This is a genomic window from Herbaspirillum sp. C7C2 (assembly GCF_022627865.1).
Lineage (GTDB): Bacteria > Pseudomonadota > Gammaproteobacteria > Burkholderiales > Burkholderiaceae_D > Herbaspirillum > Herbaspirillum frisingense.
Map to the genome: position 1 here is coordinate 1 of NZ_JABXGI010000027.1, position 48,320 is coordinate 48,320.

Consider the following 48,320-nt stretch of genomic DNA (forward strand, 5'->3'; position numbering starts at 1 on the left):
TTGCAGCTCCTTGCCGTAGCACCACTACGGCGCGTCGCTGCGCCTAGGCAGTCAACGCTTGACGACCTCTCGCACTCACAGATTGAGTGTGAACAGGCCCTAGAAAATTAGGAATTCTCGATAAATACCCAGATTTGGGCCAATAAATTAGGAATTCTCGATTCCCATTAAGAGATTTCGGAAAACCAGACGCAAAAAAGGCGCTCTGCGCGCCTTTCGTTTTCTTGTTATCGACCTGTCTGGTCGCTGGTCCCTGCAGTTCTCAACTCCATGGGTGAAAAGCGACGGATGCGACAAGCATTGCCTGAGGTGCCATGCCCTCATCAGCCTTGCTGTTGGGGCGTGCTGTCGGACTGCTGTGGCTGCTGGGTGCCGTGGGTATGCTCCGGCGGGGTGCTCTGGCTCATCTGCGGCTGCGCCGAGGTGCTGGCGGTAGTGCCGTTCTGGCCATTCTGTGCTGCAGCGGCCGCGGCGGCAGCCGCATTCTTGCGACCGTGGCTGTTCAGGCCACCCTTGCGTCCGGCTTCGCGTGCTTCGGCGGAGCTGAACTCATGGGCTGCACCCTTGGCGTGGGCTGCCTTGCCGCCCATGCTGGCGATCTGACGCTGCTTTTCCCTGTCCATCGCAGCAAAGCCGCGATTACTGGTCCCCGGATTCTGTGAATTTGCCATGTGTGACTCCTTGTCTTGGTTGGTCGAAGTGAGCGGACGAACCTGCCACCTGCCTGCCCTACTGCCCTGCGCGAGCTAACCGGCGGCACAAAACATCTGTCCACGTCTGCAGTGTAGAAAGCCTCACCGAACCTCACTATCGGAAGAGCTCCCCAGCCCTTGTCAGTGCTGACTGTAGGAAATGTAGGAATCGGTGAAGATGAGCTTGTCTTACGGCAACAAAAATAGACGTATTTCTGAATGCCGAAGTGAAGCATGCTCGGCGGGTGCCGAGGTAGATCTGGGGGCTAGAGCGCTGGAAAGGACTGGGTGGGATTTAGGCAATACTTGGGAAGGGATGCGGCTGACAAGCAGCGTTTGAATTTAATCTTTCGAGGGAAATAGCGGCAGCGCCTCAGCGAGCACCTTGGCCCGGAACGTCGGCGGCAGGTCTTCAGGCGTCAGCAGATCGACATCGACGCCGAGCAGCGATTTCAACTCATCTTCCAGATCGCCCAGGTCCAACAGGGTGGCCCCAGGCAGTGCGTCAACCAGCAGGTCAATGTCGCTACCGTCCCGGTCGGTGCCGTGCAGCACCGAGCCGAAGACGCGCAGGTTCGCGGTACGGAAGCGGCCTACGGCTTCCCGTACTGCAACTCTCTTCATGTCAAGCGCAACGGAGGGGCGCATAGGCATCCTTTCTTGTCGAAACTCACTGCAATGGCCGGGGCAGGAATGCCATTCTAAAAGCATTTTCCAGAATCGCAATGCACCGATGCCCCCCTCTTCGCCCCCGAACACGACCAGGTCGTCCTCCTCAACAAGAGCTTCAGTGTTTTGCCCGCTCATCCGCAGTTTTTGTCACACTACAAAACAATTACTGTATATTTATACAGTTATCTTCATCTTCACCAGCACGTCTGCTCCACCATGTTGCCTCCATCGTCCCCGGTGCATCGTCCGGAAAACATCCATCCTTCGCTCTGGCTGGCGTCCCAGCTGGCGCGTGGGGGTGGGCACGGGGTGTCCAGCGGTTTCGAGGCGCTTGATGCCGAGTTGCCGGGACGCGGCTGGCCGACCGGGGCACTGATCGAATTGCTGCTGCCCCAGGATGGCATTGGCGAATTGCGCCTGCTGCGCCCACTGCTGGCGCGAGCGCCAGCCAGCGCCCAAAGAGCCGTCCGGATCACCCGCGCCGAACGCATCGCCCTGCTGCAGGCACCGCACCAGGTCAATGCCCCCGGCTGGGTGCATCTGGGTGTGCAGGCAGCCCGGCTGCTGCATCTGCAGGCCGATAACGCGGTCGATGCCTGCTGGGCTGCCGAGCAAGTCCTGCGCGCCGATAGCTGTCACGCGCTGCTGATGTGGCAACCCAGGCTGCGCAAGGGTGAGCACGATCTGCTGCGCCGGCTGCATGTGGCGGCGCAGGCCGGGCAAACCCTGTTTTTCATGCTGCGTCCCTGGTCCTGCGCGCGCGAGCCCTCGCCCGCGCCCTTGCGGCTGACGCTGCAGGCTGCGCGGGACGGACTGGAGATCGGCTTTCTCAAGCGGCGCGGGCCGCTGCGCGAACAAAGCCTGTTTCTTCCCCTGACGCCCTCACCGAATCTGCAACGCCATGTCCCCACTGTGGATCGCCGTACACCTGCCACTGCTGCCGCTGGAAGCATTCCGTCCGAACTGGCTGGATGAAGCCCCGGCGGTGGTCTTCGAGCGCGAGCGCGTCACCGCGCTGTCGGCGCCTGCGCGCGCGCTGGGCGTGCAGGAAGGCATGCGGCGCGGCGGCGTGCAACTGCTGGCGCCACAGGCGCTGCTGCAGGAGCGTGACCCGCTGCGCGAACAGGGTCTGCTGGAACAGACGGCGCTGGCCCTGTTGCAATACACGCCCCAGGTCACACTGGCCCCGGACGCCTGTGTGCTGCTGGACGTGAGCGCCAGCCTGCGCCTGTTCGGCGGCATGCGGGCGCTGTGCCGCAAGATCGGCGTCACCATCGCTCGACTCGGGGTGTCGGCCACCCTGTCTTCTGGCGTCACCGCGACCGGGGCCTGGATGCTGGCGCGCTACGGCAATGTGCGTACCCTGCGCAGCCGCTCCCTGCAACGACGCCTGGATCGCTTGCCGGTGGTCTTGCTCAGTGCCGCCCAGGCCCACCTCGAATGGCTGCACGGCCTGGGCTGCCGCCAGCTGGGCCAGTTGCGGCGGCTGCCGCGCCCCGGCCTGCAACGGCGCTGCGGCCGGGCGCTACTGGACATGCTGGACCGTGCCTATGGCGACCTGCCGGAACTGCATGAATGGGTGGTGGCGCCGCCGGTCTTCAAGGCCCGCGTGGAGCTGCCCGACCGCATCGAGCACACCGACATCCTGGCCGCCTATGCCCAGGGGCTGCTGGTACAACTGGCCGGCTGGCTGGCGGCGCGCCAGTTGAGCATCAAGCAGTTACACCTGTGGCTGGAGCACGAACGCGGTCGTCAGGCCGTGGCGCCGACCGAATTGCGGATCACCCTGTCGGTGCCGGCCTGGCAGGAAGACCACCTGCATACCCTGGTCAAGGAAAAGCTGGCCCGCTCCAGCCTGCCGGCACCGGCCATCGCCCTGGGACTGGCGGCCGAGGAACTGCAAGCCATGCAGGCCGCCAGCGAACTGCTCTTCCCCGAACCTGGCGGCAGCCCGGAAGATCACCAGCGCCTGCTGGAACTGCTGGTGGCCCGGCTGGGCGCGGACAAGGTGCGCCAGGCCGCGCCTCGGGCCGATCATCGGCCCGAGATCGCCAATCGTTGGTGCAGCGTCATGCAGCCGGCGACCACATTGCCGGCACCGCTGGCGACCGATCCGGCGCGCCTGCCACCGCGCCCGCTATGGCTGCTGGAAGAGCCCTTGCCCCTGCGCATGCAGCAGCACAAGCCGTTCTACCGCACACCACTGGAATTTACCTCGCCGCCGGAACGCATCGAAGCCGGCTGGTGGGAAGGCCGCCCGCTGACCCGCGACTACTTCACCGCCCGCGATGCGCGTCATGCCTATTACTGGATTTTCCGGCAATGGCGTGGCGGCGAGGCCAGCGACGAAGAGCCGCAGTGGTTCCTGCACGGACTGTTCGGCTAGGAGCACCGCATGCAAGCCCCTCTCCCTGGCATCGGTACTGGCAATGACAACGGCCTGCCCGACTATGCCGAACTGTATTGCCGCACCAACTTCAGTTTCCTGCAAGGCGCCTCGCATGCCCAGGAGCTGGTGGAGCGCGCCATCGCCCTGGGTTATCGCGCCCTGGCCATCACCGACGAATGCACCCTGGCCGGGGTGGTGCGTGCCCATGCGGCCTGGCAGGAGCAGGTCAGCAAGAACCAGAGCCTGGATTTCAGGCTGATCATCGGCAGTTGCTTCCGCTTTACCCAACTCCGGGAAGACCCCGAACATCCGCTGGCCCGCCTGACCCTGGTTGCGCTGGCCAGGAACCGGGAGGGTTACGGCAATCTCTCCGAACTGGTCACCCTGGCCCGCACCCGTGCCGAAAAGGGCCAGTACCTGCTGGCCCCGGAAGACCTGAGCCAGCCGCCGCCGGCTTTGTCGCACCTGCGCGCCCTGCCCGATTGCCAGTTGATCCTGGTGCCGGATTACGCGGTCGGTGAAGACACCCTGGACGCCCAGTTGCGCTGGTTCGCCGGCCTGGCGCCCGGGCGCTCCTGGGTTGGCCTCACACGCCTGTATCGCCCCCTGGACGAACTGCACCGCGAAGCGCTGGAGCAGGCAGCACGGCGCCATGGCTTGCCACTGGTGGCGGTGGGCGACGTGCAGATGCACCAGCGCTCACGCAAATACCTGCAGGATGTGGTGACCGCCATCCGCCTGGGCCAGCCGGTGCAGGAATGCGGCCACGCGCTGGCGCCCAACGCCGAGCAACACCTGCGACCACGAATGCGGCTGTCGCTGGTGCACACGCGGCAGACCCTGGAGCAGACCCTGGCCATCGCCGCCGAATGCCGCTTCAGCCTGGCCGAGCTGCGCTATGAGTACCCGGACGAACTGGTGCCGCTGGGCATGAGCCCGGCCGACTACCTGCGCCAGGAAACCCTGGCCGGTGCCGCCAGACGCTATCCGCAGGGGCTGCCCGGCGAGGTGCGGCAACAGATCGAAGTGGAACTGGCGCTCATCGGCAGCAAGCACTATGAAGCCTACTTCCTGACCGTCTACGACCTGGTGCAATTCGCCCGTTCGCGCGGCATCCTGTGCCAGGGTCGGGGCTCGGCGGCCAATTCGGCGGTCTGCTATTGCCTGGGGGTGACCGAGGTCGATCCCACCTCCACGCGCCTGCTGTTTGCCCGCTTCATCAGCGAAAAGCGCGACGAGCCGCCCGACATCGACGTCGACTTCGAACACCAGCGCCGTGAAGAAGTGATCCAGCACATCTACCGCAAGTACGGCCGCCGTCGCGCTGCCCTGGCCGCCGCCGTCCACAGCTATCGCCCGCGTGGCGCGCTGCGCGAGGTGGGCAAGGCGCTGGGGGTGGACCCGGCCATCGTCGATACGGTGGCCAAGTCGCAGCACTGGTTCGACAGCCGCGAAGAACTGCTGGCGCGCTTTGCCGAAGCCGGGCTGGACCCGGAACTGCCGCAGATCGGGCTGTGGGCCAGCATCACCGGCAAGCTGCTGCGCTTTCCCCGGCACCTGTCGCAGCACACCGGGGGCTTCGTGATCGCACGCGGGCAATTGTCGCGGCTGGTGCCGATCCAGAACGCCGCCATGCCAGACCGTTCCGTCATCGAATGGGACAAAGACGACCTGGAGTCGCTCCGGTTGCTCAAGGTGGATGTCCTCGCGCTGGGCATGCTCACCGCCCTGCGTCGGTCGCTGGAGCTGGTGAGCCTGCGGCGCGGCTTGCCGCAGGTGATGCAGATGTACGATATCCCGCGTGAAGATCCGGTCACCTTCGAGATGATCTGCAAGGCCGATACCATCGGCGTGTTCCAGATCGAGAGCCGGGCCCAGATGAGCATGCTGCCGCGCATGCAGCCACGCACCCAGTACGACCTGGTGGTGCAGGTGGCCATCGTGCGGCCCGGTCCGATCCAGGGCGGCATGGTCCATCCCTACCTGCGCCGGCGTGAGCTGGTGCGCAATGGTGGCAGCTTCGAGTATCCCGACAACACCAGCAAGAGCGGCAAGATCAGGAAGGTGCTGGAGCGCACCCTGGGTATCCCCATCTTCCAGGAACAGGTGATGGACGTGGCCATCGAGGCCGCAGGCTATTCACCCAGCGAGGCTGACGATCTGCGCCGCTCCATGGCGGCCTGGAAGCGCAAGGGTGGCATGGGGCCACACCATGAGCGGCTGGTACTGGGGATGACCGACAACGGCTATTCACGCGAATTCGCCGAAAGCATCTTCAACCAGATCGAGGGCTTCGGCGAATACGGCTTCCCGGAAAGCCACGCCGCCAGCTTTGCCCTGCTGACCTACTTCAGCAGCTGGCTCAAGTGCCACGAGCCGGAGGCTTTCCTGTGCGGCCTGCTCAATAGCCAGCCCATGGGCTTCTATTCGCCCTCGCAACTGATCCAGGATGCGCGCCGGCACGGGGTACGGGTGTTGCCGGCCAATGTCGTGCGCAGCGCCTGGGAGTCCACACTGGAGCTGCCCCTGGAGCCCGCCTCCGGGCCGGCGCGTCCGGCCGTGCGGCTGGGCATGAGCCTGCTGCGCGGCATGCCGGCCGAGGCGGCGCAGCGCATCGAGCAGGCGCGCGCCGAGCGTCCCTTTGCCGATGTCGACGACCTGGCCCGGCGCGCCGCCCTGGATCGCCATGCCCTGCAGGCGCTGGCGGCCGGCGATGCCCTGCGCGAACTGGCCGGCCATCGGCGCCAGGCGCTGTGGCATGCGGTGGGTGCGGTACCCGACCGTGACCTGCTGCGCAGCGCGCCACGCGGCGACGATGCGGTGCAACTGGAGACGCCCGGCGAAGGCGAGCAGATCATCGACGACTACCGCGCCATGAACCTGACCCTGCGCCGCCACCCGCTGGCCCTGCTGCGACCGACCCTGCAGCGCCGCCGCTTCATGAGCGTGGCCGATCTGAACGCGCTGCAGAACCGCCAGTTCGCCTGCTGCTGCGGCATCGTCACGGTGCGCCAGCGGCCGGGTACGGCCAAGGGGGTGATCTTCATGACGATCGAAGACGAGACCGGTTCGGCCAACGTCATCATCTGGCCGGCGGTGCTGGAACGACAGCGCAGCGAAGTGCTCAATGCGCGCCTGCTGGGGGTGTATGGAAGCTGGCAATGCCAGGGAGAAGTGCGCCATCTGGTGGCCGGACGCCTGGAGGACTGGACCCACCTGCTCGGGGAACTGCAGCCGCGCAGCCGTGATTTCTTCTGATGGATTGGCTGACTCAGGCCGCCAGCGCCATGCGGAAGGCATTGCGCCCTTCGCTCTTGGCCCGGTGTGAGCACGGCCAGGCCGACACTGATGGTGACCGGCTGGCCATGGCCGAAGTCATGCTGGCGCACCGTCTCCAGCAGGTGCTGGGCGATCTGTCGTGCCTGCACCTCGGCCAGGCCGGGGAAGACCGCGCAGAACTCTTCACCACCATAGCGGCCGAGCAGACCGTTCTGGCGACAGCATTGTCGCAATAGTGCACCGATATCGGCCAGCACGCGGTCGCCCACCTGGTGGCCATGGGTATCGTTGATCTGTTTGAAGTGGTCGACGTCGATGAAGGCCAGGGTCAGCACCCGTCTGGCCTGCACCGCCTGATCCAGCACCAGTTCGCCACAGCGCACCAGTTCGCGCCGGTTCAGGGTGCCGGTCAGCTCATCCACGGTCGCCAGGCGCTGCTTGTCGGCCAGCAGGCGTTCGAAATAGATCATCATCAGCGCCACCGACAGCAACAGGGTGCCACTGATGGGAATCAGGTAGATCAGGGCTACCCCCAGGTTGCTCATCTCGGGTGGTTCGAACAGTTCCGGATGGCGCAGCGAGATGAAGAAGCGACTGACGTAGCTGGCGCTGAGGATGAGCAAGGCGCCGATACCGACGCAGCGACCGAAGGTCCAGCGTGGATAACGCTCGGCCAGGGCGCCCGAGAGTCCCTGGAGGAATTCCCACAGCACCAGGCAGAACACCACCTGCAGCCCGCAGACAGCCAGGTAGGCGCGCTGGGTGAACGTGGCTTCGGAGGCCAGCAGCGCCGCAAAGGCGGCGGCATAGACCACGATGAGCAGGCCCGGCCACCAGGCCGAGCGGCGCTGGTAGAAGCTGCGCAAGCCGCCCCAGGCCACGATCCCGGAAGAAAATACAAGCGTATTGCCCAGCAACAGGCCCAGCGCACGTGGTGTGCCAGTCAGGCTGGCATAGACGACCACGGTGGTGCAGATGCCCAGTGCCGCCAGCACCCCGGACAGCGCCCACAGGCGGGTGAAGCGCTCCGAGGGCGTGCTGATGAACAGGCCCGTCATGATCACGCCACTGCAAAACTGAACGATGGCCAGCGCCAGGCTGGCGGTGAATGGATTCATCCGGATAAGCCCGTCCACGGGACGGGTGAAGATTGCAGAACGGGAGAGTGTCCGGTCAGGCCTGCAGGCTAGCTTCCGGAACCCCATTCGGTGCTACTGCCAGGCATCTGACGGCCTGGAAAGACGACACAGGCAGGACGCCGTCAGTGTAACCGAAGCCGCCGGAATGATAGTGATTTTCAGCAATATGACATGAAAAGTGAACGTTATTGCCGGGCTGGCAATATATCTGCACCCTTCATTACAGCGTCATTTCGGCTTCATTCACGTTCCAGCACGCGGGTATGCCCCCATTGGCCGGAGCGACACAGCTGGTCGGTCACGTCCAGCACCAGTCGCTCCACGGCCGCCGCTGCCGTGGTCAGGGGGATGTTGCGGGAAGCGCATAAGACCAGGGTGCGCGAGATGGTTTCGCCAGCGATCGCATGGGCCACCATGTCGCCGCGCTCGATGTCGGCCAGCAGCGGCGCCACCGGCAGGATGGTGGCGCCGATATCGGCCAGGATGGCCGATTTCAGGATGGCCACTGAATTGATCTCGATGACATTGTCCAGGCTCATGCCCTGGGCACGGACCAGGTTTTCGATGCGCGGGCGCACGCCATGGGCCAGCCCCGGCAGGATCAGCGGTGCCTGGATGGCGCGCGCCAGCGGCACGCCCTTGCGCCCGGAAACTCCGTATTGCGACTTGGCCCGGGTGATGTACAGCATCTCTTCCTCGATCATCGGCGTGGCCGCGAACGAGGACAGCTGACCATCATCGAACAGCACCGCCAGGTTGATGCGGCCGGACTTGAGCTGGGTGATGAGGTTGCCGGTCAGTTCCTCGGTCAGTTGCAGCGTGATTTCCGGATAGGTGGAGCGCACCGCGTTCAACAGCGGCAAGGCCAGGGCATTGGACACGCTCTGCGGAATGCCCAGCGCCACGGTGCCTGAGGGCTTGTCGGTGGATTGCGCCACGGCCTGCTTGGCGTCCTGCACCTGCTTGAGGATCGCCAGCGCGTGCTCATAGAAGACCTTGCCGGCATCGGTGGCGATCACGCCCTGGGCCGAGCGGTGCAGCAGTTGCGCCTCCATCTCGTCTTCCAGCTGGCGGATCTGCTGGGTCAGCGCCGGCTGGGCGATGTGCAGCACCCGTGCCGCCCGCGAGAGCGAGCCGTGATCGACGATGGCCACGAAGTAGCGCAGTTGGCGTAATTCCATGCGAAGGTTTTCCCTGCTGTCCAACGAGTTGTTAAATTGTTTTACAGGCCCGGACGACTATTGAACATGCGGGTACGCGCATTCTCGATGTGGCCCCGCATGGCACGCCGGGCGCCTTCGGCATCCTGCAGCCGGATCAGCTCGAAGATCTGGCGGTGTTCATCCATGGCGTCCTGCGAGCGCTTCCAGGGCGGGATGTGCATCAGGTGGCGCAGCATGTTCACGGCGTGGCTAACATCGTATTCCAGCGTCTTCATCACCTGTACGAAGCGCAGGTTGCCGGTGGCCATGGCGATCGCTTCATGGAAGCCGAAGTCGTAATGGTGGGCGATGCCGCCGACCCGGTTGGCCTCTTCGAAGCCTTCCAGCAGGCGCTCCATCTGGTCCAGGTCCTGCTTGTTGCGACGCAGGGCCGCCATGTAGGCCGATTCGGGTTCCAGCACCAGGCGCAGTTCCAGGCCGTTCATGATGTGACCGATGCGGGTTTCGGGTTCGCCGTCCGGACGTGCCGGAGCCAGACCGGCCTTTTCCTTCACATAGGTCCCGGAACCGCGCAGGGATTCCACCAGTTGGTCCTCCCGCAGCCGGTCCAGCGCCTGCCGCACCACCGGGCGCGAGACCTCGAACAGCGTGGCCAGGTCATTCTCGGAAGGCAGCTTGCTGCCCACTGCGATGCGCCCTTCCACGATGGCATGGAACAAGGTCTCATAGACGCGCTCGGCAAAACGTTCCGGCCGTACCGGACCCAGGCCGGCGGCGGCCAGGCTCAGGAGTTCGCTGGACGCGGCGGGGCGCGCCGGTTTGCTGGGGTTGGGCATCGATACTCCCGGAGACTGAAATGGACGTTGCGCATGGTAGCGGATTTGCCACCCTCCCCGCCACCCTGGTGATGCAGGCAGTCAGCAAAGTAGTAAATTCAATTGACAGCTTGTTCGCCCTGGCTTAGATTGACTCACCACAAAAAGCAAAACGACTCAGGAGACCAGCCCCTTCCAGGCCAGCCCGCGGACCGTGTGTTCGGGACTGACCTCGTCCATGCCGCCTGCTGCGTTTTACTTCAGCTTGCTCCACCTGCTCCACTCCAGTTGCGCTTTGCGCTTACCACCCAAGGACAGCACCGCCATGAAACAGCACTTCATCGACAACCGCTGGGTCGCCCCCGCCTCCGGCGAGAGCATCCCCGTCATCGATCCTTCCGACGGCCAGCCCTTCGAGGCCATCGCCCGCGGCAATGCCGCCGACATCGACCGCGCCGTCGGCGCCGCCCGCCGCGCCTATGAGGGCGCCTGGGGCAAGCTGTCGGCGGCCGAGCGCAGCCGCCTGATGATGAAACTGGCCTACAAGCTGCAGGATCACCAGGAAGAACTGGCGCAGCTGGAAGGCCGCGATTGCGGCAAGCCGATGAAGCAGGCGCGCGCCGATGCGGCCGCCATCGTGCGCTATTTCGAGTTCTATGCCGGTGCCGCCGACAAGCTGCACGGCGAGACCATTCCCTACCAGGCCGGCTATACGGTACTGACCCTACGCGAGCCGCACGGGGTGACCGGCCATATCGTGCCGTGGAACTACCCGATGCAGATCTTCGGGCGCTGCGTGGGCGGCGCCCTGGCGGCCGGCAATACCTGCGTGGTCAAGCCGGCCGAAGATGCCTGCCTGTCCATCCTGCGGGTGGCAGAGCTGGCCGCCGAGGTGGGTTTCCCGGAGGGTGCGCTCAATATCGTGACCGGTTACGGCCATGAGGCCGGCGACCTGCTGGTCAAGCATCCGGACGTGGACCATGTGTCCTTCACCGGCTCGCCCAACGTGGGCAAGCTGGTGGTGCGCGGCGCGGCCGAGCACCATACGCCGGTCACCCTGGAACTGGGCGGCAAGTCGCCGCAGGTGGTCTTCGAGGATGCCGACATGGAGGCCATGCTGCCGGTTGTGGTCAATGCCATCGTGCAGAACGCCGGCCAGACCTGCTCCGCCGGCAGCCGCCTGCTGGTGCAGCGCGGCGCCTATGAGCAGGTACTGGAACGGCTGTCGGGCCTGTTCTCGCAACTGCGGGTCGGCTCTTCGCAGATGGACCTGGATTGCGGCCCGCTGATCCGCAAGACCCAGCAGGAGCGCGTGGCGGGCTTCCTCGCCGATGCCCGGCGCGACGGCATCCCGCTGGTGGCGCAGGGCGAAGTCGCCCCGGGTGCGCCGGCCAGCGGTTTCTACCAGGCCCCGGCCCTGCTGCGCGATGTGCCCGCGCGTCACCGGCTGGCGCAGGAAGAGGTGTTCGGCCCGGTGCTGGCGGCCATGCCCTTCGAGGATGAAGCCGAGGCCATCGCCCTGGCCAACGGCACCGACTATGGGCTGGTGGCCAGCGTCTGGACCCGCGATGGCGGACGCCAGATGCGCCTGGGGCGGGCCATCCGCAGCGGCCAGGTGTTCATCAACAACTATGGCGCCGGTGGCGGCGTGGAACTGCCCTTCGGCGGCGTCAAGGCCAGCGGCCACGGACGTGAAAAAGGTTTCGAGGCGCTCTATGGCTTCACGGTCCTCAAGACCATCGCCATCCGCCACGGTTGAGATCGTTTCAATCCCAATTTTTCAAGGAGACACACCATGCGTTTGCAAGACAAGGTAGCCATCGTCACCGGTGGCGGTTCGGGTTTCGGCGAGGGGATCGCCAAGGCTTATGCCCGTGAAGGCGCGGCCATCGTCGTGGCCGACATCGGCGAGGCCGGCGGCCTGCGGGTGGTCGAAGAGATCAAGCGCGCCGGTGGCAAGGCAGTGTTCGCCCGCGCCGACGTGTCCAAGCGGGCCGATATGGACCAGTTGCTGGCCACCGCACTGGAACAGTTCGGCAAGCTCGACATCGTCGTCAACAATGCCGGCACCACCCACCGCAACCGTCCCATGCTGGAAGTGGAAGAGGAAGAATTCGACCGTGTCTATGCCGTCAATGTGAAGAGTATCTTCCTCTCGGCCAAGACCTTCGTGCCCTACTTCCGCAAGGTCGGCGGCGGCGCCTTCGTCAATATCGCCTCCACCGCCGGCGTGCGTCCGCGTCCGGGCCTGACCTGGTACAACGGTAGCAAGGGCGCAGTCATCACCACCAGCAAGTCGATGGCGGCCGAACTGGGTCCCGACAAGATCCGCGTGAACTGCGTGAATCCGGTGATCTCGGCCACCGGCCTGCTGGCCGAGTTCATGGGCGTGCCCGACACCCCGGAAAACCGCAAGAAGTTCGTCGCCACCATCCCCATGGGTCGCTTCTCGACCCCCGAGGACATCGCCAATGCCTGCCTCTACCTGGGTTCGGACGAAGCCCAGTTCGTCACCGGCGTGTGCATCGAGGTCGATGGCGGGCGCTGCGTGTAAACACCTTCATGTGCGCGGGGCGATATTGCTTTGACAAACCTGCCCCCGCCACTACAATGCTGGGCACCGTCAGCCGGCCACACAGAAGGGTCGGCGACGTAAAACAACATAACGTCAAAAAATCTACTGGAGCGAGACATGACTTATCAAGCAGGCGCGGCTGCCGACGGCGCACGCGCATCCTTTGAAGACGCTACCTACGCCAAGGTCACCTGGCGCCTGTTGCCCCTGCTGTTCCTGTGCTACGTGGCCTCCTACCTGGACCGGGTCAACGTCGGCTTCGCCAAGCTGCAGATGCTGCAGGACCTGAAGTTCAGCGATACCGTCTACGGCCTGGGCGCGGGCATCTTCTTCCTGGGCTATTTCGTCTTCGAAGTCCCCAGCAACATGATCCTGCACAAGGTCGGGGCGCGCCTGTGGATCGCCCGCATCATGATCACCTGGGGCATCATCTCCGGCGCCATGGCCTACGTGACCACGCCGCAGATGTTCTACATCATGCGTTTCCTGCTGGGGGTGGCCGAGGCCGGCTTCTTTCCGGGTGTGATCCTGTACCTGACCTACTGGTACCCGGCGGCGCGACGCGGCAAGATCACCGCGCTGTTCATGACCGGCATCGCGCTCTCGGGCGTGATCGGCGGCCCGCTCTCGGGCTGGATCATGCATGCCATGCCGGGCGTGTGGGGCCATTCCGGCTGGCAGTGGATGTTCCTGCTGGAGGCCATTCCTTCGCTGATCCTGGGGGTGCTGGTGATCCTGTACATGAAGGATCGCATCCGCGATGCCGACTGGCTCAACGAGGAAGAAAAGCGCCTGCTGGAAACCAATATCAGCCACGAGGAAAGCCAGAAGGAACACCTTTCCCTGGGCGCCATGTTCTCCAATGGCCGGGTCTGGCTGGGCGCGCTGATCTACTTCTGCTTCGTCATGGGGCTGTACGGTGTGAGCTTCTGGCTGCCGACCATCATCAAGACCACCGGCGTGACCGATCCGCTCAATGTGGGCCTGCTCACTGCCATCCCGTATGCCTTCGCCGCCGCCGCGATGGTGTTGATCGCCCGCAGCGCCGACGCCCGTCGCGAGCGCCGCTGGCACGTGGCCATTCCGGCCTTCCTGGGCTGCATCGGCCTCCTGCTCTCGACCGTCTATGACCACAACACCACCCTGGCAATGGCCTCGCTGACGCTGGCCAGCGTCGGTATCCTGACCACGCTGCCGCTGTTCTGGAGCCTGCCGACGGCCTTCCTGTCCGGAACCGCAGCGGCTGCGGGGATTGCGCTGATCAATTCGCTGGGCAACCTGGCCGGTTTCGTCAGCCCCTTCCTGGTGGGCTGGCTCAAGGACACCACCCAGAGCACCAATGCCGGCATGTACGTGCTGGCGGCATCGCTGGTGATCGGCGGTCTGTTGACGCTGACCCTGCCGGCCAAGCTGGTCAACAAGTAATCTGCTTCGCTGAACGCTAAACGCAGAACGCAGAACGGCGGCTCCCTGGAGCCGCCGTTTGTCGTTTCAGGGGGCGGAGGACGATTGCGGTTCCAGCAGCTCACGCATGGCCAGCCGGACTACCTCGGCCTGCGTGGCCTGGGGATGGCGCTGGCGCTGCAGCGCCAGCAGGGCATCCACCCTGCCCCGGTCGCCGTGGCACAGCTCGGTCATGCGGGCGGTCATCTCCAGGTAGCCCTCGGGATCGTGCAGGGGCCGATCTTCACGGCTGACGTGGCGCAGCCAGGCGCGGTCGGCAGCGAAGAGCGCCAGTACGGCGCAGGACATCAGTATCAGCCAGGGCAGCATGGCAGTCTCATCGGCAGGTAAAGCGGCGATTCTGCCTGCGGGCAGGTGTTACCACCATCGACCATGCGGGCAGAACCAGGCGCGTCCTGTCGGCTACAGCGCCAGCCACTCCGCTTGCACGGCAGCATCCGCCTCCAGCGCGGCGGGCGTGCCGTGGAAGACCATCTCGCCGCGCCCCATGACATAGACCCGCTGCGACAGGTCCAGGGCGATTGCCTGCTTTTGCTCGATCAGCAGCACCGCGACTTGCCGGCGGCGCAGTAGCGTCAGGTAATGCGCGACCTGCTCCACCATCTGCGGCGAGAGGCCTTCGGTGGGCTCGTCGATGAGCACCAGCGCGGGATTGCCCAGCAGCGCGCGGCCCAGCGCCAGCATCTGCTGCTCCCCGCCTGACAGCGATCCGGCCGCCACCTGACGGCGCCTGGCCAACGCCGGGAACAGCGCATAGACCTCTTCCTCGCGCCAGGCATCGGCCGGCTGGCGAGCGCCCTGGCGGCCCAGCAGGAGGTTCTGCGCCACGCTCAGGGTGGGAAAGACGTCCCGGCTCTCTGGCACATAAGCCATCCCGCGCCGGGCAATCGCATGGGTGGGCAGGCCGGCGATGCTGGCGCCGGCGAAGCGGATGTCGCCGCTGCTGCGCACCAGGCCCATCAGGGCCTTGAGCAAGGTGGAGCGGCCGGCGCCATTGCGCCCGAGGATGCTGACGATTTCTCCCCGTTGCACTTCCAGCGAGACACCCTGCAGCACGTGACTCTGGCCGTACCAGGCCTGCAGGTCGTGGACGCTAAGCAGGGTGTCAGCCATGTCGCCTCCGGTTCAGATAGAGCGCCTGCACTTCCTGATTGGCGCGGATGCGCTCGGCGCTGTCGCAGGCGATGACGCGGCCGTTATCCATCACCGCGATGCGGTCGGCCAGGTCGAAGACTACCTGCATGTCGTGTTCCACCATCAGCAGGGTCTTGCCCACCGTGACTTCGCGGATCAGGGCCACCATCGCCGCGCTCTCCGCCCGGCTCATGCCGGCCGTGGGTTCGTCCAGCAGGATCACGGCGGCATCGGCGGCAATGGTGACGGCCAGTTCCAGGGCACGCTGCTCGGCGTAGCTCAGTTCGCCTGCCGGCACCTGCGCGCGCGCGCCCAGCCCGACACGCTCCAGCACCGCCTGGGCACGGGCGCTGGCGTCGTGCAATTGACCGAGGCGGCGCCAGAAGGCGTAGCGATAGCCGAGTGTCCACAACAAGGCGCAGCGCACGTTCTCGAACGCGGTCAGGCGCGGGAAGAGGCTCGTGATCTGGAAGCTGCGCGCCAGCCCCAGGCGATTGATCTGCTGTGGTGAGCACTGCGTGATGTCCAGCCCGTGCAGCAGCACGCGCCCGCTATCGGCCCGATAACGGCCCGACACCAGGTTGAACAGGCTGGACTTGCCGGCCCCGTTGGGCCCGATCAATGCGCAGCGCTCACCGGGATGCAATTGCAGGTCCACGCCGCGCAGGATCTGGCTGCCATCGAAGGCCTTGGTCAGGCCCTGCATCTCCAGGGAAAACGGCGCAGTCATCGGTGCAGTCATCGGCGTACTCATCGGCCCGCCCCCTGCCGGCGCCACACGGTCAGCGCCGTCGCGCCGGCCGCGATGAGCATGGCGGCGGTGATCCAGGGCAGCGGCGCATGCACATCAATGGACCCGCCCCACCACTGCAGGGGCGCCGCGCCATCGCTGCCTTCGGCCAGGCTGCCCAGGCTGGCCTGATAGGCCATCTCGGTGGCCAGCACCACGCCGGCCAGCGTGACCAGTGCGGCCAGCAGCCAGCTGGCCAGACGCCACGCCAGGCGCCGGTCGAAGGCGCCGTCGTGCCAGGTGCGCCAGCCGCGGTCGATCAGGCTGGCAAGGCCGCCCGGGGTGGTCATGACGATCAGGATGAAGAAGGCGCCCAGATAGAACTGCCAGGCCTGGGTATAGGCCGAGAGCCAGGACGAGAACAGCACGCCGACCACGCCGCCGACGATGGGGCCATAGAAATAGGCGGTGCCACCGATGAAGGTGAACAGCAGGATGGCACCGGAGCGCAGCGCGCCCACGTATTCGGCGCTGACGATCTCGAAATTGATGGCTGACAGCCCGCCCGAGACGCCGGCAAAGAAGGCCGACAGGATCAGCGCCAGGTAGCGCACCCGCTGCGGATCGTAGCCGATGAAGGCGGCGCGTTCCGGGTTGTCGCGCACGGCATTGAGGATGCGTCCCAGCGGCGTGTGGCGCAGCGCGCAGATGGCCATGGCGCAGACCAGCAGCCAGCCGGCGATGAGGTAATAGACCTGGATCTGCGGCCCGTAGCTGATGCCCAGCACCGGCGCGCCGATGACCCGGTTGCCGGAGATGCCACCCTCGCCGCCGAAGACCTCGGGCAGCATCAGCACGCAGGCCGAGACCAGTTCCACCAGCCCCAGCGTGATCATGGCAAAGGTGGTGCCGGCGCGGCGCGTGGTGGGATAGCCCAGCACGACACCGCACAGGGCGCCGGTGAGGCCGCCCGCCAGCGGGACCAGCGTCAGCGGGAAGGCCAGCGCGCCTTCGCTCATGCGGTTCATCAGGTGGATCGCACCGAAGGCACCCAGGCCCGAATACACCGCGTGGCCGAAGGAGAGCATGCCACCCTCGCCCAGCAGCATGTTGTAGGAGAGGCAGAGCAAGACCATCGTCCCCATCTGCGAAAGCAGCGACAATGCCGCGCTTTGCGGAAACACCAGCGGTGCCGCCAGCAGAAGCAGGGCCAGGCCCAGCCAGGGCAGGACGATACGCTTCATGCTCAGCCCTCCCGCTTGCCCATGAGCCCCTTGGGGCGCACCACCAGCATCACCACCAGCAGCAGATAGGGCAGCACCGGCGCCACCTGAGCCAGCGTCAGGCGCACCAGCGGCACCAGCGCGCTGCCGCTGGGGACCTGCACGCCCATACTGGCCAGGGACACATCCAGCGCCACCGCGAAGGTCTGCATCAGGCCGATCAGCAGCGAGGTGACGAAGGCACCGGCCAGCGAACCCAGCCCGCCCACCACCACCACCACGAAGATGATGCTGCCCACGGCCGCTGCCATGCCCGGTTCGGTGACGAAGGCATTGCCGCCGATCACCCCGGCCAGTGCGGCCAGCGCGCAGCCGGCGCCGAACACCAGCATGAACACGCGCGGTACGTTATGCCCCAGGGCCTCGGCCATCTGCGGGTGCGTCAGCGCCGCCTGGATCAGCAGGCCGATGCGGGTATGGCGCAGCAGCAGCCACAAGGCCAGCAGCATGAGCGCCGCCACCAGCAGCATGAAGCCGCGGTAGATGGGGAAACTGGTCGAATAGAGGGTGAAGAGCGTGCCATCGAGTTCCGGCGGGATGCGGTAAGGCACCGGCGAACGGCCCCACACCAGTTGCACCAGTTCCACCACCAGATAGGACAAGCCGAAGGTGAACAGCAATTCCGGGACATGGCCGTAGCGGTGAACGATGCGCAGGCCGTAATGCTCCACCAGCGCACCGGCCATGCCCACCAGCAGGGGCGCGATCAGCAGCGCCGGCCAGAAGCCCAGCACGCCGGCAATCGCATAGGCGACGTACGCCCCCAGCATGTAGAAGCTGGCATGGGCGAAGTTGGGCACGCCCATCATGCTGTAGATCAGCGTCAGGCCCGAGGACAGCAGGAACAGCAGGAAGCCGTAGCCCAGGCCGTTGAGGAAGGTGATCAGCGCGAATTCCAAGTTGCCAGCCTTGCCAGGGATGCGGTGGGTTCAAGAGGAGTCGGACGGGGTCAGACAGCGTCGAGGCGCCGGACCGAGCGCGGCCGGACGCAAAAGTGGAGCGATCCTATGGGATTCGCGCTTCTCTGTCAAAATAGCGGATTGCGGCCCGCTTTGGGCCTCACAGGCTGCCTATGACCCATCCTTATCTGCTTTCGCCGCTAGGCAACGGCTTTGCCGCCCTGCCCCCGGCCTTCTACACCCGGCTGCAACCGACGCCCCTGCCCGATCCCTACCTGGTCGGTTTCAGCGACGAGGCCGCTGCCACCATCGGACTGGCCCGCCCGGCACCGGAGGACCGCGGCTTTTTCGACATCTTCGCCGGCAACCAGCTGGCACCGGGCTCGCAGCCGCTGTCGGCAGTCTATTCGGGCCATCAGTTCGGCGTCTGGGCCGGTCAATTGGGCGATGGGCGCGCCATCACCCTGGGCGACCTGCCGGCAGCCAGCGGTCAGGGACGCATCGAACTGCAGCTCAAGGGCGCCGGCAAGACGCCCTACTCCCGCATGGGCGACGGCCGTGCCGTGCTGCGCTCTTCGATCCGTGAATTCCTCTGTTCGGAAGCCATGGCGGCGCTGGGCATCCCCACCACCCGCGCCCTGACCGTGATCGGTTCGGACCAGCGCGTGCAGCGCGAAACCGCCGAGACCGCAGCGGTGGTGACCCGCATGGCCCCCAGCTTCATCCGCTTCGGCTCGTTCGAGCATTGGTACTACAACCAGCGTTTCGACGATCTCAAGGTACTGGGCGATGCCGTGCTGGAGCAGTTCTATCCGGAACTATTGCGGGAAGAAAACCCCTATCAGGCCCTGCTGAAGGAAGTCACCCGCCGCACCGCGACGTTGATGGCGCAATGGCAGGCGGTGGGTTTCATGCATGGGGTGATGAATACCGACAACATGTCCATCCTGGGCCTGACGCTGGATTACGGCCCCTTCGGCTTCATGGAAGCCTTCGACGCCCGCCACATCTGCAACCATACCGACAGCCAGGGCCGCTACAGCTACCAGATGCAGCCGCGCATCGGCCAGTGGAACTGCTTTGCACTGGGCCAGGCAATGCTGCCCCTGATCGGTTCGGTGGAGGCCACCGAGGCCGCGCTGGCCGATTACGAGGCCGTGTTCCAGGCGCAGCATGATGCGCTGTTGCATGCCAAGCTGGGATTGCGCACCCAGCGCGCCGACGACAGCCAGTTGATTGAGGCCATGTTCGCCCTGCTGCAGGCCGGTCATGTCGATTTCACGCTGTTCTTCCGCCGCCTGGGCGACTTGCAGATCGGCAATGCAGCCAACGACGAGCCGCTGCGCGACCTTTTCATCGATCGCCCCGCCTTCGATGCCTGGGCCACGCAATACCGCGCCCGCCTGCGCGACGAGGACAGCGACGACGCCGGCCGCCGCCTTGCAATGCATGCGGTCAACCCCAAATACGTGCTACGCAATTACCTCGCCCAGGTCGCCATCGACAAGGCGCAACAGAAGGATTTCACCGAGGTGGCGCGCCTGCAGACCATCCTGCGCCATCCCTTCGACGAGCAGCCTGAATTCGACCGCTATGCCGACCTGCCCCCCGACTGGGCCAGCCATCTGGAAGTGAGCTGTTCTTCCTGAACGTGAACGGCCATTCATTCCGCTAATACAGTTAATGCCGGCATCGCCCGTCATCACCAAGGAGCCAAGCATGACCCAACGAGTAGAAAAGACCGAAGCCCAATGGCGCGAGCAACTTGACCCCGTGGAATACCAGGTCACCCGCGAAGCCGCCACCGAGCGCGCCTTCACCGGCCGTTACTGGGATCACCACGAGGCCGGGACCTACACCTGCGTGTGCTGTGACACGCCGCTGTTCACCTCGGATGCCAAGTTCGACTCCGGCTGCGGCTGGCCGAGCTACTTTGAGCCCATCGATCCGGCCAACGTCCGCGAGAAAGTGGACCGCAGTTATGGCATGATTCGCACCGAGATCATCTGCAACGTCTGCGACGCCCACCTTGGTCACGTCTTCCCGGACGGCCCGCCGCCGACCGGACTGCGTTATTGCATCAACTCGGCCTCGCTGCGTTTCGACCCGGCGTAAGCCTGGCGGCCCGCGCTGCACCGCCTGCAATACATGCGGCACGGGCCGGATGATCGCCGATCAACCGTTTTACTGACTTTTCCTGAAGAAGCCAACCGATGAAGTTCCTGTTCGACCTGTTCCCCGTCATCCTGTTTTTCGGCGTCTTCAAATGGGCCGAAGGCCATCCCTCGGCCGCCCAGGACCTGGTGATGCAATACCTGGGCGGCGCCATGTCGGCCGGTGCCGTCACCGCCACCCAGGCACCGATCCTGCTGTCTACCGCCGTGGCCATCATCGCCTCGCTGGGCCAGATCGCCTGGCTGCTGCTGCGCCGTCGCAAGGTGGATGGCATGTTGTGGGTGTCGCTGGCCATCATCGTGGTCTTCGGTGGCGCCACCATCTATTTCCGTGACGATACCTTCATCAAGTGGAAGCCGACCATCCTGTACTGGGCCTTCGGCCTGGCCCTGCTGGTGTCGCAACTGTTCATGAAGAAGAACCTGATCCGCGTCATGATGGAAAAGCAGGTCAGCCTGCCCGAAGCCATCTGGCCGCGCCTGAACCTGGCCTGGATCGTGTTCTTCGCCGTCATGGGCGTGCTCAATCTCTACATCGCCTTCAACTATGCCCTCGACACCTGGGTCAACTTCAAGATGTTCGGCAGCATGGGCCTGATGTTTGCCTTCATCATCGGCCAGAGCCTGTTCCTGTCCAAGTACATGAAGGATGCCGAATGAGTGGCGCCAATCCTGCCGATACCCGTACAGAACGCATTCGTTCACGTCTGACTGCAACTTTCTCGCCAGCCGAATGTCTGGTCGAAGATGAGTCTGCCCAGCATGCCGGACATGCCGGTGCAGCCTCGGGCGGAGGACATTACAGGATCCGCCTGGTTTCAGACTTGTTCGAGGGCAAAAATCGGTTGAACCGCCATCGGCTGGTGTATGATTGCCTGTCCGACCTGATGCAGCAGGAGATCCATGCGCTGGCCATAGTGGCGCTCTCCCCGTCAGAGGCAAAGAACTGAGACCAAGAACAAAGACCGACGCCTGCTTATCAAGCCCCCTCCTGTTTTTTTCTCCGTTTTGATTCATTCCTTTCTTTTCTAGGATTCAACAATGACATTCAAACCCGCTCGTCTGCTGGTGCTGCTGTTCGCAATTGCTTCCATCCCGGCCTTCGCCCAAAACCTGGCCGTCGTCAACGGCAAGGCGATTCCGTCCTCCCGCGCCGAACTGATGGTCAAGCAGATGACTGCGCAAGGCCAGCCTGATAGCCCGCAACTGCGCGGCGCCATCAAGGAAGAGCTGATCAACCGTGAAATCCTGATGCAGGAAGCCGACAAGCAAGGCCTGGCCAACAGCACCGACGTCAAGAACCAGCTGGAACTGGCCCGCCAGTCCATAGTGATCCGCGCCCTGATCGCCGACTACCTGAAGAAGAACCCGGTGTCGGACGCCGACATCAAGGCTGAATACGACAAGTTCAAGGCCCAGGCCGGCGACAAGGAATACCACGCCCGCCACATCCTGGTGGACAAGAAGGAAGACGCCGAAGCTATCATCGCCAAGCTGAAGGCCGGCACCAAGTTCGAAGACCTGGCCAAGCAATCCAAGGACACTGGTTCGGCCGCCAACGGTGGCGATCTGGACTGGGCCAGCCCGGCCTCCTTCGTCAAGCCGTTCTCCGACGCCATGGTGGCCCTGAAGAAGGGTGACATCACCCAGACTCCGGTGCAGACCCAGTTCGGCTGGCATGTGATCAAGCTGGAAGATGTGCGCGCTGCCAAGGTCCCGACCCTGGAGGAAGTCAAGCCGCAGATCGCTGAAGCCCTGCAACAGAAGAAGCTGCAGGCCTATCAGGAACAACTGCGCGCCAAGGCCAAGGTGCAATAAGTCCCTCCGGCCTGCGCAGCCCGAGTGGCTGAAGGAAGACCCAGGTCTTCCAGCGCCCTCCACCGACATGCCCGGACAAGGTTTCCTTGCCGGGCATGTTGCTTTTTAGCTACGAATTAACGCACAACTCATGCGGTAGCCGTCAAAAAAACGTCCAAATCCTTCGCAATTTCTCCAAAAAGCGTCTTTTTGATGCCTTCCCGCCCTACGGGAACACTATCTTCTGCGTCATAGTGAAGATTTATTCTTATAAAAGATTTATCCAATAAATTTTTTATAAACATATAAATTCACTAAATAATTAAAAAAGAAGAATAAACCTGCACCATTTTGCGCAATTTACGAACCATCGTTCTGATATTCTTCGTCCCTGTTCCAAATAGGGACAGGCTGCGAATCGCCACGGGAGCAGGAAGCAAGGGAGTCCTGGTTCGCAGCCAAGAAAAAGGTGTTTCGGGGAGAAGCACACAAGGCCGATCCACGACGCCATCAACAACACAACATTCGTGCTTTCAGGAGAGATACCTATGAAGAAGAGTTCCATGCTGCTGCTGGCAGCCGGCCTGACCACCGGCGGTGCCGCGTTTGCCCAATCCACCGTGACCATCTATGGCATCGTCGATACCAGCATCCGCTATCTGAGCAGCGACAATGCGCAGGGCAACAGCAACGTGCGCATGGATAACGGCGCCATCGCCAACAGCCGTCTGGGCTTCAAGGGTACCGAAGACCTCGGTGGCGGCCTGAAGGCCATGTTCCAACTGGAAAACGGCTTCAACGGTGACACCGGCGGCATGAGCAGCGCCAACACCATCTTCAACCGTCAATCCTGGGTTGGCCTGGGTGGCAGCTTCGGCAAGGTGTCCATCGGCCGTCAGAACACGCCCCTGTTCGACCTGATGGCTGACCACTTCGACCCGCTGACCGTCGGTAACTACGACAGCAACTCCTGGCTGCCGGCTGCTGGTACCCTGGTGCGCAACAGCAACATGATCAAGTACTACGGCAGCTTCAGCGGCTTCAACGTCGGCCTGTCCTACGCCGCTGGCGAACAAGCCGGTTCGGCCCGCCGTGGCAGCCAGATCAGCAGCTCGCTGCAATACACCACCGGCCCGTTCTCGGTCGGCGGCGGCTGGCAGCAAACCGTGAGCGCCACCAACAGCGACAACAAGGACACCACCTACAACCTGTCGGCGTCCTACAAGATCGGCGCAGCCAAGCTGTTCGGCGGCTACTACAACATCAAGGACAGCACCGGCACCACCGCTGCCTACATGGCCATGAGCAACAGCACCGCCTCGGCGGGCGGCATCGCTGGCGTGCAACGCAAGGACAAGGGTTACTTCCTGGGTACTTCCTACCAGGCAACCGCCGCCCTGTCCCTGACTGGCGCCTTCTACTACGACAAGAGCCAGAACGCCTCGGTCGCAGGCGTGGGCAATGTCGGCGACGGCAAGCGTTACGCCGTGGTGGCCTGGGCGGACTATGCGCTGTCCAAGCGTACCCAGCTGTACACCATCGTGGACTACAACAAGGCCAAGGACGCAGCCCGCTACGAGCTGACCGGCCAGGCCGCCGGCAAGGACAACGTCACCACCCTGGGTGTTGGCATTCGTCACATCTTCTGATCCGGGCGTGAAGGCGCTCTCCCTCGGGAGAGCGTGCTAACAACGGGAAGCATTCAGAAAGCAGAAAGAAAAAGCGCAGTTCCGAAAGGAACTGCGCTTTTTTTCGCCTGTACTGTCTGACCAGTCCCGGATCACCCACCAGCAGGGCAACCCGGACTCCGTCACGCGTCCGGCATCATGTCGTCAGATCGACGATCAGCCCACCCACTTGCGCGCATTACGGAACATGCGCATCCACGGCGAATCCTCGCCCCACGTATCCGGGTGCCAGGATTGGGTCACGGTGCGGAACACGCGTTCGGCGTGCGGCATCAGGACCGTGAAGCGGCCGTCCGGAGTGGTCACCGAGGTGATGCCCTGGGGCGAGCCGTTCGGGTTGAACGGATAGGCTTCGGTGGCTGCACCGCGATGGTCGACGTAGCGCATGGCGATGATGGCCTTGTCGATGTCGCCGGTCTGCGAGAAGTCGGCAAAACCTTCGCCGTGGGCGGTGGCGATCGGCGCCTGGGTGCCGGCCATGCCCTGCATGAAGATGGACGGCGAATCGGCCACTTCCACCATCACGAAACGCGCCTCGAACTGCTCGGACTTGTTGCGGGTGAACTTGGGCCAGGCTTCGGCACCCGGGATCATGGACTTCAGGTTACTCATCATCTGGCAGCCGTTGCAGATCCCCAGCGAGAAGGTGTCCTGGCGCTGGAAGAAGCGCGAGAACTGCTCGGCCAACTGGGCATTGAACAGGATGGTCTTGGCCCAACCTTCGCCGGCACCCAGCACGTCACCATAGGAGAAGCCGCCAACAGCAATGAAGCCCTTGAAGTCATCCAGCTTGGCGCGGTTGGCGATCAGGTCGCTCATGTGCACGTCCACGGCGGTGAAGCCGGCCTTGTGCATGGCGTAGGCGGTCTCGATGTGCGAGTTCACGCCCTGCTCGCGCAGGATGGCGACCTTGGGACGGGCAGCAGCCCCCAGCGACAGGTAGGGTGCGGCGATGTCTTCCTGCGGGTCGAAGCTCAGCTTGGGCGTCATGCCGGGGTCGGCGGCGTCCAGCAGGCGCTCGTATTCGGCATCGGCACAGGCCGGGTTGTCGCGCAGGCGGGCGATGCGCCAGCTGGTCTCGCTCCAGATGCGATGCAGCTCGGCACGTGGCTGGCTGTAGATGTTCTTGGCGTCGCGCATGAACTCGACCACGTCACGGTCGTTGGGCTTGCCGATGATATGGCTGCAGGCGCCCAGGTTGTAGCTGCGCAGCACGTTCATGACGTCCGACTTCTGCTCCGCCGGGACCTGGATCACGGCGCCCAGCTCTTCGCTGAACAGTGCACGCAGGGTCAGTTCATTGCGGCGCTCGGCCACTTGCGTGGTCCAATTCTTGGAATCGCCCCAGTCGGCGGCATGCTCGCCTTCCATGGTCAGGATGTCGAGGTTGACCGAGATGCCGGTGTGGCCGGCAAAGGCCATTTCCACCAGGGTGCCGTACAGGCCGCCGTCGGAACGGTCATGGTAGGCCAGCAGACGCTCTTCGGAGTTCAGTTGCTGGATGGCGTTGAAGAAGGCCTTCAGGTCCTCGGCGCTATCCACGTCCGGGGTCTCGTTGCCGATCTGCTGCATGACTTGCGTCAGGGCCGAGGCGCCCATGCGGTTCTTGCCGCGACCCAGGTCGATCAGGATCAGGACGGTCTCGCCCTTGTCCTTGCGCAGTTGCGGCGTGAGCACGCGGCGCACGTCGGTCACCGGGGCGAACGAGGAGACGATCAGCGACACTGGCGAGGTCACCGACTTGGCACCCTCTTCGTCGCTCCAGGTGCTGCGCATGGACAGCGAGTCCTTGCCCACGGGGATGGACACGCCCAGCGCCGGGCACAGCTCCATGCCGACGGCCTTGACGGTGTCGAACAGGGCGGCATCCTGGCCGGGCTGGCCGCAGGCTGCCATCCAGTTGGCCGACAACTTGATGTCGCCGATCTCGGCGATCGGGGCGGCGGCGATGTTGGTGATGGCTTCGCCGACAGCCATACGGCCCGAGGCCGGGGCGTCGATCACCGCCAGCGGGGTGCGTTCGCCCATGGCCATGGCCTCGCCGCGATAACCTTCCAGGCCCATGGCGGTCACGGCCACGTCAGCCACCGGCACCTGCCAGGGGCCGACCATCTGGTCGCGCACGGTCATGGCGCCCACGCTACGGTCACCGATGGTGATCAGGAAGGACTTGTCGGCCACGGCCGGCAGGCGCAGCACGCGCTGGGCCACTTCCACCAGGTCCATGCCGGTCAGGTCCACCGGTGGCAGTTGCTTCTCGACGTGCGTCACATCGCGGTGCATCTTGGGCGGCTTGCCCAGCAGCACGTCCATGGGCATGTCCACGGGGCTGTTGTTGTGTTCGGGGTCGATCACCTTCAGCTGGCGCTCTTCGGTGGCGGTACCGACCACAGCGAAGGGCGCGCGCTCGCGCTCGCACAGGTATTTGAAGAGGTCCAGGTGTTCCGGCAGGATGGCCAGCACGTAGCGTTCCTGGGACTCGTTGCTCCAGATCTCGCGCGGAGCCAGGCCGCTTTCTTCCAGCGGTACCTTGCGCAGGTCGAACAGGGCGCCGCGCTTGGCGTCGTTGGTGATTTCCGGGAAGGCGTTGGACAGACCGCCCGCACCCACGTCGTGGATGGACTGGATGGGGTTCTCGTCACCCAGCGCCCAGCAGGCGTTGATGACTTCCTGGGCGCGACGCTCCATTTCCGGGTTGCCGCGCTGGACCGAGTCGAAGTCCAGGTCGGCGGTGTTCACGCCGGTGGCCATCGAGGAAGCGGCGCCGCCGCCCATGCCGATGCGCATGCCGGGGCCACCCAGCTGGATCAGCAGGCTGCCCACCGGCAGGTCGTTCTTCCTGGTGTGCTTGGCCGAGATGTTGCCCATGCCGCCGGCGATCATGATGGGCTTGTGGTAACCCATCACCTGGCCGCCCACGTTCTGTTCGTAGGTACGGAAGTAGCCGCCCAGGTTGGGACGGCCGAATTCGTTGTTGAAGGCCGCGCCACCCAGCGGGCCGTCGATCATGATCTGCAGCGGCGAGGCGATGCGCTCAGGCTTGCCGTAGATACCGCCCTGGGCGTGGGCGTCGCGCTCGGCGGCCGGCTGGGCCACGTCACGGGCGTTTTCCCAGGGCTGCACGGCGTGGGTCACCATCAGGTTGGAGACGGTGAAACCGGTCAGGCCGGCCTTGGGCTTGGCACCACGGCCGGTCGCGCCTTCGTCGCGGATTTCACCGCCGGCACCGGTGGAGGCACCGGGGAACGGCGAGATCGCGGTCGGGTGGTTGTGGGTTTCCACCTTCATCAGGATGTGGGTCAACTCTTCCGACGCTTCATAGACGTTGCCCTTGGTGGCGCCGCGCTGGTAGAAGCGCGAGATGCTGGCGCCCTCGATGACGGAAGAATTGTCCGAATACGCCACCACGGTGCCCTTGGGCGCCAGTTGGTGGGTGTTGCGGATCATGCCGAACAGGGACTTGTCCTGCACCTGGCCATCGATGGTCCAGTCGGCATTGAAGATCTTGTGGCGGCAGTGCTCGCTGTTGGCCTGGGCAAACATCATCAGTTCGACATCGGTCGGATTGCGCTGCGCCTTGGTGAAGGCTGCCACCAGATAATCGATCTCGTCATCCGACAGGGCCAGGCCCAGTTCGGTATTGGCTGCTTCCAGGGCGGCACGGCCGCCGCCGATGACATCCACGCTCTCCAGCGGACGGGCCTGCAGTTCGGAGAACAGGCCGGCCGCCTCTTGCGGATCGCGCAGCACGGTCTCGGTCATGCGGTCGTGCAGCAGCGCGGCCACGGCCGGCAGGCTGGCTTCATTGAGCTTCTTGGCGCCGCCCAGCAGACCGGTCTTGACCTGCACGCGGAAGATGATGCCGCGCTCGACCCGGTGGATGTGGCTCATGCCGCAGTTGCGCACGATGTCGGTGGCCTTGCTGGCCCAGGGCGAAATGGTGCCGAAACGCGGGATCACCACGAAGGCATCGCCCTCGTCGCTGCCGTTGAAGGGATCGCCGTAGGTCAGCAGGCCGTTCAGGCGTGCCTCATCCTCCTGGGTCAATGCCTGCTGAGCATCGACGAAGTGCAGGTAGCGGCCGGATACGCCGGTAATGGCGGCGTCCACTGCTTGCAATTGGGTCAAAAGGCGTTGGGTACGGAAAGCGGAAAGGGCATTGGAGCCCGGCAGGATCAGCATGGCGAGGTCGAGGCAGTTAGCTTGAATCGGGAAAACCGTCGCAGCATCGCGGCAGGGACCGGTCCACCGACACCGGCCGCACCCTCGGATGTTGCACCGCACTAGGTAAAAACGTGCAGTTTCGGGTACGGCGGACTGATGGATCGTGCGCGCGTTTGCTGGCAGAGCCGGCATTATACAGTGGACGCCGGTCCCCGTCCCAGGCAAAGCGAGCAGTTGGCTGCGCTAGCCGACCACGTCCCGGGTCTCGCCGGCTGCCCGTGGGGACATCTGGGGACATCCGTGTCATCGGTCGCCCGGCGCCGTGCGTTGTCCTTGGAAGCAAGCAGATTGTCCTATGGTGATGGCCAGAATGTGGCTTTGCGGCAATATCCGAACGACAAGGAAATTTCGCGGTATCATTCGGCCCGCATCGGAAACGGCCTGCCGCCACTGCGCGCTCAGGCCACGCGGCGCGGCAGGCAGCCCGCGGCACACCAGCATGCAGAACCGATGACCATGACCACAGCGGCCCGGCCGCTTCCAAGACAAACAGAGTGAACAGCACACATCGACAGATCGCCGTCATCGGCGGGGGACTTTCAGGGATTTGCAGCGCCTACTTCCTGGCCGCCAAGGGCTACCAGGTGGCGGTCATCGAGCGCCGCGCGCACGTGGCCGAGGAAGCCACCTTCGGCGACTCCGGCCTGCTGGCGCCGGGGGCCGCCATGCCCCTGACCCTGCCGGGTGCCATGGCCACCTTTGCCTGCCGTTTCCAGGACGAGCCACGGGTGCTGCTGGCCTCGGGTGCCGACTTCGGCCGGCGCCGCTGGATGCGCCAGACGCGCCAGGCACAACAGCACGAGTTCGCCGAGAACAAGCTGCGACTGTCGCTCCTGTCGGCCTACGGCCAGGGCCTGACCCTGCAATTGCAGGCGCACCACAACATGGAGCACGAAAACGGCAACGGTGTACTCCACCTGTTCCGCCAGCCGGCCGAGGCGGCGCGCATGCCCCACCTGCAGGAAGCCGCCCAGCAATGCGAGTTCAAGCACCAGGCCCTGGATGCGGCGGCGATCCGCACCCTGGAGCCGGCCTTTTCCTCGGAGGCCAAGCTGGCCGGCGCGCTCTACTATCCCGACGACATGGCCGGCAATTGCGTGCTGTTTGCCAAGCAGATGCGCAATGCCGCGCAGGAGCTGGGGGTGAGCTTCCATTTCGATTCCACCGTCCGGACCTTGAGCGCCGACTTCGGCGGTCGCGTTTCCTTGCTGCTGGAGTCACCCCATCTGGCCTCGCACATGCAGGTCGACGCCGTGGTGGTGGCCGCCGGCATGTCCAGCGCCCAGTTGCTGCAGCCGCTGGACACGGCGCTCCCCCTGCGGGCGCTGCAGAGCTATTCAGCCCTGGTGCCGGTCAAGAATCCGGACGATGCGCCCAGCATGGCGCTCTACGACGACAGCTACAAGGTCGCCATGACGCGCCTGGGCGGACGCATACGCATCAGTGGCCTGCTGGGCTTCGTGCCGCCCTCGCAGACGCTGCCGCCCAAGGCTTTGCGCAACCTGCTCAAGATCGCCGGTGACTACTACCCCAATGCCGCCAACTACAACCAGGCCCATTTCTGGAGCAATACCATGGCCCTGCTGCCGCATGGCCTGCCGGTATTGGGCCCGACGCGGCAGGGCAATGTCTTCGTCAACGTCGGTCACGGCGCCACGGGCTGGGCCGCCACGGTGGGCTCGGCACGTCTGCTGAGCGACCTGATGGCCGGAGAAGAACCGGAAATCCCGACCGACGGACTGCTGCCGCGCGATCTGCTGGGCTGACCGCGCCAGAACGAGGTTTAGCGCTTTTTAGCGCTTCATGGCGTCGTAGAAATTTTCATGCGAGCCGAGGCTTAGCAATACAAATTCCTGCGGGCTCTTCTTGTTCGGCTGCAAGCGATACGCCAGCAAGGTTTCTTGCTTGTTGACCTTGAACTTGTAGACGAATACCCCTGCCAGATCGCCTTTTTTTTCTACGCCGATGGCTGGATCGGTGGCAATCGCCATGACGGCCTGGTCAACCACCTTTTTGTCTCTCGCGTGCAGTCTCTTGACGACACGATCAAACGAGGGGGTGCCGAGAATGCTCAACACCATCACACCCCAAAGCGATATTCGGAAAGTTGGCCGGCATCAGCCTCCGCCACCGCCACCAAGGTGCTTTTGATGAACTGAACCGGCAGATCGGGATTGTCTTCGACGGCCTTGCCCAGACGCGCCCAGTATTCAATCTGCTTTGGCACAGAGCGGTGTTCAGCAGCTGCGCGAGGCTTCGCCATATCGACCAGCTCATCCGAAAGTTTCATTGCAATTGCCATATCAGTTCCTTGATATCAGGGTTTTACCGCGCATCACTATGCAACCCTTTGCAACCTTTTGCAACCCCGGCCAGCATCAGGCCCAACAAGCCCAACAGGCCATCCTCTGCAGCAAGGCATGGCACAGAGCCACCCCGCCCCAGATCCAGCCATCAAGCCCGTTTTTTACGACGTCCTGGCCAGCGCATCAGTCACGACGACCGGGCCTCATTTGAGCGCGCCGATTTTTTTCATCTGAGACGGTTCTGCGCCAAGACCCTAATTCACTTAAAATCGACACCGTTGCGCCGGCATCCTGCCTGACGGCCGACGCAAGCTGCCCTTCGTGGCACTGCTGCGCCTTGCCTGAGCTTCACTTCATCCATCCAGCTGTCCAACGAATGCACCAGCGACCACGATCATGAGCGCGCTCCACTCCGTTGCCGAGATCCGCCAAGTCGAACAGCAGGCCCTGTCCGCCCTACCCCCTTACACCCTGATGCAACGTGCCGGCGCCGCCATTGCCGAGTTGGCGCAGCAATTGCTGTGCTCGGCCACGGTGTCCTCGCCGTCTGTCCTGGTGCTGGCCGGCCCCGGCAACAACGGCGGCGACGCGCTGGAGGCGGCCTGCCTGCTGGAAGAAGCGGGGATCGAAGTCAGCGTGCAATTGCATGCCGACGAAAGCCGCCAGCCGGAGGATGCGCGGCGCGCACTGGCCCGCGTGCGCGAAGCCGAGATCCAGTTCATCGACGATCTGAGCGACACCGCCTTGCGCGCCCAGTCCTGGGCCCTGGTGATCGACGGCCTGTTCGGCATCGGCCTGGCGCGCCCGCCCGGCCCCAGGCTGCGGCCCATCATCGACTACATCAACAGCCTGCGCTGTCCGGTGCTGTCCATCGATGTCCCCAGCGGCCTGAATGCCGATACCGGCAGCATCGTCGGCGGACGTGAGGGGCTGGCCGTGCAGGCCACCCATACCATTACCTTCATCTCCGACAAGCCCGGTCTGCACACCTGTGACGGCAGCGACCATAGCGGCCATATCGTGCTGGAACCGCTGGAGATCGACGATAGCCATTTCCCGTCAGCCCGCGCCTTCCTCAACGGCCCGCAATGCTTCGCCACCGCGCTCAAGCCGCGTGCCAACAACAGCCACAAGGGCAGCTATGGCGATGTCATCGTGGTGGGTGGTGCACGCGGCATGGCCGGTGCGCCGGTGCTGGCTGCGCGCACGGCGGCCTTCAGCGGTGCCGGGCGGGTCTATGTGGCCTTCGTCGACGAAGGTCCTGCCTATGACGACAAGCACCCGGAACTGATGTTCCGCCTGGCCGACCGGGTCGAGTTCGGCGCCAGCGCGGCGCTGGTGATCGGCCCCGGCATGGGCACCTCGCGCCACGCGCATGACATCCTGGCGCGTGCGCTGGACAGCGAGGCCGACATCGTCATCGATGCCGATGCCCTGAACCTGATCTCGGCCGAACCGTCCCTGCAGCACAAGCTGCACCGGCGCCACCAGGCCGGTGCCGAGATCACCAGCATCATCACGCCCCACCCGCTGGAGGCGGCCCGCCTGCTCGACAGCAGCACCCAGCAGATCCAGCAGGACCGTCCGCAGGCAGCGCGCCTGCTGGCCCGCCAGTTCAATGCCATCACCGTGCTCAAGGGCGCGGGGACGGTCATCGCCTTCCCCGATGGCGAAATCCTCATCAACCCCAGCGGCAACCCGGCGCTCTCCACTGCCGGTACCGGCGACGTTCTCTCGGGCCTGTGTGGTGCGCTGCTGGCGCAAGGCTGGCCGACCCGCGCCGCTGCCCTGGCTGCCACCTGGATCCACGGCGCCGCCGCCGATCAGCTGGTGGGTGCAGGGCTGGGCCCGGTGGGGCTGACCGCAAGCGAATTCATTCCCGCCATCCGGGCGGTGTTCAACCAGATCATCCGAGACCATGTCCAGCGCCGTCCTGCCGCATCCCCGCATCGCCCCCAGCCATAAGCTGGGCATCCTGTTTCTCATCGCCGGGCTGTGGACGCTGTCGCTACTGGATACCGCAGGCAAGCTGCTGGCCCTGGCCGGCTACCACGTGGTGATGATTGCCTGGATGCGCTACACCATCAATCTGCTGTTCATGGCCGCGACCCTGGCACCGCTGTACCAGCGCCGGCACGGGCGCAGCATCCTGCGGTCCAACCGGCTCGGCCTGCAACTGGGGCGCGGTGCGCTGCTGCTGGCGTCGACGCTGATCTTCTTTTCGGTCCTGAAGATCGTGCCGCTGGCTGAAGGGACGGCGATGAATTTCTGTGCACCCCTGATCGTGCTGGCAATCTCACCCTGGCTACTGGGCGAACGCAGCTATCTCTCGCGCTGGATCGCGGTGCTGGTGGGTTTTACGGGCATGTTGATCGTGATCCGCCCCAGTGGCGACATTCCGCCGCACGGGGTGGCGCTGGGGCTGGTGTCGGCGCTGACGATGGCATTCATGTCCATCCTCAACCGCAAGGCCAGCCAGGCCGACAATCCCATTGTGACGCTGTTCTACGGGGCGCTGGTGGGCAGCGTGCTGTCGACGCTGATGGTGCCTTTCTTCTGGAGCGCCCATACGCCGACAGCCATCGAACTGGCGATTCTGGTGTCCACCGGCATTACCAGCACCATCGGCCACTTCCTGCAGAACACCGCCTACCGGCATGCCGAAGCCTCGGTGCTGACGCCCTTCTTCTATGCCCAGATCATCTCGGCTTCGGGCATGGGCTGGCTGGTGTTCGGGCAATTCCCCGACAGCATCACGGTGCTGGGTATCGCCATCATCTGCGCCAGCGGGATCGGCATTGCCTATATCGAGCACAAACGCGCCCATCCGCTACCGCCGGCCGATCCGATGGAAGCGGTCTGAGCAGGCTCAGAGCAGGCGTCCGGCCGCGATGGTCAGGGTGCGCTCACAGCGCGCGGCGATGCCGTTGTCGTGGGTGACCAGCACCAGGGTGGAGCCGCGTTCGCGGTTCAGTTCAAACATCAACTGGATGACCGATTCGCCGGTGGCCGCGTCCAGGCTGCCGGTGGGCTCGTCGGCGAACAGCAGCGGCGGTTCGGTGACGAAGGCGCGGGCCAGGGCCACGCGCTGCTGCTCGCCCCCGGAGAGGTACTTGGGATAGTGCTTCAGGCGGCTGCCCAGGCCGACCCGGCCCAGCATCTGCTCGGCCTTGGCGCGGGCCTGGCCATCGCCGCGCAGCTCCAGCGGCAGCATGACGTTTTCCAGGGCGTTCAAGTGCCCGAGCAACTGGAAGGACTGGAACACGAAGCCCAGCTTGCGCTTGCGCAGCAACGCCCGGCCGTCTTCATCGAGGGCGTAGATGTCTTCGCCATCGAGCCGCACGGAACCTTCGCTGGGGGTATCCAGTCCAGCCAGCAGGCCCAGCAAGGTGGACTTGCCGGAGCCGGAGGCGCCGACGATGGCCACCGTGGTACCGGCGGCCACGGTAAAATCGATGTCGCTCAAGATAGTCAAACGCCCACCGGGCGCGGCGACATCGGCAACATGTTTGGATAACTGAAGGACTTCAATGGCTGCAACGACGGCGGATTGTGCGGTATCGGTATCAGGAAGGGAAGCAGGCATGCAGGGCAATCAGGCAAGGGGGTCCGGGAGGGGCGCGGCGCGCGCCAGCGTACTGGGCTGGCTGCTGCGGCTGCTGGCGGGTGTCGCCCTGGTGCTGGCGACGGCGAGCGCTTATTCTGCCCCAAAAAACCTGCTCGTGCTCGGTGACAGCCTGTCGGCCGAATATGGCCTGCAACGCGGCACCGGCTGGACCGGGCTGTTGCAGCAACGGCTGCAGCAGGACAAATCGGAACTGCGGGTGGTCAATGCCAGCATCAGCGGCGACACCACCATCGGCGGGCGCAATCGCCTGCCGGCGCTGATGACGCAGCACCAGCCGGACATCCTGGTGATCGAACTGGGTGCCAACGACGCCCTGCGCGGCCTGCCGCTCAAGACCAGCCAGGACAACCTGCAGGCCATGATCGACCTGGCCCGCCAGCAAAAGGCCAAGGTGCTGCTGATCGGCATGCAGATTCCGCCCAATTACGGCCCCGACTACACGCGCCGCTTCGCCGCGATGTACCAGGACCTGGCCAAGGCCAACAAGGTGGCGCTGGTACCGTTCTTCTTCGAGGGCATTGCCGCCGACCTGTCGCTGTTCCAGGCTGACCGCATCCACCCCAACGAACAAGCCCAGCCCAGGCTGCTGGACAATGTCTGGCCACACCTGAAGCCACTGCTGGGCAAGAAGTAAATCCCCCGCCCTGAAAGCCGAAGCCCCTGCCGCCGTCACTGGCGCCAGGGGCTTCGTTCATCCAGCAGAAGAACCGGACAGCTACGCCTCAATGGCGCGCGTACAGGTCCAGGAAACGGCGCAGCAGCCCGGTCGATTGCGGGGTTGCACTGACCTTTTCGCACAGGGCCTGGGCGTCGATACCGCAGCCACGGTAGATGTCGGTGTAGTAGCGCAGGTGGGCGCGCACGAACTCGGGCGAAAACTCCGGGTGAAACTGGGTCGAGTAGACGTTGTGCTTGTGCTTGATCACGTGGTGCGGGTCCATCGGCGAACGGGCCATGACGATGGCGTCCTTGGGCGGCCGCAACACCGACTGCATGTGCAGCATGTGCGCCGGGAAGGCCTCCGGCAGCACGCCCAGCAATTCATCCTGACGGCAGCATTCCAGTGTTTCCACGTGCATGGTGCCAGCAGCCCGGCCGGCCGGGTTGTAGCCGACTTCACCGCCGAAGGCATGGGTCAGCAGCTGGTGGCCGTAGCAGATGCCGAACATCGGCGTATCCAGGGCGGCGGCGTCGCGGATCCATTCGGCGGTGCGCTCGCTCCAGTCTTCCTTGTCGGTCACCATGGCCGGCGAACCGGTGATGAAGACGGCCCGATAGCTGCGCGGGCAGGACGGGCGCTCCCCTTCATAGACGGTCACGACTTCGATTTCGGTGTGGCACAGACCGGCGGCGCAACCTATCTGGTCGGCATAACCACCATAGTTGGTCTTGAGGGCAGGATTGGCATCGCCGGTTTGGATGATCAGGACTGGGGCAGGCATAAAAACGTGGTCGGTATTCAGGGCAAAACATGGCATCGGAAGTATTCCTTGTCGGAAATACACCGAGCGATGCCTTCGAACTTCGACTGGAGGCAGCGACAACTTTACGGCAGCCGTTTATTCCAAAAACGGCGCAAGATGGCATGCGGATGACATTATTTTCACTTCATCAGCACAATATGTGCATTTTCTCGCTGAGTGAAAACTGACCGGGACTGACCAGGATTGACAATATCCGACGAAATCCCGAGGGACAAAAACAGAAAAAGGTCCATCCCCGAACCCTGATCTTTTGGGCATCCCCCGCCTGTACATCCCGCATGCAGGCTGCGCCGGTGTCCATGATGAAACAAAAAAGGCCGCTGGAAAAGCGGCCTCGGTAAATATTTTAGTAAATTGTGGCAGACATGCCGACAACTCCCCTGAACTGGGCGGAGCTGCGCGCCGATTCACGATCCCGGTGCGCGCATGCCCCGTCGCGGGTCACGCCAGCTTACTTGGCGGCGTCATCCGCGCTGACTGCAGCGGCACCCTTGAGCAGCTTGGTCTTGGCCTTCTCGCGCAGGTAGTCTAGGTAAGCCAGGGCTTCCTGTTGCGACAAGGCGGCCACGATCTGTTCCTGCTCGGCCTTGCGGCGGGCGGTGTCGACGGTCTTGGGCTGTTCCACCTTGGTGACACGGTAGATCTGGTAACCCAGGCCCTGCGTCTCGGCGCCGACGTAGGCTGGCAGCTTGGCGGTATCGGCCTTCATGACGGCATTGAAGGCTTCCTGGGTCCAGCCGTCGGACTTCACGCGCGAGACCACCTTGGCATCGCTGAAACCGGTGGCGTCATCCTTGGCCTGCAGCTGTGCCAGGCGTTCCTGGCCGGCCTTGACCGCCAGTGCCTGTTCTTCCTCCTGCAGCACGGCCTTTTGCACATCGGCCTTGACCTCCTCGAACGGACGCTTGGCAACCGGCTTGTAGCTGGTCATGCGGCCGGCCACCAGGGTATTGGGGGCAGTCTGCACGGCTTCGGTATTGTGCTTGGCCTTGATCACGTCGTCGGTAAACAACGCCGTCAGGAACTTGGCATTGTTGTACGGCAGCGGGCCAGCGGCCGGGTTGGGCGCACGGGTCACGCCGGTGGCGGTCTGGATCTTCAGTTTGAGCTTGTCGGAGACGGCCTTGAGGCTGTCGCCGTTTTCATAGACCAGGTTGTTGAACTGGTCGGCCATTTCCGAATACTTCTTGGCGGCGATCTGCTTCTTGATCTCGGCGCCGATCTCGGCCTTGACCGATTCCAGCGGCTTGACGGCGGCCGGCTTGATGCCGGTCACTTCGATCACGTGATAGCCGAAGTCGGATTCCACCGGATCACTGATCTCACCCTGCTTGAGGCTGAAGGCGGCATCTTCGAAGGGTTTGACCATGGCGCCCTTGGCAAAGTAGCCCAGGTCGCCACCGTTTTCAGCCGAACCGGGGTCCTGCGAATTGGCCTTGGCCAGCTTGGCGAAGTCGCCCGGGTTCTTGCGCAGTTGCGCCACCAGGCCTTCGGCCTTGGCCTTGGCGGCAGCCTTCTCGGCTGCCGGCGCGTCCTTCTTGACGGTGATCAGGATGTGGCTGGCACGACGCTGTTCTTCGGTGGCGTACTGCTTCTGGTTCTGCTCGTAGTAAGCCTTGATGTCATCGTCGGTAACGGCAGCCTGGGCGGCCACGGCGGCAGCGTCCAGCACCACGTATTCGATGTCGGCCTGCTCCGGGGTCTCGAAGCGGGCGCCGTTCTTGTCATAGTAGGCCTTGAGCATGTCGTCGCTCACCTTGACCTGGGCGGCATAGCTGTCCGGCTTGAAATTGAGCATCTGCACCGTGCGTTCCTGATCGTTCAGGTTCGACAGGTTCTCGGCCACGGTCCGGGGCGCGAAGGCGGTGCTCTGGATGGCCGCGTTCAACTGCTGCACGGCCATTTCACGGCGCAGGCCGGCTTCGTAGGACTTGGGCGTCATGCCCTGGGCTGCCAGCAGCACGCGATACTGTTCATTGTCGAAGCTGCCGTCCGGCTTGGTCAGGCCGGGGATCTGCAGGATGCTCTGCTGCAGCACCTGGTCCGGCACCACCAGCTTGTTGGCCACCACTTCGGCGCCCAGGGCGCGCTGGGCGATCAGGTTGTCCAGGATGGCGCGACGCGCCTGCGGGCTATCGAAGATCTTGCTATCGAACTGGTTGCCGTACACCTGGCGCATGCGCTCCAGTTGCTGGCGGTGCGCGGCGTCCCATTCTTCCTTGGTGATGGTCTGGCCGGCCACCTTGGCCACGCCGCTGTCGTCGGTCAGGCGGCTGTAGCCCTCCAGGCCGAAGAAGGCGAACGACGGGAAGATGAACAGCAGCAGCAGGAACTGCATCAGGCGCTGGTGAGTACGAATGAAATCAAACATGAATAGCCAATCAATAAACGATCTGGTCAATGAAGGTCAGCGAGGACTGCCGCCGGGCGTCCGCGGATAATAAAAAGGGCGAACTCGCGTTCGCCCTGATCCGGCGCAGGCCCTTGGGCCCGGGACGCACAACGCACACCGTCGTGCTCGCGCGACATTATACACATGCCAATGCCCTGAGGCATCTTTGCGCCCCCGCCGCACCCTAGCGGTCCATCTGGGCCAGTGCCACGCTGCGCAGCTGGAAACGGCCGTCATTATTGAACAGCCAACTCTCCGAGAGTTCGATGCGGCCCTGCTTCAACAGCGCCGGTGGCGGTTTGGGAAAGGGTGCGGCCGTCTTCAGGCTGCCCAGGGCGCTGGCTTCGGCGTGCTTGTCGCGATTGCTGCGCAGGATTTCACTTTTGACCAGATTGCCATCCCCATCGACGATGTACTTGATCACGATCACCGAGCGCAGCAGCGCCTGCGGCCTTTCCACATAAACACTGGTGAAGTTGACCTGGGAAATGCGCTTGGCCAGGTCGACCTTGTAGCCATCCACGGTGGTCGCGGTAGAGGTACCGTCTTCGGTGGTCTTCTTTTGCTCGATCAGGGTGCGCGCCAGCTCGTCACGGGTTTCCTGGGTACTTTCCGGGGCCGAGCAGGCGGCCAGCATGGCCGCCACGCCCACGCCCGAGATGGCCAATCGCCTGACCAACTGGCGCGGCGAGGTCGACAGCCGCGTCGGCCTGGTGCATGTATTCATTCTGGTCTCCTCTCAGATGAACGTTCTTGATTCACTCAATGCCGCTCGTCAATGAAGGATTGGACCGCAAATCGCCGTGCCGATTCCCTGCTCCCGGGAGTCTGGGCGGGCATCCATAGCTTCAATCTATAGCAAGGATTCTGGTCCGCTATTGCAGCAGGGGGTGTCATCCAGCAGTCATATTTTCACCGTACCATCCGCATGCTTTCCACCCCCGGCTGCGCCCCGCAACTCCGCACGGGCGCTGCGTTTGGGCAACAACGCGAGCTAGCGAGACCACTTCCGAGATGATGCACAATCCTTCTTCCGCCGCGCTTGCGCTGCCGCCCTGCCAGGACCCGCAGGAACACAGCGAGACCGGTTTCCTGACCGTGCAGGGCATCGAAAAGCGCTTTGGCGCCTTCACCGCGCTGGATCGGGTATCGCTGGAAGTGCGTCGCGGCGAGATGGTCTGCCTGCTGGGGCCGTCCGGATGCGGCAAGACCACCCTGCTGCGCACCATCGCCGGGCTGGAACGCCAGGACGCCGGCCAGCTCCACGCCGGCGGGCGCGATATCTCCCACTTGCCGCCCCAGGCGCGCGATTACGGCATCCTGTTCCAGTCCTATGCCCTGTTTCCCAACCTGACCGTGGCCGATAACGTCGCCTACGGCCTCACCGGCATGAAGCGTGATGCACGCCGGGATCGGGTCGCGGCCATGCTGGACATGGTCGGCCTGGGCGGCAGCCAGGCCAAGTATCCCGGCCAGCTCTCCGGCGGGCAGCAACAGCGCGTGGCACTGGCCCGCGCACTGGCGCCGTCGCCGTCCCTGCTGCTGCTGGACGAACCGCTGTCGGCCCTGGATGCCCAGGTACGCGAACACCTGCAACTGGAAATCCGCCGCCTGCAAAAGCAGTTCGGCATCACCACCCTGATGGTCACCCACGATCAGGAAGAAGCCATGGTCATGGCCGACCGCATCGCCGTGATGCAGCACGGTCGCATCGAACAGTTCGGCACGCCGGCCGAGATCTACCGGCGCCCGGCCACGCCCTTCGTGGCCGACTTCATCGGCCATGCCAACTGGTTGCCCTTTACCCGCATCTCCGGCTCGCAGGTCGCGGTGGGAGCGCTGCGCCTGGAAATCCAGGCCGAGGAAGCCGAACTGCCCAGCGGCCGCCTGTTCTGCCGTCCGGAATCGGTCGAACTGTTCGCCACCGACGCCACCGCCAACCGTTTCCAGGCGCGGGTGACCGACCGCATCTACCTGGGTAACCGCTACCGCCTGGCACTGGCGGCCGACGCGCTGCCCGGCCAGACCCTGCTGGCCGATGTCAGCGACCAGGCCCATGAACGCCTGGCCGCCCTGCCCGCCAACGACGGCCTGTGGGTGGCCCTGCCGCGCCAGGCCCTGCAGGTGTTTGCCTGAATCTGCGATGAGCCTGCCCTCCTCCCTTTCTTCGTCCGCCATGGCGATCGAACCATCCGTGCAGCCTGCCCCGGCCCTGCGCATGAGCACGGTCGATCGCAGCCAGGGCCTGCTGGCCGGCTTCAAGTGGCTGTTGCTGGTGGTGCTGCTGGTCGGCCTGGGTGGACCGTTGTTGTTCATCCTGGCGCAGGCGGTGCTGCAGCCCGATGGCAGTTGGGCCGGTGCGGCGCCGCTGATGGCACTCTTCGCCAACATCAATTTCCTGCCCATGCTGGGGCGCAGCCTCTGGGTCTCGGCCATGACCGCCGTGGTCACGGTGCCGCTGGCCTATGTCTTCGCCTATGCCCTGCAGCGTACGGGCATCCCCTTCAAGGGCCTGTGGCGCGGGATCGGCCTGTTGCCGCTGCTGGCACCGTCGCTGCTGCCGGGCATCGCGCTGATCTACCTGTTTGGCAACCAGGGCCTGTTCAAGGAATGGATGGACGGCAGCATCTATGGCTTCTGGGGCATCCTGCTGGGTGAAGTGTTCTACACCTTCCCGCATGCCATGATGATTCTCCTGTCGGCCCTGTCGCAGGCCGACGGACGCCTCTACGACGCCGCCCATGCCATGGGCGCCTCGCGCTGGCGCATCTTCCGCACGGTCACCCTGCCGGCCACGCGCTATGGCATCTTCGGCGCGCTGTGTCTGGTCTTCACGCTCACCATCACCGACTTCGGCGTGCCCAAGATCACCGGCGGCGCCTACAGCGTGCTGGCGGTGGAAGCCTACAAGGCGGTGGTCGGCCAGCAGCAGTTCGGGCGCGGTGCGCTGATCGGCTTGCTGCTGCTGGTGCCGGCCCTGCTGACCTTCGCCCTGGACGGCTGGCTGCAGCGCCGCCAGCGCGCCAACATGAGCAGCCGCTCGGAAGTCTATGTGCCCCGCCCCGACTGGCGGCGTGACGGCGTGAACCTGCTGGCAGTAGTCTTGATCGCCGCCGCCATCCTGATGATGATCGTGGTGGCCATGGGCGCCTCGCTGGTCAAGCTGTGGCCCTACAACCTGCAACTGACGCTGCAGCACTATGACTTCGACAACATGGATGGCGGTGGCTGGCTGGCCTATTTCAACAGCCTGAAACTGGCCTGCGGCACCAGCGTGGTCGGCACCGTGGTGATCTTCAGCGGCGCCTGGCTGATGGAAAAGACCCGGGGCCAGGCGCCGCTGTCCGCGCTGCTGCGCATGCTGTGCTTCCTGCCGATGGCGGTGCCGGGACTGGTGCTGGGCCTGGGCAGCCTGCTGTTCTTCAACCATCCGGCCAATCCCTTCAACTTCATGTACGGGACGATGAGCTTGCTGGTGCTCTGCTCCATCGTGCACTTCTACACCACGGCCCACCTCACGGCCGTCACCGCCCTCAAGCAGCTCGATCCGGAATTCGAGGCCGCCTCGCTGTCGCTGAAGGTACCGCTGCTGAAGACCTTTATCCGGGTCACCGTGCCGCTGTGCCTGCCGCAGATGCTGGAGATCTTCCGCTACCTGTTCGTCTCCTCGATGACCACGGTCTCGGCGGTGATCTTCCTGTACCGCCCGGACACCGTACTGGCCTCGGTGGCGGTGCTGAACATGGATGATGCCGGCGATGTCGGCCCGGCCGCCGCCATGTCCACCCTGATCCTGCTGACCTCGGCCGCCGCCGCGCTGCTGATGCACCTGGCCGGCAGCCGCTGGCTGGCGCGTGCCCAGGCCTGGCGTCGTGGACGCGCCCACTGACCGGGTTTCTCCCCTTGTCCGCTTTTACCCTCGCACTTTTTTACCCTCGCGTTTCCGACGCTTTTTCAACCTAGCCATTCACAGACGAAGGCCATCATGAAAAAAACCAAGCTATTTTCCCTGCTCGCATCGGTGATCGGCGCCGGCATGCTGTTGGCGGCACCAGCCGTGCACGCGGCCACCACGCTGACCGTCTACACCGCCCTCGAAGCCGACCAGATCAAGGCCTACCAGGCCGCCTTCCAGAAGGCCAATCCGGACATCGAAATCAAGTGGGTACGCGACTCCACCGGCATCGTCACCGCCAAGCTGCTGGCTGAAAAGGCCAACCCGCAGGCCGACGTGATCTGGGGCCTGGCCGCCACCAGCCTGGCCCTGCTGGACAAGGAAGGCATGCTGACCCCGTACGCACCGCAAGGCCTGTCGGCCATCGACGGCAAGTACCGCAGCGCCGCCAATCCGCCGGCCTGGGTCGGCATGGACGTGTGGGCCTCGGCCATCTGCTTCAACACCGTGGAGGCGCAGAAGCAAGGTCTGCCCAAGCCGACTTCCTGGGCCGACCTGACCAAGCCGGTCTATGCCGGCAAGATCGTCATGCCCAATCCGGCCTCTTCCGGTACCGGTTACCTGGACGTCTCGGCCTGGCTGCAGATGATGGGCGAAGACAAGGGCTGGGCCTACATGGACGCCCTGCACAAGAACATCGGCCAGTACACCCACTCCGGCTCCAAGCCCTGCAAGCAGGCGGCCACCGGTGAATTCCCGATCGGTATCGCCTTTGAGTACCGCGCCGTGAAGACCAAGAAGGAAGGCGCGCCCATCGACGTGATCCTGCCGGCCGAAGGCCTGGGCTGGGACATCGAAGCTACCGCCATCGTCAAGGGCAGCAAGCACCTCGAAGCAGCCAAGAAGCTGGCCGATTTCTCCGCCAGCAAGGACGCCATGGCGCTGTACGAAAAGAACTTCGCCGTGGTCGCCATCCCGGGCGTGGCCAAGCCGGACGAACTGCTGCCGGCCGACTACGAAAAGCGCCTGATCAAGAACGACTTCACCTGGGCCAGCACCAACCGTGATCGCATCCTGACCGAGTGGAGCAAGCGCTACGAAAGCAAGTCCGAGAAGAAGCAATAAGCACGCTGTAACAAGCACGCCGCAGGCAGGCCCCAAGCATTGAGGCCCGCCTAGGCAGCACGCCGTCGCAGCCCACCTGCGACGGCGCGTGGAGAGGACCACAGGACGCCGACAGAGCGTCCGTCCACAACAGGCAGCACCACATCTCGCAACCGTATCCGATGGAGCATTCCCATGACGCAATCCCCCTCAGAACACGATCCGCAACACTTCGACCTGGCCGTGGTCGGGTCCGGCATCCTCGGCCTGGCGCATGCCTATGCGGCCGTCAAGCGCGGTCTCAAGGTGGCCGTGTTCGAACGTACCGGCACCCCGCTGGGCGCTTCCGTGCGCAATTTCGGCATGGGCCTGGTGACCGGCCAGCCGCCCGGCATCATGCTCGACCTGGCACGTGAAAGCCGCGCCATCTGGCTGCACCTGGCCGCGCGCGCCCACTTCAGCGCCCGCGAAGCCGGCACCCTGCTGTTTGCCCGCAGCGAGGCCGAGCACGATGTGCTGCAGGAATTCATGATGGTGCGCGCCCGCCAGTACGACTACCGCGCCTCGCTGCTGGAAGGCGACAAGCTCAACGCCCTCTACAACGGCCGCTTCCGCCATCACCGTTCGGCCCTGCATGGCACCGAAGACCTGCAACTGTATTCCCGCGAGGCGATGCCGGCGCTGGTGGCCTACCTGCACTCGCAGGGCGTGCATTTCCGCTTCAATACCCTGGTGCATGGCACCGCCGATGGCCGCCTGTCCACCACGGCCGGCGAATTCCGCGCCGAGCGCGTGGTGGTCTGTTCGGGTCACGACTACCTGACCCTGTTCGCCGATCGCCTGCAGCCGATGAACCTGAAACAGTGCCGCCTGCAGATGCTGCGCCTGAAGACCGAAGAGCCGCTGCCACTGACCCATGCGGTGTTGACCGGGCTGTCCTGCACCCACTATGGCGCCTTCTCGGACCTGCCGACCGCGCGCGCCGTGCATGCCGAGATCGAGGCCAATGCGCCCCTGCTCAACAAGCACGGCATCCACCTGCTGGTCAGCCCCACGCCGTACCAGGAACTGATCGTGGGCGATTCGCACCACTACGGCAGCGATTCGCCGCCCTTCAACAGCGAAGAGGTCGATGAACTGATGCTGGGCCTGGTGGAACACACCCTCGCCACCCGGGTCAAGGTGCTCGAGCGCTGGCAAGGCGTCTACGGCAGCAAGGGCCCGGGACCGTTCTCCGCCCTGCCCATCGATGCCCACACCTCGGTGGTACTGATGCACACCGGCATCGGCATGAGCGTGGGCCTGGGCCTGGGCGAGCGCGTGGTCAAGGCTTTGCTGGAAGGTGACAGCCTGCCTACGCCCACTGCCCAGCCGGCACCGGCGACGGCGCTGGCCTGATCGTTTTACCCTCGGCATCCCTCTCCGGCGCGGCGGCTTCGCTGCCGCGCCACCGGTCTTCGACCGGCCCGCTATCCTTCCCCGCGTTCTCGTCCGCTTCCCTTCCCGCTACACCTGCCCTGACGTCCGCTTCAGGTTTTTCTGCCTGTTCCTGACAGAAAAAACTTCACTCCTTGCCTGGACAGATGCGAGCCCCCTGACATCGTCGCTGCATCGCAATAGCCACTCCCCGCCCTGCAAAGCCTTGCCAGAGGCCACTTTGCCTGCTGCAGCGCAACCTGAAATCGCCGTCCTGCGCTGTAAGCTTGTGTAAGTTTGAAGCAAGTCTTGCGTAAGTTTGACGTCGCACACTCCCGGCATGGACAAGTGGGTCCTTACGCAAGCAATGCGAAGCCAATATCGCGGTTTGTGTCTGACGGGGAAGGCGAGGGAGGAATCTTCATGCTGTCTCCGGTGCGTTCTTGCATAACGCCCCATTCGACCATCTGTTGCATCTGTTGCACCTGTTGCATCGCAGGGTCCGTACCCCGGGTACCGCAGGCATCCATGCAGTAGCAATATCAATTAAAACCAAGGAGACAAACATGACCACAGCATCAGTCAACACGACTGCGCGCGGCATCACACCGGAGGAGAAGAAAGTCATCTTCGCCTCGTCGCTAGGCACCGTTTTCGAATGGTATGACTTCTACCTCTACGGCTCGCTCGCGGCCATCATCGCCAAGCAGTTCTTCGCCGGCACCGATCCCAACACTGCCTTCATCTTTGCGCTGCTGGCCTTTGCCGCCGGCTTCATCGTGCGCCCCTTCGGCGCGCTGGTGTTCGGCCGCCTGGGTGACCTGGTAGGTCGCAAGTACACCTTCCTGGTGACCATCCTGATCATGGGCGCATCGACCTTCATCGTCGGCGTGCTGCCCAACTACAACTCCATCGGCATCACCGCCCCGATCATCCTGATCATCCTGCGCATCCTGCAGGGCCTGGCACTGGGCGGCGAGTATGGCGGTGCGGCTACCTACGTGGCCGAACACGCGCCGGAAGGTCGTCGCGGCGCCTTCACCGCCTGGATCCAGACCACCGCCACGATGGGCCTGTTCCTGTCGCTGCTGGTGATCCTGGGCGTGCGTACTGCGGTGGGTGAAGCCGCCTTCGCCGACTGGGGCTGGCGCATTCCCTTCCTGGTCTCCATCCTGCTGCTGGCTATCTCTGTGTGGATCCGCATGTCCATGAACGAGTCGCCCGCCTTCCTGAAGATGAAGGCTGAAGGCAAGACCTCCAAGGCTCCGCTGACCGAAGCCTTCGGCCAGTGGAAGAACCTGAAGCTGGTCATCCTGGCGCTGGTGGGCCTGACCGCCGGCCAGGCCGTGGTGTGGTACACGGGTCAGTTCTATGCCCTGTTCTTCCTGACCCAGACCCTGAAGGTCGATGGTCCCACCGCCAACATCCTGATCGCTGCCGCCCTGCTGCTGGCGACGCCCTTCTTCCTGTTCTTCGGTTCGCTGTCGGACAAGATCGGCCGCAAGCCCATCATCCTGGGTGGTTGCCTGATCGCCGCCGTCACCTACTTCCCGATCTTCAACGGCCTGACCCACTTCGCCAACCCGGCGCTGGAATCGGCTCTGCAAAAGTCGCCGGTGATCGTGACCGCCGACCCGGCCAGCTGCCAGTTCCAGTTCAACCCGACCGGTACCAAGAAGTTCACCTCGTCCTGCGACATCGTGAAGGCCAAGCTGTCGGCCGCTTCGGTGAACTACCAGAACGTGGCAGGCGCACCGGGCTCGGTGGCCACCGTCAAGATCGGCGATCGCGTCATCACCTCCTATGAGGCCAACGGCCTGTCCAAGGAAGATGCGGCCGCCAAGGACAAGCAACTGTCCAAGGAACTGGCTGACGACATCAAGGCTGCCGGCTATCCGAGCAAGGCTGATCCGGAGCAGATCAACAAGCCCATGGTCCTGCTGCTGCTGTTCATCCTGGTGCTGTACGTGACCATGGTCTACGGCCCGATCGCCGCCGCCCTGGTGGAAATGTTCCCGACCCGCATCCGCTACACCTCCATGTCCATGCCCTACCACATCGGTAACGGCTGGTTTGGCGGCCTGCTGCCGACCACCTCCTTCGCGCTGGTGGCCTTCAAGGGCGACATCTACTACGGCCTGTGGTACCCGATCGTGATCGCCATGATCACCTTCGTGATCGGCCTGCTGTTCGTCAAGGAAACCGTGCACAACAACATCCACGACTGACCGCAAGACATACCCGCTTTAACGCCCCGCGCCCTGTCGCGGGGCGTTTCTTTTGGGCGTCGCGACCGTGGCAGTCGATATGCCTGCGGGCTCTCGCGAATAAGCTCAAGTTGTGTCCTGCCCCCTCCCCGCAGCAAAAACATTCCAATCCTCCAGACAAGCCCATCAGGAAATCTCCGATGGACGCGTTGCTGAAGATTCATACACTAGGGCCAATGACGCAGACGCTGCGTCGCGCGCAGGAAAATCCCTCTCAGGAGGGGGACGCCAGCCTTGCCAGTGCGCATGACAAAAACCAACCATGTAAGCCCTTTGCCATGACATTCCTTGATTCTTTCCGATTCCTATCTCGTCTCAGCAAGAAGAAAGCCGATACGCTGGGGCAGCTCGCCGCCATTGACAAGGCGCTGGCCGTCATTGAGTTCAGCCTCGACGGAAAAATCATCAAGGCCAACAGAAATTTCCTCGATCTGATGGGCTACTCGCTCGTCGAGATCAAAGGCCAGCACCATCGCATTTTCGTGGCAGAGGAAGAACGCAATACGCCGGCGTACGCAAAATTCTGGGAAAAGCTCGCGCGTGGCGAATTTGAACAGAGTCTCTATCGTCGCATCACGAAATCGGGTGCCGAGGTCTGGATTCAGGCCACCTACAATCCCATCATGGATGCTTGGGGACGGCCCTTCAAGATCGTCAAATATGCGCGCGACGTCACGCAACAGCAGCTACAGGTGGCCGACTTCTCGGGCCAGATCAAGGCGATCAACAAGGTCCGCGCCGTGATCCAGTTTGATGTCGCAGGAAACATACTCCACGCCAACGACAACTTCCTGCAGGCGGTGGGCTATACACTTGCTGAAATCCAGGGCAAGCATCATTCCATCTTCGTCGAGCAGACCGAGCGCGCATCTCCTCAATACAAGGATTTCTGGCATCGCCTGGGCATGGGGCAAGCTGATGCAGGGCTGTATCGCCGCGTCAAGAAAAATGGCGATCCCTTGTGGCTACAGGCGAACTACAACCCCATCTTTGACATGAATGGCCGCGTCTTCAAGATCGTCAAATATGCGACCAACGTCACCATCCAGACACAGGCCACCCAGACTCTGCAGGCAGCGGTGAAGGGCCTGACCGGCGCGCTCAGTGAGGGATCGAGCAGTGCGCAGAAGGCGAACAATCTCGTCAAGGCGACCTCCTCCGTCGTTGTGCAAGGGGGCGAGGTCATGAATGAAGTCGTTCATAAGATGAGCGCAATCAATGCCAGCGCGGCAAAGATTACCGAGATCATCGCCGTGATCGACGAGATCACCTTCCGCACAAATCTGCTTGCCCTGAATGCGGCAGTCGAGGCTGCGCGAGCCGGCGAGCACGGGCGAGGATTTGCCGTGGTTGCCAGCGAAGTGCGCAGCCTGGCACAACGCACGGCGGCCTCGGCCAGTGAGATCAAGACCCTGATCGGTGAATCGGTCAACGAGGCCCGGGAAGGATCTGACCTGGTCACGAACGCGGGGAAGACCATGAGCACCATCGTCGAGTCGATCAACAACATCAGCGAAATCATCGAGACGATCAGCGTCTCCGCCCACAATCAGACCAATGAGATCGAACATGTCAACGGGGCATTGGAGCAGTTGCAAATCCTGATGAAATAAGCCGGGACGGGAAAAGTGGGATTAGGGCCTGTTCACATTTAATCTGCGAGATGCGTTGGCGCCAGAAGGCGTGGTGGCAAGGCGCGCGTCAGGGTTGG

General features: G+C 64.0%; 39 protein-coding genes and 1 pseudogene. 23 read left to right on the top strand and 17 right to left on the bottom strand.

Annotated features, from left to right (window positions below; genetic code table 11):
- Positions 1–323: 323 nt before the first annotated feature.
- Together HWE04_RS22070 and HWE04_RS22075 are read right to left on the bottom strand one after the other, a co-directional pair.
- Positions 324–671: a KGG domain-containing protein gene (locus HWE04_RS22070; RefSeq protein WP_006465245.1), complete on the bottom strand. Its 348-nt coding sequence runs from the start codon at positions 669–671 to the stop codon at positions 324–326.
- A 363-nt stretch (positions 672–1,034) separates the two neighbouring features.
- Positions 1,035–1,340, bottom strand: a complete 306-nt coding sequence (locus HWE04_RS22075; protein WP_241813729.1) for a nucleotidyltransferase family protein — start codon at positions 1,338–1,340, stop codon at positions 1,035–1,037.
- Positions 1,341–1,580: 240 nt separating this feature from the next.
- Here HWE04_RS22075 and imuA point away from each other — a divergent pair, with 240 nt between their 5' ends.
- Genes imuA through HWE04_RS22090 form a run of 3 tightly spaced genes read left to right on the top strand, consistent with a single transcriptional unit; the run spans position 1,581 to position 7,011 of the window.
- Positions 1,581–2,339, top strand: a complete 759-nt coding sequence (gene imuA, locus HWE04_RS22080; RefSeq protein ID WP_241813704.1) for a translesion DNA synthesis-associated protein ImuA — start codon at positions 1,581–1,583, stop codon at positions 2,337–2,339.
- Entirely contained in the window at positions 2,266–3,750 is a 1,485-nt protein-coding gene (locus HWE04_RS22085) for a Y-family DNA polymerase (RefSeq protein WP_241813705.1), read from the top strand. The genes imuA and HWE04_RS22085 overlap by 74 nt, the downstream gene beginning before the upstream one ends.
- Before the next feature lie 9 nt (positions 3,751–3,759).
- Positions 3,760–7,011, top strand: a complete 3,252-nt coding sequence (locus tag HWE04_RS22090; protein WP_241813706.1) for an error-prone DNA polymerase — start codon at positions 3,760–3,762, stop codon at positions 7,009–7,011.
- A 95-nt stretch (positions 7,012–7,106) separates the two neighbouring features.
- Here the strand turns inward: HWE04_RS22090 and HWE04_RS24560 are convergent.
- The 3 genes and pseudogenes from HWE04_RS24560 to HWE04_RS22105 form a co-directional block, all read right to left on the bottom strand.
- Positions 7,107–8,237, bottom strand: a pseudogene (locus HWE04_RS24560) (diguanylate cyclase); the annotation flags it as partial.
- 173 nt (positions 8,238–8,410) lie between these two features.
- A complete protein-coding gene (locus tag HWE04_RS22100) occupies positions 8,411–9,352 on the bottom strand; it encodes a LysR substrate-binding domain-containing protein (RefSeq protein WP_077237179.1) in 942 nt (313 codons plus the stop codon).
- A gap of 41 nt (positions 9,353–9,393) precedes the next feature.
- A complete protein-coding gene (locus HWE04_RS22105) occupies positions 9,394–10,170 on the bottom strand; it encodes a FadR/GntR family transcriptional regulator (protein WP_077237178.1) in 777 nt (258 codons plus the stop codon).
- 304 nt (positions 10,171–10,474) lie between these two features.
- On the opposite strand from HWE04_RS22105, the gene HWE04_RS22110 reads away from it, so the two are divergent.
- From HWE04_RS22110 to HWE04_RS22120, 3 genes are all read left to right on the top strand, one after another.
- Entirely contained in the window at positions 10,475–11,908 is a 1,434-nt protein-coding gene (locus HWE04_RS22110; protein WP_077237177.1) for an aldehyde dehydrogenase family protein, read from the top strand.
- Between the two features lie 36 nt (positions 11,909–11,944).
- Positions 11,945–12,703, top strand: coding sequence for an SDR family oxidoreductase (locus HWE04_RS22115; protein ID WP_006712611.1), 759 nt, complete (start codon positions 11,945–11,947; stop codon positions 12,701–12,703).
- A gap of 138 nt (positions 12,704–12,841) precedes the next feature.
- Positions 12,842–14,149, top strand: a complete 1,308-nt coding sequence (locus HWE04_RS22120; RefSeq protein WP_241813707.1) for an MFS transporter — start codon at positions 12,842–12,844, stop codon at positions 14,147–14,149.
- A 66-nt stretch (positions 14,150–14,215) separates the two neighbouring features.
- On the opposite strand, the gene HWE04_RS22125 is transcribed toward HWE04_RS22120, so the two are convergent.
- The 5 genes from HWE04_RS22125 to HWE04_RS22145 form a co-directional block, all read right to left on the bottom strand.
- The gene (locus HWE04_RS22125) at positions 14,216–14,497 is read right to left on the bottom strand and encodes a hypothetical protein (protein ID WP_241813708.1); all 282 of its coding nucleotides are present in this window, start codon (positions 14,495–14,497) and stop codon (positions 14,216–14,218) included.
- 93 nt (positions 14,498–14,590) lie between these two features.
- Positions 14,591–15,301: an ABC transporter ATP-binding protein gene (locus HWE04_RS22130; RefSeq protein ID WP_241813709.1), complete on the bottom strand. Its 711-nt coding sequence runs from the start codon at positions 15,299–15,301 to the stop codon at positions 14,591–14,593.
- Complete coding sequence (locus HWE04_RS22135) at positions 15,294–16,052, bottom strand: ABC transporter ATP-binding protein (protein WP_241813730.1); 759 nt, start codon at positions 16,050–16,052, stop codon at positions 15,294–15,296. The genes HWE04_RS22130 and HWE04_RS22135 overlap by 8 nt, the downstream gene beginning before the upstream one ends.
- A gap of 20 nt (positions 16,053–16,072) precedes the next feature.
- Positions 16,073–17,296, bottom strand: a complete 1,224-nt coding sequence (locus HWE04_RS22140) for a branched-chain amino acid ABC transporter permease (RefSeq protein ID WP_241813710.1) — start codon at positions 17,294–17,296, stop codon at positions 16,073–16,075.
- Between the two features lie 2 nt (positions 17,297–17,298).
- Entirely contained in the window at positions 17,299–18,234 is a 936-nt protein-coding gene (locus HWE04_RS22145; protein WP_241813711.1) for a branched-chain amino acid ABC transporter permease, read from the bottom strand.
- Positions 18,235–18,407: 173 nt separating this feature from the next.
- Here HWE04_RS22145 and HWE04_RS22150 point away from each other — a divergent pair, with 173 nt between their 5' ends.
- The 6 genes from HWE04_RS22150 (at position 18,408) to HWE04_RS22175 (ending at position 23,854) form a co-directional block, all read left to right on the top strand.
- Complete coding sequence (locus tag HWE04_RS22150) at positions 18,408–19,883, top strand: protein adenylyltransferase SelO (protein WP_241813712.1); 1,476 nt, start codon at positions 18,408–18,410, stop codon at positions 19,881–19,883.
- A gap of 70 nt (positions 19,884–19,953) precedes the next feature.
- The gene (gene msrB / locus HWE04_RS22155) at positions 19,954–20,349 is read left to right on the top strand and encodes a peptide-methionine (R)-S-oxide reductase MsrB (RefSeq protein ID WP_077237169.1); all 396 of its coding nucleotides are present in this window, start codon (positions 19,954–19,956) and stop codon (positions 20,347–20,349) included.
- 98 nt (positions 20,350–20,447) lie between these two features.
- Positions 20,448–21,068 carry a septation protein A gene (locus HWE04_RS22160; protein WP_241813713.1) on the top strand — a complete coding sequence of 207 codons (621 nt, stop codon included), beginning with the start codon at positions 20,448–20,450 and terminating at the stop codon, positions 21,066–21,068.
- A complete protein-coding gene (locus HWE04_RS22165) occupies positions 21,065–21,358 on the top strand; it encodes a BolA family protein (protein ID WP_241813714.1) in 294 nt (97 codons plus the stop codon). Before HWE04_RS22160 ends, HWE04_RS22165 begins: the two co-directional genes overlap by 4 nt.
- Positions 21,359–21,449: 91 nt before the next feature.
- Complete coding sequence (locus HWE04_RS22170) at positions 21,450–22,226, top strand: peptidylprolyl isomerase (protein ID WP_006712622.1); 777 nt, start codon at positions 21,450–21,452, stop codon at positions 22,224–22,226.
- 527 nt (positions 22,227–22,753) lie between these two features.
- Positions 22,754–23,854 (top strand): porin, encoded by a 1,101-nt coding sequence (locus HWE04_RS22175; RefSeq protein WP_241813715.1) that lies wholly within the window; start codon positions 22,754–22,756, stop codon positions 23,852–23,854.
- Between the two features lie 195 nt (positions 23,855–24,049).
- Here HWE04_RS22175 and purL read toward each other — a convergent pair whose 3' ends face one another.
- Entirely contained in the window at positions 24,050–28,075 is a 4,026-nt protein-coding gene (gene purL, locus HWE04_RS22180) for a phosphoribosylformylglycinamidine synthase (protein ID WP_241813716.1), read from the bottom strand.
- Between the two features lie 536 nt (positions 28,076–28,611).
- Here purL and HWE04_RS22185 point away from each other — a divergent pair.
- Complete coding sequence (locus HWE04_RS22185; RefSeq protein WP_241813717.1) at positions 28,612–29,883, top strand: FAD-dependent oxidoreductase; 1,272 nt, start codon at positions 28,612–28,614, stop codon at positions 29,881–29,883.
- A 27-nt stretch (positions 29,884–29,910) separates the two neighbouring features.
- Here the strand turns inward: HWE04_RS22185 and HWE04_RS22190 are convergent, their stop codons facing one another.
- Both HWE04_RS22190 and HWE04_RS22195 read right to left on the bottom strand, forming a co-directional pair.
- Positions 29,911–30,198: a type II toxin-antitoxin system RelE/ParE family toxin gene (locus HWE04_RS22190; RefSeq protein ID WP_241813718.1), complete on the bottom strand. Its 288-nt coding sequence runs from the start codon at positions 30,196–30,198 to the stop codon at positions 29,911–29,913.
- Entirely contained in the window at positions 30,198–30,419 is a 222-nt protein-coding gene (locus tag HWE04_RS22195; protein WP_039876271.1) for a TA system antitoxin ParD family protein, read from the bottom strand. The genes HWE04_RS22190 and HWE04_RS22195 overlap by 1 nt, the downstream gene beginning before the upstream one ends.
- Positions 30,420–30,819: 400 nt before the next feature.
- Between HWE04_RS22195 and HWE04_RS22200 the strand changes: the two genes are divergently transcribed.
- Together HWE04_RS22200 and HWE04_RS22205 are read left to right on the top strand one after the other, a co-directional pair.
- Complete coding sequence (locus tag HWE04_RS22200; protein ID WP_241813719.1) at positions 30,820–32,388, top strand: NAD(P)H-hydrate dehydratase; 1,569 nt, start codon at positions 30,820–30,822, stop codon at positions 32,386–32,388.
- The gene (locus tag HWE04_RS22205; protein ID WP_241813720.1) at positions 32,342–33,286 is read left to right on the top strand and encodes a DMT family transporter; all 945 of its coding nucleotides are present in this window, start codon (positions 32,342–32,344) and stop codon (positions 33,284–33,286) included. The genes HWE04_RS22200 and HWE04_RS22205 overlap by 47 nt, the downstream gene beginning before the upstream one ends.
- A 6-nt stretch (positions 33,287–33,292) precedes the next feature.
- Here HWE04_RS22205 and HWE04_RS22210 read toward each other — a convergent pair whose 3' ends face one another.
- Positions 33,293–34,009 (bottom strand): ABC transporter ATP-binding protein, encoded by a 717-nt coding sequence (locus tag HWE04_RS22210; RefSeq protein ID WP_241813721.1) that lies wholly within the window; start codon positions 34,007–34,009, stop codon positions 33,293–33,295.
- Between HWE04_RS22210 and HWE04_RS22215 the strand changes: the two genes are divergently transcribed.
- Complete coding sequence (locus HWE04_RS22215) at positions 34,008–34,685, top strand: arylesterase (RefSeq protein WP_274620190.1); 678 nt, start codon at positions 34,008–34,010, stop codon at positions 34,683–34,685. The genes HWE04_RS22210 and HWE04_RS22215 overlap by 2 nt on opposite strands.
- Positions 34,686–34,773: 88 nt before the next feature.
- Here HWE04_RS22215 and HWE04_RS22220 read toward each other — a convergent pair whose 3' ends face one another.
- The gene (locus HWE04_RS22220) at positions 34,774–35,493 is read right to left on the bottom strand and encodes a glutamine amidotransferase (RefSeq protein ID WP_241813722.1); all 720 of its coding nucleotides are present in this window, start codon (positions 35,491–35,493) and stop codon (positions 34,774–34,776) included.
- A 29-nt stretch (positions 35,494–35,522) separates the two neighbouring features.
- On the opposite strand from HWE04_RS22220, the gene HWE04_RS22225 reads away from it, so the two are divergent.
- Positions 35,523–35,702, top strand: a complete 180-nt coding sequence (locus tag HWE04_RS22225) for a hypothetical protein (RefSeq protein ID WP_241813723.1) — start codon at positions 35,523–35,525, stop codon at positions 35,700–35,702.
- Positions 35,703–35,986: 284 nt separating this feature from the next.
- Here the strand turns inward: HWE04_RS22225 and HWE04_RS22230 are convergent, their stop codons facing one another.
- Together HWE04_RS22230 and HWE04_RS22235 are read right to left on the bottom strand one after the other, a co-directional pair.
- Positions 35,987–37,906 carry a SurA N-terminal domain-containing protein gene (locus HWE04_RS22230; RefSeq protein ID WP_241813724.1) on the bottom strand — a complete coding sequence of 640 codons (1,920 nt, stop codon included), beginning with the start codon at positions 37,904–37,906 and terminating at the stop codon, positions 35,987–35,989.
- Between the two features lie 205 nt (positions 37,907–38,111).
- Positions 38,112–38,654 carry a hypothetical protein gene (locus HWE04_RS22235; protein WP_241813725.1) on the bottom strand — a complete coding sequence of 181 codons (543 nt, stop codon included), beginning with the start codon at positions 38,652–38,654 and terminating at the stop codon, positions 38,112–38,114.
- A gap of 287 nt (positions 38,655–38,941) precedes the next feature.
- Here HWE04_RS22235 and HWE04_RS22240 point away from each other — a divergent pair, with 287 nt between their 5' ends.
- The 6 genes from HWE04_RS22240 (at position 38,942) to HWE04_RS24500 (ending at position 48,222) form a co-directional block, all read left to right on the top strand.
- Positions 38,942–40,063, top strand: a complete 1,122-nt coding sequence (locus tag HWE04_RS22240) for a putative 2-aminoethylphosphonate ABC transporter ATP-binding protein (RefSeq protein ID WP_241813726.1) — start codon at positions 38,942–38,944, stop codon at positions 40,061–40,063.
- 7 nt (positions 40,064–40,070) lie between these two features.
- Complete coding sequence (locus HWE04_RS22245; RefSeq protein WP_241813727.1) at positions 40,071–41,816, top strand: putative 2-aminoethylphosphonate ABC transporter permease subunit; 1,746 nt, start codon at positions 40,071–40,073, stop codon at positions 41,814–41,816.
- Positions 41,817–41,963: 147 nt separating this feature from the next.
- Entirely contained in the window at positions 41,964–42,947 is a 984-nt protein-coding gene (locus HWE04_RS22250; protein ID WP_370546059.1) for a putative 2-aminoethylphosphonate ABC transporter substrate-binding protein, read from the top strand.
- A 174-nt stretch (positions 42,948–43,121) separates the two neighbouring features.
- Positions 43,122–44,324, top strand: a complete 1,203-nt coding sequence (locus HWE04_RS22255) for a TIGR03364 family FAD-dependent oxidoreductase (RefSeq protein ID WP_241813728.1) — start codon at positions 43,122–43,124, stop codon at positions 44,322–44,324.
- Positions 44,325–44,908: 584 nt separating this feature from the next.
- Complete coding sequence (locus HWE04_RS22260; RefSeq protein WP_006712641.1) at positions 44,909–46,570, top strand: MFS transporter; 1,662 nt, start codon at positions 44,909–44,911, stop codon at positions 46,568–46,570.
- Positions 46,571–46,749: 179 nt separating this feature from the next.
- Positions 46,750–48,222, top strand: a complete 1,473-nt coding sequence (locus HWE04_RS24500; protein WP_274620191.1) for a methyl-accepting chemotaxis protein — start codon at positions 46,750–46,752, stop codon at positions 48,220–48,222.
- The last annotated feature ends 98 nt before the right edge of the window (positions 48,223–48,320 follow it).

Bases quoted from the DNA above. Each gene is read 5' to 3' on its own strand.
- HWE04_RS22090 (WP_241813706.1), top strand. From the start codon at position 3,760: ATGCAAGCCCCTCTCCCTGGCATCGGTACTGGCAATGACAACGGCCTG.
- HWE04_RS22200 (WP_241813719.1), top strand. From the start codon at position 30,820: ATGAGCGCGCTCCACTCCGTTGCCGAGATCCGCCAAGTCGAACAGCAG.
- HWE04_RS22260 (WP_006712641.1), top strand. From the start codon at position 44,909: ATGACCACAGCATCAGTCAACACGACTGCGCGCGGCATCACACCGGAG.
- HWE04_RS22165 (WP_241813714.1), top strand. From the start codon at position 21,065: ATGAGTGGCGCCAATCCTGCCGATACCCGTACAGAACGCATTCGTTCA.
- HWE04_RS22070 (WP_006465245.1), bottom strand. From the start codon at position 671: ATGGCAAATTCACAGAATCCGGGGACCAGTAATCGCGGCTTTGCTGCG.
- HWE04_RS22150 (WP_241813712.1), top strand. From the start codon at position 18,408: ATGACCCATCCTTATCTGCTTTCGCCGCTAGGCAACGGCTTTGCCGCC.
- HWE04_RS22195 (WP_039876271.1), bottom strand. From the start codon at position 30,419: ATGGCAATTGCAATGAAACTTTCGGATGAGCTGGTCGATATGGCGAAG.
- HWE04_RS22120 (WP_241813707.1), top strand. From the start codon at position 12,842: ATGACTTATCAAGCAGGCGCGGCTGCCGACGGCGCACGCGCATCCTTT.
- HWE04_RS22225 (WP_241813723.1), top strand. From the start codon at position 35,523: ATGGCATCGGAAGTATTCCTTGTCGGAAATACACCGAGCGATGCCTTC.
- HWE04_RS22175 (WP_241813715.1), top strand. From the start codon at position 22,754: ATGAAGAAGAGTTCCATGCTGCTGCTGGCAGCCGGCCTGACCACCGGC.
- HWE04_RS22240 (WP_241813726.1), top strand. From the start codon at position 38,942: ATGATGCACAATCCTTCTTCCGCCGCGCTTGCGCTGCCGCCCTGCCAG.
- HWE04_RS22100 (WP_077237179.1), bottom strand. From the start codon at position 9,352: ATGGAATTACGCCAACTGCGCTACTTCGTGGCCATCGTCGATCACGGC.
- HWE04_RS22235 (WP_241813725.1), bottom strand. From the start codon at position 38,654: ATGAATACATGCACCAGGCCGACGCGGCTGTCGACCTCGCCGCGCCAG.
- imuA (WP_241813704.1), top strand. From the start codon at position 1,581: ATGTTGCCTCCATCGTCCCCGGTGCATCGTCCGGAAAACATCCATCCT.
- HWE04_RS22085 (WP_241813705.1), top strand. From the start codon at position 2,266: ATGTCCCCACTGTGGATCGCCGTACACCTGCCACTGCTGCCGCTGGAA.
- HWE04_RS22130 (WP_241813709.1), bottom strand. From the start codon at position 15,301: ATGGCTGACACCCTGCTTAGCGTCCACGACCTGCAGGCCTGGTACGGC.
- msrB (WP_077237169.1), top strand. From the start codon at position 19,954: ATGACCCAACGAGTAGAAAAGACCGAAGCCCAATGGCGCGAGCAACTT.
- HWE04_RS22140 (WP_241813710.1), bottom strand. From the start codon at position 17,296: ATGAAGCGTATCGTCCTGCCCTGGCTGGGCCTGGCCCTGCTTCTGCTG.
- HWE04_RS22110 (WP_077237177.1), top strand. From the start codon at position 10,475: ATGAAACAGCACTTCATCGACAACCGCTGGGTCGCCCCCGCCTCCGGC.
- HWE04_RS22115 (WP_006712611.1), top strand. From the start codon at position 11,945: ATGCGTTTGCAAGACAAGGTAGCCATCGTCACCGGTGGCGGTTCGGGT.
- HWE04_RS22215 (WP_274620190.1), top strand. From the start codon at position 34,008: ATGCAGGGCAATCAGGCAAGGGGGTCCGGGAGGGGCGCGGCGCGCGCC.
- HWE04_RS22245 (WP_241813727.1), top strand. From the start codon at position 40,071: ATGAGCCTGCCCTCCTCCCTTTCTTCGTCCGCCATGGCGATCGAACCA.
- HWE04_RS22210 (WP_241813721.1), bottom strand. From the start codon at position 34,009: ATGCCTGCTTCCCTTCCTGATACCGATACCGCACAATCCGCCGTCGTT.
- HWE04_RS22105 (WP_077237178.1), bottom strand. From the start codon at position 10,170: ATGCCCAACCCCAGCAAACCGGCGCGCCCCGCCGCGTCCAGCGAACTC.
- HWE04_RS22170 (WP_006712622.1), top strand. From the start codon at position 21,450: ATGACATTCAAACCCGCTCGTCTGCTGGTGCTGCTGTTCGCAATTGCT.
- HWE04_RS24500 (WP_274620191.1), top strand. From the start codon at position 46,750: ATGGACGCGTTGCTGAAGATTCATACACTAGGGCCAATGACGCAGACG.
- HWE04_RS22160 (WP_241813713.1), top strand. From the start codon at position 20,448: ATGAAGTTCCTGTTCGACCTGTTCCCCGTCATCCTGTTTTTCGGCGTC.
- HWE04_RS22250 (WP_370546059.1), top strand. From the start codon at position 41,964: ATGCTGTTGGCGGCACCAGCCGTGCACGCGGCCACCACGCTGACCGTC.
- HWE04_RS22190 (WP_241813718.1), bottom strand. From the start codon at position 30,198: ATGGTGTTGAGCATTCTCGGCACCCCCTCGTTTGATCGTGTCGTCAAG.
- HWE04_RS22135 (WP_241813730.1), bottom strand. From the start codon at position 16,052: ATGACTGCGCCGTTTTCCCTGGAGATGCAGGGCCTGACCAAGGCCTTC.
- HWE04_RS22125 (WP_241813708.1), bottom strand. From the start codon at position 14,497: ATGCTGCCCTGGCTGATACTGATGTCCTGCGCCGTACTGGCGCTCTTC.
- HWE04_RS22075 (WP_241813729.1), bottom strand. From the start codon at position 1,340: ATGCGCCCCTCCGTTGCGCTTGACATGAAGAGAGTTGCAGTACGGGAA.
- HWE04_RS22220 (WP_241813722.1), bottom strand. From the start codon at position 35,493: ATGCCTGCCCCAGTCCTGATCATCCAAACCGGCGATGCCAATCCTGCC.
- HWE04_RS22230 (WP_241813724.1), bottom strand. From the start codon at position 37,906: ATGTTTGATTTCATTCGTACTCACCAGCGCCTGATGCAGTTCCTGCTG.
- HWE04_RS22255 (WP_241813728.1), top strand. From the start codon at position 43,122: ATGACGCAATCCCCCTCAGAACACGATCCGCAACACTTCGACCTGGCC.
- purL (WP_241813716.1), bottom strand. From the start codon at position 28,075: ATGCTGATCCTGCCGGGCTCCAATGCCCTTTCCGCTTTCCGTACCCAA.
- HWE04_RS22205 (WP_241813720.1), top strand. From the start codon at position 32,342: ATGTCCAGCGCCGTCCTGCCGCATCCCCGCATCGCCCCCAGCCATAAG.